At 46.3% G+C, this 45,266-nt stretch carries 32 protein-coding genes; 18 read left to right on the top strand and 14 right to left on the bottom strand.

Features of this window, described 5'->3' with window-relative positions; genetic code table 11:
* Positions 1–143: 143 nt before the first annotated feature.
* The 6 genes from HMPREF0670_RS04180 to mltG all read right to left on the bottom strand — a co-directional run bounded on the left by HMPREF0670_RS04180 (position 144) and on the right by mltG (position 9,346).
* On the bottom strand, positions 144–1,481 hold the full coding sequence (locus HMPREF0670_RS04180) for a DUF3078 domain-containing protein (RefSeq protein ID WP_044077685.1): 1,338 nt from the start codon (positions 1,479–1,481) through the stop codon (positions 144–146).
* A 139-nt stretch (positions 1,482–1,620) separates the two neighbouring features.
* Positions 1,621–2,307: a tRNA (guanosine(37)-N1)-methyltransferase TrmD gene (gene trmD, locus HMPREF0670_RS04175; protein WP_009229924.1), complete on the bottom strand. Its 687-nt coding sequence runs from the start codon at positions 2,305–2,307 to the stop codon at positions 1,621–1,623.
* A gap of 31 nt (positions 2,308–2,338) precedes the next feature.
* The gene (locus HMPREF0670_RS04170) at positions 2,339–3,019 is read right to left on the bottom strand and encodes a DedA family protein (RefSeq protein WP_009229923.1); all 681 of its coding nucleotides are present in this window, start codon (positions 3,017–3,019) and stop codon (positions 2,339–2,341) included.
* Between the two features lie 10 nt (positions 3,020–3,029).
* A complete protein-coding gene (locus HMPREF0670_RS04165; RefSeq protein ID WP_009229922.1) occupies positions 3,030–4,442 on the bottom strand; it encodes a tetratricopeptide repeat protein in 1,413 nt (470 codons plus the stop codon).
* Between the two features lie 143 nt (positions 4,443–4,585).
* Positions 4,586–6,301: a glutamine--tRNA ligase/YqeY domain fusion protein gene (locus HMPREF0670_RS04160; protein WP_009229921.1), complete on the bottom strand. Its 1,716-nt coding sequence runs from the start codon at positions 6,299–6,301 to the stop codon at positions 4,586–4,588.
* Between the two features lie 1,995 nt (positions 6,302–8,296).
* On the bottom strand, positions 8,297–9,346 hold the full coding sequence (gene mltG, locus HMPREF0670_RS04155; RefSeq protein WP_009229919.1) for an endolytic transglycosylase MltG: 1,050 nt from the start codon (positions 9,344–9,346) through the stop codon (positions 8,297–8,299).
* A gap of 189 nt (positions 9,347–9,535) precedes the next feature.
* On the opposite strand from mltG, the gene HMPREF0670_RS04150 reads away from it, so the two are divergent.
* Complete coding sequence (locus HMPREF0670_RS04150; RefSeq protein ID WP_009229917.1) at positions 9,536–10,180, top strand: HAD family hydrolase; 645 nt, start codon at positions 9,536–9,538, stop codon at positions 10,178–10,180.
* 202 nt (positions 10,181–10,382) lie between these two features.
* Here HMPREF0670_RS04150 and HMPREF0670_RS04145 read toward each other — a convergent pair whose 3' ends face one another.
* The 3 genes from HMPREF0670_RS04145 to rfbA all read right to left on the bottom strand — a co-directional run bounded on the left by HMPREF0670_RS04145 (position 10,383) and on the right by rfbA (position 14,342).
* On the bottom strand, positions 10,383–10,814 hold the full coding sequence (locus HMPREF0670_RS04145; protein ID WP_009229916.1) for a BT0820 family HAD-type phosphatase: 432 nt from the start codon (positions 10,812–10,814) through the stop codon (positions 10,383–10,385).
* Positions 10,815–10,879: 65 nt separating this feature from the next.
* On the bottom strand, positions 10,880–13,384 hold the full coding sequence (locus HMPREF0670_RS04140; protein WP_009229915.1) for a GumC family protein: 2,505 nt from the start codon (positions 13,382–13,384) through the stop codon (positions 10,880–10,882).
* Between the two features lie 79 nt (positions 13,385–13,463).
* Complete coding sequence (gene rfbA / locus HMPREF0670_RS04135; RefSeq protein WP_009229914.1) at positions 13,464–14,342, bottom strand: glucose-1-phosphate thymidylyltransferase RfbA; 879 nt, start codon at positions 14,340–14,342, stop codon at positions 13,464–13,466.
* A gap of 446 nt (positions 14,343–14,788) precedes the next feature.
* Between rfbA and HMPREF0670_RS04130 the strand changes: the two genes are divergently transcribed.
* The 7 genes from HMPREF0670_RS04130 to HMPREF0670_RS04095 all read left to right on the top strand — a co-directional run bounded on the left by HMPREF0670_RS04130 (position 14,789) and on the right by HMPREF0670_RS04095 (position 23,350).
* A complete protein-coding gene (locus HMPREF0670_RS04130) occupies positions 14,789–15,901 on the top strand; it encodes an MORN repeat-containing protein (protein ID WP_009229913.1) in 1,113 nt (370 codons plus the stop codon).
* 54 nt (positions 15,902–15,955) lie between these two features.
* Positions 15,956–16,405 (top strand): YhcH/YjgK/YiaL family protein, encoded by a 450-nt coding sequence (locus HMPREF0670_RS04125; protein WP_009229912.1) that lies wholly within the window; start codon positions 15,956–15,958, stop codon positions 16,403–16,405.
* Positions 16,406–16,733: 328 nt separating this feature from the next.
* On the top strand, positions 16,734–18,734 hold the full coding sequence (locus tag HMPREF0670_RS04120) for an alpha amylase C-terminal domain-containing protein (protein WP_009229911.1): 2,001 nt from the start codon (positions 16,734–16,736) through the stop codon (positions 18,732–18,734).
* Positions 18,735–19,880: a DUF6057 family protein gene (locus tag HMPREF0670_RS04115; protein ID WP_009229910.1), complete on the top strand. Its 1,146-nt coding sequence runs from the start codon at positions 18,735–18,737 to the stop codon at positions 19,878–19,880.
* Positions 19,881–20,884: 1,004 nt separating this feature from the next.
* The gene (locus HMPREF0670_RS04105) at positions 20,885–22,012 is read left to right on the top strand and encodes an ABC transporter substrate-binding protein (protein WP_044077682.1); all 1,128 of its coding nucleotides are present in this window, start codon (positions 20,885–20,887) and stop codon (positions 22,010–22,012) included.
* A gap of 7 nt (positions 22,013–22,019) precedes the next feature.
* The gene (locus HMPREF0670_RS04100) at positions 22,020–23,033 is read left to right on the top strand and encodes an iron ABC transporter permease (protein ID WP_009229908.1); all 1,014 of its coding nucleotides are present in this window, start codon (positions 22,020–22,022) and stop codon (positions 23,031–23,033) included.
* A 125-nt stretch (positions 23,034–23,158) separates the two neighbouring features.
* On the top strand, positions 23,159–23,350 hold the full coding sequence (locus tag HMPREF0670_RS04095) for a hypothetical protein (RefSeq protein ID WP_009229907.1): 192 nt from the start codon (positions 23,159–23,161) through the stop codon (positions 23,348–23,350).
* Between the two features lie 75 nt (positions 23,351–23,425).
* Here HMPREF0670_RS04095 and HMPREF0670_RS04090 read toward each other — a convergent pair whose 3' ends face one another.
* Entirely contained in the window at positions 23,426–25,594 is a 2,169-nt protein-coding gene (locus HMPREF0670_RS04090; protein WP_009229906.1) for a helix-turn-helix domain-containing protein, read from the bottom strand.
* Positions 25,595–25,774: 180 nt separating this feature from the next.
* Entirely contained in the window at positions 25,775–26,269 is a 495-nt protein-coding gene (locus HMPREF0670_RS04085; RefSeq protein ID WP_009229905.1) for a low molecular weight protein-tyrosine-phosphatase, read from the bottom strand.
* Positions 26,270–26,533: 264 nt separating this feature from the next.
* Here HMPREF0670_RS04085 and ileS point away from each other — a divergent pair, with 264 nt between their 5' ends.
* The 7 genes from ileS (at position 26,534) to HMPREF0670_RS04050 (ending at position 35,613) form a co-directional block, all read left to right on the top strand.
* A complete protein-coding gene (ileS, locus tag HMPREF0670_RS04080; protein WP_009229903.1) occupies positions 26,534–29,974 on the top strand; it encodes an isoleucine--tRNA ligase in 3,441 nt (1,146 codons plus the stop codon).
* Between the two features lie 16 nt (positions 29,975–29,990).
* Positions 29,991–30,371 carry a TraR/DksA family transcriptional regulator gene (locus HMPREF0670_RS04075; RefSeq protein ID WP_009229902.1) on the top strand — a complete coding sequence of 127 codons (381 nt, stop codon included), beginning with the start codon at positions 29,991–29,993 and terminating at the stop codon, positions 30,369–30,371.
* A gap of 88 nt (positions 30,372–30,459) precedes the next feature.
* A complete protein-coding gene (locus tag HMPREF0670_RS04070) occupies positions 30,460–31,116 on the top strand; it encodes a lipoprotein signal peptidase (RefSeq protein ID WP_009229901.1) in 657 nt (218 codons plus the stop codon).
* Between the two features lie 13 nt (positions 31,117–31,129).
* A complete protein-coding gene (locus tag HMPREF0670_RS04065; protein WP_232213853.1) occupies positions 31,130–32,002 on the top strand; it encodes a DUF4296 domain-containing protein in 873 nt (290 codons plus the stop codon).
* Positions 31,966–32,181 carry a hypothetical protein gene (locus HMPREF0670_RS04060; protein WP_009229899.1) on the top strand — a complete coding sequence of 72 codons (216 nt, stop codon included), beginning with the start codon at positions 31,966–31,968 and terminating at the stop codon, positions 32,179–32,181. Before HMPREF0670_RS04065 ends, HMPREF0670_RS04060 begins: the two co-directional genes overlap by 37 nt.
* A gap of 107 nt (positions 32,182–32,288) precedes the next feature.
* The gene (locus tag HMPREF0670_RS04055) at positions 32,289–33,941 is read left to right on the top strand and encodes a M23 family metallopeptidase (RefSeq protein WP_044077680.1); all 1,653 of its coding nucleotides are present in this window, start codon (positions 32,289–32,291) and stop codon (positions 33,939–33,941) included.
* Positions 33,942–33,960: 19 nt separating this feature from the next.
* Positions 33,961–35,613, top strand: coding sequence for a dipeptidase (locus HMPREF0670_RS04050; protein WP_009229897.1), 1,653 nt, complete (start codon positions 33,961–33,963; stop codon positions 35,611–35,613).
* Between the two features lie 1,649 nt (positions 35,614–37,262).
* Here the strand turns inward: HMPREF0670_RS04050 and HMPREF0670_RS04040 are convergent.
* Positions 37,263–38,537, bottom strand: coding sequence for a M64 family metallopeptidase (locus HMPREF0670_RS04040; protein ID WP_009229896.1), 1,275 nt, complete (start codon positions 38,535–38,537; stop codon positions 37,263–37,265).
* Between the two features lie 213 nt (positions 38,538–38,750).
* Entirely contained in the window at positions 38,751–39,665 is a 915-nt protein-coding gene (locus HMPREF0670_RS04035; RefSeq protein WP_009229895.1) for a glucosaminidase domain-containing protein, read from the bottom strand.
* A gap of 265 nt (positions 39,666–39,930) precedes the next feature.
* Between HMPREF0670_RS04035 and HMPREF0670_RS04030 the strand changes: the two genes are divergently transcribed.
* The 3 genes from HMPREF0670_RS04030 (at position 39,931) to HMPREF0670_RS04020 (ending at position 44,537) form a co-directional block, all read left to right on the top strand.
* Complete coding sequence (locus HMPREF0670_RS04030) at positions 39,931–40,314, top strand: 2-amino-4-hydroxy-6-hydroxymethyldihydropteridine diphosphokinase (RefSeq protein ID WP_009229894.1); 384 nt, start codon at positions 39,931–39,933, stop codon at positions 40,312–40,314.
* A 139-nt stretch (positions 40,315–40,453) separates the two neighbouring features.
* The gene (locus HMPREF0670_RS04025) at positions 40,454–42,415 is read left to right on the top strand and encodes an ABC-F family ATP-binding cassette domain-containing protein (protein ID WP_009229893.1); all 1,962 of its coding nucleotides are present in this window, start codon (positions 40,454–40,456) and stop codon (positions 42,413–42,415) included.
* 88 nt (positions 42,416–42,503) lie between these two features.
* Entirely contained in the window at positions 42,504–44,537 is a 2,034-nt protein-coding gene (locus HMPREF0670_RS04020) for a M13 family metallopeptidase (RefSeq protein WP_009229892.1), read from the top strand.
* A gap of 20 nt (positions 44,538–44,557) precedes the next feature.
* Here the strand turns inward: HMPREF0670_RS04020 and HMPREF0670_RS16205 are convergent, their stop codons facing one another.
* The gene (locus HMPREF0670_RS16205; RefSeq protein ID WP_157579538.1) at positions 44,558–44,788 is read right to left on the bottom strand and encodes a hypothetical protein; all 231 of its coding nucleotides are present in this window, start codon (positions 44,786–44,788) and stop codon (positions 44,558–44,560) included.
* Positions 44,789–45,266 lie beyond the last annotated feature (478 nt).

Here is a 45,266-nt window from a genome sequence, read left to right as displayed (position 1 = left end):
GCAGCAGCGAAACGCAGGTTGTGGGGTTGGAGAAAAAAGGAATGGCGTCGGCCAACACTATCCCAAAGATGAGCATCAGTGCGATGCGCACCAGCGGATAGAGTTGGATGACGCCATTGGGACGTGTCATACAGGCCTCTGTGTTAGAACGAATAGGAGAAACCTATTGATACGAACTCGCGCAATTGCAGGTATCCGTGTTTCTCGTCGCGTGTTCCTCCATCGTCAAAACGAGGATAAACGAAGAGCTTTGAGCTAATGAATTTGTTGAATTGGAACGTGAAAGTGTTTTCCCATTCCACTTCTGCCCTGCTGTAAGTTGTATATCCATAAAGGCGTGTTTGCCAGCTGATGGGTTCGGCTATCTTCCACATCAGGTCTACGGTAAACTCAGAACCAAAGTCGTGAAGGGTGTGGCTATCTGGTTTCAGGCTGTAGCGAGGGCCTAACGCAAGCCTGTCTACATAGCGGAAGTTATAGGCTAAGGGTGCGAGATGTATCGAACCTTTAAGTCTTCCCTTAAACCAATCAACGTTGTAGTCCATACCAAGCGATATGTTTGTGTTGAAAGGCGACATGAAATCGGATGCCGGTTCACCGCTGTTGTTTTTATATCCGCGTAAGAATTGGGTGTAAGCCACAAGTTGTAGGGTGTAATACCATCGCTTGGTGGCTTGAAGTCCTAGCTTGCTGGTAAATCTTATGAGGTCTTCTGATGTCTTGAGGCTGTGCAGGGTGTCGCTAGGCGAGGTGATGAAACCTAGCTTTAGTTCGAGTTTGTTGTCGAATTTAACCTTCTGCTTGTTGTTGTAATTGCACTGTAAGGTAACGGCACTCACCATAGAATAGTTGCTTTCGCCACCCTTATGCCAGTTGCCCGACACATAATTTTGCAGGAATTGCAGGTAATAGTCGCCCTTGAAGGTCCAGAAGTTGGGCTTGGTAACAACCACGTTGATTGGTCCGCTTTCGGGGTCGGTGGGTACTTGCGGCTGTTTTTCGGCTAATCCCGCATCCGACTTGATGACAACGGGCGTTGTCTTTCCTTCGGGGGCCACATTGTGCAGCACAGTTTCGCGGTTTAACACCAAGTCGGGCCTTTTAAGGTAGATACCTAACAGTGCTGCGTCGGTAAACCTTGGTCCTAGATAATCTGCCCTTTGGTTTCGCGCCTTAGTGGTCGTGCCTTCGCCGGAGAGGTCGAAGAAGTCTTTGGCTATTCCTTCGTAGAAGGTGAGTGGCGAGAAGAGCTTGTAGCTTTGGTATGGAACAACGTTCTCAACAAAGTCGTTTGGAAGTGCGCTTTTGTCGTTTTGCCGATACACCTTATTATATAGGAGGGCCAGCGAGTCCTCATAACTTTTTAGCAGAGCTGTGGCATAGTCGGCTCTGTCGGTGCGGCGTGTGGGGCGCGTTTGTTGTGCTTGGAGCGTAACAACGGCAAGGGTTGATAATATAAGGGTACTTAAAACGTGTTTCATTACAATTGTTTTTACTTGCAAAGATAGCAATTATTTTCTACGTTTTGCGTTTTGTTTTACTTCTTTTTTTGTTGCTTTTGTTGGTGGTTGGTCTAGAAATGACAGGCCACCGGCTGTGCTTTCTTTTGGGAGAACGCTCTTATTCGTCCTTCCGTTCTAGTAAGTCGGGGCGCAGTTGCCTTGTTCTTTCCAAGGCTTGTTCCATCTCCCATGTCTTTATTTTGGCCTCGTTGCCGCTGAGCAGGATGGGTGGAACTTCCCAACCTTTGTAGTTTGCTGGGCGTGTGTAGATGGGTGCGGAGAGCAAATCATCTTGAAAACAATCGGAGAAAGCGCTCTGTTCGTCGCTGATAACGCCAGGGATGAGTCGCACAATGGCGTCGGCCATCACGGCGGCAGCTAGTTCGCCCCCTGTGAGTACATAGTCGCCGATGGATATTTCGCGTGTTATGAGGTGGTCGCGTACGCGTTGGTCAACGCCCTTATAGTGTCCGCAAAGTATGATGATGTTGCCTTTTAGCGACAATTCGTTGGCAACATGCTGGTCGAATTGTTGTCCGTCGGGCGACGTGAATATCACTTCGTCGTATTCTCGTTGGGCTTTAAGAGCAGAAATACAGCGGTCTATGGGTTCGCATTGCATCACCATCCCTGCAAATCCACCGTATGGATAGTCGTCAACACGCCTCCATTTATCGGTAGAATAGTCGCGAAGGTTATGCAGATGTATTTCTGCTAGCTCTTTTTTTTGTGCGCGTGCCAAGATAGATTCGTGCACGAATCCCTCAATCATCTCGGGCAACACGGTGATAATGTCAATTCTCACTATTCGATTTCCTTTCGTTATGTCGTCTATATTAATTGCCTTCGTTAGGGGGCGTGCCTTCCGTTACGGTCGATGCGTTTGCCTTACGCTTTTTCCTTTTACGCATTTGCCACCATATTGCACCAACGATAGCCGCCACGCCGACGGCAATAATGACAACGAGTTGTATCTGGCTGTTGTACTCTTCAATCTTGTTGTAAAGTTCTTCCTTGGGTACGAACGAATGTAGATACCATCCGAGGGTGGCCAAAACGGTGTTCCAAAGGCCTGCGCCGATGGTGGTATAAAGGATGAACTTCCAAAACTTCATCTTGGAAAGACCTGCTGGGATGGATATTATTTGGCGTATGCCTGGCAGGAGTCGGCCTGTAAGCGTGGCAATAACGCCGTGGTCGTAGAAGTATTTCTCGCCTTTCTCAATTTTCTCTTGGTTCAACAGGCAGAGATGTCCCAGCTTGCTGTTGGCAAAGCGGTATATAACGGGGCGGCCGAGGTAATAGGCCGCAGCGTAGTTGGCCGAAGAACCGAGTACAGCCCCTATGGTTGCGACAACCACAACGAGTACGATATTCAGCTCGCCGGCTGCTGCACGATAGGCGGCAGGGGGCACAATGAGTTCTGACGGGGCGGGAATGACGGAGCCTTCGATGAACATCAGGAGTAACACCGTCCAATAATTGAGGTTGTTTAGCAGGGGTAATAACCAGCTCATTTCTTCTTTTTTACTTTTGTTTTGTGATGTAATTGTAATAACTCTCTGGGTCGAGGTCTTTGGGAAAGTACTCCCCAAGGATTGTTTTAGCCTCCATGGGGTTTAGTTCGCAGGCTTTGCGCAGGAAGTGCAGGTACTCCGACTCCTTGTTTAGACATTTACAGCAGAGCGACATGTGCGAATATCCGTCTTTCCAATCGGCAGGAACCGATTGAAAGAGCGTGTGAAACATCCTGTAAGCCAATTGCATATAGCCGTTGTCGTATACTGATATGGCGATACGGAAATACACATTAGGAGCCGACTTTGAGTGTCTGACGGCCTCTAAGAAAAAGTTTTGGGCTGCCAAAGGGTTTCCGTTTTCCAGTTGGATGTGGCCTTTGAACACAGTTAACTCGTCTTCGTCGCCGTTACCTGTGGCTATGGCCTTGTCTACGTATGCCAAAGCGTCGTCCACTCTGCCAAGTCTGGACAGGGCAAAAGCCGTTTCTTGATAAATCTCTACCAAGTTAACCGACTTAGGCACAGCCATTTCTTCGGCCTTTTGCAGATGTTGCAGAGCCTCCGCTGGCCGATCGAGGTTGATGAGGGTGATGCCAATGAATATTTCTCCCGTTTCATCATCCTTATGGAGGTTGTTAAATCGGGTGTAATAAGTAAGTGCCTCTTCGTACTCGCCTAGACTGAACATGCCGTTGGCTTTGTTAAGTAAGGCCTCTTCATCGTTAGGATTGATGGCGATAGAGTATTCGCTGCTCTCGATGGAGTCTTTAATGCGATTGCTAAGAAATTGCGATGAGGCCAGTTGGTTCCAGTAGGGTGAGGCAAAGGGGTTTTCTTCTACAAGTTTCTTAAAGATTTCTTCGCCCTGTCGGTACTCGCCTTTACCCAATGCTATGCGTCCTTGCACTTCTTGATAGTCGGCCGTTTGCGTGTTTTCGGCCAGCGCGAGCCATGCTTGTGCATGATCTATGAGGTCGTAATCCAAGTAAATGTCTGCCACATCAAGAATAAAGTCGTCCCTTTCCTCGTCGTCTTGCCATTCTAATTGCTGGCGTAAAAACTCGTCGGCCTCGTCGTTTTTGTTTTCAACGAGCATGATTTCGACACGCAAGTACACGCATTCGAGTTCCGATTGGTCGTCAACTTGCTCTAAATACCATTTTGCTTTTTGGGGATTTTGCATTAACAGCTCGTATCTGCCCATGAACACCAATGGCGGCATTGCCCCCGGGAACATGTCTACACCTTTTAGGGCGGCTTTCACAGCATCGTTCGTCCGCCCGTCAGTGTAGTAATATTCGGCAATATCGGCCAGCGTGTCCGAGTCGAAGTAGGCAGTGCGCCCCTCTTGTTCGGCTTCCTCGTAGCTATGGAGTGTTTGCTGAAACTCTTCGCTGTTGAAATAGCTGTCGTTTGTCATTGTTTTTAAACAATCAAGAGGGGCGAACGGTGTTCGTCCCTCATGTTAGTGGTATGTGGCACGGGCCATACAATGTTTTGTTTTGATAGCCCTTGCCGTATGTTAGGATGCGTCGGCGTGTACGTATCGCTGCTCGGGTGTGCTTATTTATTCTGTTTTGCCCACGTGTCTTTCAAACCTACGGTCTTGTTGAACACGGGATGTTCGGCAGAAGAGTCGGTATCGGCCATGAAATAGCCAATGCGTTGGAATTGCAGATACTCGCCTGGTTTTTTGTTTGCGGCATAGTTTTCCACATAGCAGTTGGTAAACACCTTTTTCGAATCCTTATTAAGCAGTTCCCTAAAATCCCTTTCGTCGGTCGATGGGTTCTCTACGTCGAACAATCTGTCGTAAACGCGCACCTCGGCTTGGGTGCAGTGGTCGGCCGAAAGCCAGTGAAGTGTGCCCTTAACCTTGCGGTTGGCGCCCTCCATGCCACTCTTGCTCTGTGGGTCGTATTCGGCTTGCACCTCCACAATGTTGCCATCGGCGTCTTTGGTGCATCCCGTACACTTGACGATGTAGGCACTTTTCAGGCGTACTTCTTGTCCAGGTGTCATCCTAAAGAACTTCTTGGGCGCGTCTTCCATAAAGTCTTCGCGTTCCATCCACAGATTTCTAGAAAAGGTGATGGTGTGTGTGCCGTCGGCTGCGTTTTCGGGATTGTTCACCGTTTCCATTTCTTCGGTCTGCCCTTCGGGATAGTTTGTAATCACCAACTTAACGGGATTAACCACTGCCGTTACGCGGCAAGCACGCTTGTTGAGGTCTTCGCGTACCGAGGCTTCAAGCAAGGCCATGTCGTTAAGTGCGTCGAACTTGGTGTAGCCAATAGAATTGATGAACATGCGAACGCTTTCAGGAGAATATCCTCTGCGGCGCATACCGCATAGTGTAGGCATGCGTGGGTCGTCCCAACCACTCACCAAACCCTCGTCTACAAGCGTGTGCAACTTGCGTTTGCTCATTACCGTGTAGGTGAGGTTCAGTCGGTTGAACTCTATCTGGCGTGGACGGAAATCGTTGATATTATCCATTTCGCCGTTCATCTCTTTAAGGAAGTCGATGAACTTGTCGTACAATGGGCGGTGAGGAACGAACTCCAAGGTGCAGATGGAGTGTGTTACGCCCTCAAAGTAGTCGCTTTGTCCGTGTGCAAAGTCGTACATGGGGTAGGCATTCCATAGTGTTCCCGTGCGATGGTGCGGCGTATGGATGATGCGATACATGATGGGGTCGCGGAAGTGCATGTTGGGATTGGCCATATCTAGCTTTGCACGCAGCACCATAGAGCCCTCTGGTGTGTCTGGTAGGTTCATTTTCTCGAACAAAGCGAGGCTTTCTTCAACCGGTCTGTCCCTATATGGCGATGCAGTACCAGCCTTTGTGGGCGTTCCCTTCTGCTCTGCAATCTGTTCGCTTGTTTGTTCGTCGATGTAGGCGTGGCCTTTTTTTATCATCCATACGGCGAAATCCCATAGCTTTTGGAAATATTCTGAGGCGTAATAGATGTTTTCCCATTTAAAGCCTAGCCACTTTATGTCGCTTAGTATGTTTTCAACATACTCGTCTTTTTCTTTACTGGGGTTGGTGTCATCGAAACGCAGGTTACATATTCCGTTGAATTTCTCTGCTGCTCCGAAGTCCATGCAGATAGCTTTGGCATGGCCGATGTGCAGATAACCGTTTGGTTCTGGGGGAAAACGCGTTTGTAGGCGTCCGCCATTCTTTCCCTCGGCCAGGTCTTGTTCAATGATTTGTTCTACAAAACTCAGGTTTTTTTTCTCTTCGTTTGAGTTTTCTATTCTTTCTGTCATTGTATACATTATTATATTATAGTGCAAAGGTACGATAAAGGAGCATAATATCAAAATTCACATTAGTTTAAATCTTACTTTTTTAACATGATGTGTCAAAATATGTTTTCTAACATAATAAAAAGTTTGCGTAAATAAATTTCAGGTCGTAACTTTGCACTCGTTATCCTGAATACAATCTTTTTGCCTTAAAAAAGCTAATACCTATTGAGATTAGATGCGCTGCACTGTGAAGTGTGGCGCATTTGTATTTTAGTTATGTACGTTATGTTCTACTGCTGTCATCAATATTGTCAGTGCTATAATGTATCTGCGAACGCACTTAATTTATAGCAAATATTATTATAATAGAACGATAATTTCGTTTTCTTAAAGCATTTTTGACTTACACGAACAGGTGTATATCAGTTTTTTTCCAGTTGCTCTTTGTGCTCTTAATGCGATGAACATCTGTTTGTTGGGTTATCCATGAGCGTGACGATTGCTGTCTCTAGCTTGAAGTGTCACTTTAGTATAGAAGTTGTCTTGACTTTAAAAGTTTCTATAAATTGAGAGGAGTTAATTATCTTTGTGCTGTAAAACCAGGATAAACTCGCCCCCCCTCCTGTACAAACTTGCCCCCTCCTGTACAAAGTAGTGGACAAAGATACGATAAAATCTGAAATTCTACCCCATTTGTCTGTGGAAAACATAGTTTATGACCCAAAAGTGGCCTGGCGGAAGTCCTTCAACGTCTTCTCTGCAAGTTGAAAACAGGCTGTAAATAACAGATTACTTCGGCGTTTGCCTGGTGCTGTCTCCATTTGTCGTGGGTAGCATGGCGTGCAACCGCTCGCGCTGGTGGCAGCAAGTTTAGGTGCTTTCCGCGTGTTGCTTGTGGGCATGAATGCTGCATTATCGTTTTTAATTTGTCTAGTTTTCAGTACTAAATTTAACATTATGACTACCCTTTTCGTCCACCAATCGCAAACATTGCCGCAAAAAATCGATTCTCGCGAAGGTTTGTTTTGATGCTAAATGGGGCTAGTATGTGAAAGCGGCAAAATGAATATTTATTACAAACAATCGTCATTAGCACCATTTTGGGGGCTATTTGCTGCTAAATGCAGTGTGTTTTGGTGCTAAACGTAGTGCGTTTTGGTGCTAAATGCAGTGCGTTTTGGTGCTAACAGCAGTGCGTTTTGGTGCAAAACGCAAGGTAAAATGGTGCAAAACGCAGTGCAAAATGGTGCAGAACACAGGATGAAAAGCATAAATATCCACGGCAATGGTATAAATAAAACCTTTTCGAACCATGAAACAAATAGCTCAAAGGGGCAGAATAGCCATTAAAAAGTGGGAGTTTTGCGCCTAAAAGTGGATAATTGGGCTTGAAAAATTAGGCGTCGGCAACCAAACTAGAAAGGCAAAATGGTGCAAAATGCAGGTCCTGTTCTTAGAAATGGACAAAACAAAAGACCCGAAAGGCCCACAAAAGTAGTAATTTACCTACTTTTTAACCTATATTTTCGCTAGAAGGGAGTGAAAATAATAATGCAATTGTAAAATAAAAATAATAATTTTAGGTTTTGCCTGTTGATGAGTAAGTGTGTTGATGAGCTTGTGTTTTTTTAGTAGGTTAGTAGGTTAATTTATGAGTTGATAAGTTGGTGAGTTGATGTGTTGATGAGTTGATGGCGCTTATCCAGGCTAATGGTGAACCAGCGACTTGCAATAAAATGTGTTGAAGACCTGATTAACGCATCTTGTGTTTGCTTTAGCACAGGTTAGTATCTTGTGTGCACATCGAAATACCTCCAATGTCAACCACTTTATTTGAAACCGCTAAATGGCACGCAATCATATGTTTAATACGTTGCTTACATGTTCTAATTGCAATGTATTAGGCAAGTGATTGCAAGACATTTAGCGGCCATTTAGTTTTCAAGACATTTGGTTATGCCTTTTCTTTTATAATGCTTTGAAGAACATTTCCAACCAATACGGTCGTGATTATTACTTAATCCCCCTTTGGTTTAAGGCCTTAGTGTATTTAGCCGCGTTGGCCAAATGTTCTGCATAAGTTTTAGCAAAGTTATGCGTACCGCTAAAATCTTCTTTCGCACACATGTACAGGTAACCGTGCTTTTTAAGATTGAGTACGGCCTCGATACCTTCTATGCTAGGAATGCGTATCGGACCAGGGGGCAAACCTGCGTTGCGATAAGTGTTATAGGGGCTGTCGATGTTGAGTAGCTTATTGTAAATGCGTTTCAGTCCAAACTGTTTCCACGCATATTTAATGGTAGGGTCGGCTTGTAGGGGCATGCCGTTCGGGTATTCGGCATTGCGCAACATCAGTCGGTTGTAGTACATACCTGCCACCATAGGCTTTTCCGCATTGTTAGCTGTTTCTTCGTCGACGATGCTCGCCAGTGTAATCACCTGTACGGGTGTTAGTTTTAGCTCGTTAGCCTTTACGGTTCGGTCAACATTCCAAAAGTTCTTGCTTTCTTTCTGCATGCGATCGAGCAGCTTTTCGGTTGATATGTTCCAATAAACGTCATAGGTGTTAGGGATGAACATACATTGGATAGTGGCCGTATCATAACCATAGTGTGCGCAAATTTTGGGGTCGCGCAATGCATTCAGCAGCTGAGTGCTGTCCATCATGAGGCGTTTGCACACTTCTGCCGATAGTTTGTCAAGCGTTCTTACGCTAGGGACGGTGAGGCTTACGGGTTCTTGCATGCCGTTTTTCAGGTGTCTGAACACCACAAAAGCCCCTTGTCCTGCCTTTATGGCATAGCGTCCCGGCTTGATATGCTCGCCGTAAGAGCTGTGTCGCGTTAGCGTTCTGAACCCACTTAGTGCATGTGGCGAGCAGTTGGGGGTGAGTTTGGCATACACCGAGTCGATATTATCGTCGTTGTCTATGTATACGAACTTGGTGGCACTGCCCGATGGGAGCATGGCCGAAAAGAAATAGTAATACAATATACCCAATATTACGAGCAAGCAAATGCCCGCAGGGATGAGGTAATTTCTTACACAGCTGTGTTTCATTGTTGATTATGCTTTATTTTCAATGCAAAGTTAGTAATTTTAAACAACATCTGTGGAGAGGTGAGCATATTTTTATAACTTTGCACTTGCTGTTCTTGGTTATGTGTTTGGTTATACGAACCCATATCGCGTTTGCGCTTGCATTTTCAGAACATATTTTTATGGATAATAAAACGGAAGGGAAATAAAATGATAAAAGATTACGATACCTATATATTTGATTTAGACGGTACGCTATTAAATACTTTAACCGATTTGGCCGCTAGCTGCAACTATGCCCTGCAACAGCACGGCATGCGCCAACGTACTATCGACGAGGTACGGCAATTTGTGGGGAACGGCGTAAAGAAATTGATGGAAAGAGCCATACCTGATGGTTTGGCTAATGCCCAATTTGAGGAAGTTTACCAATGCTTTCGCCAACATTATCTTGAACATGGGCTAGACCATACATCGCCTTATCCTGGGGTGTTGCAGATGTTGGCCGAACTGAAACGGCGTAAGAAGAACGTTGCCGTAGTGAGTAATAAGTTTTATAAGGCTACGCAAGAGTTGTGCAAGCATTTTTTTGACCAGTATGTGGAGGTGGCTATTGGCGAACGCGAAGGCATTAGCAAGAAACCTGCTCCCGATACGGTATTGGAGGCACTTGTGCAGTTGGGAGTAACGGCCGACAATGCCGTGTATATTGGTGATAGTGATGTGGACATAGCCACAGCCAAAAACTGCAATTTGCCTTGTATCAGTGTGCTTTGGGGCTTTCGCGATAAGGATTTCTTGCTCCGTTCGGGTGCTACTACTCTTATCACAGCACCCGAAGAGTTGTTGGTGTAGTGGCGTGGCGGTTTTTACAAACAGAGAGAGTGAAATAAGGTTACTCCTACTAAACGCATGAAGGAGCTGTGTTATCAATATGAAATAGTCAAGCCATGCCTACTATGGAGATAGAAAAAGGCATGGCTTGACTATATTAGTGCGTTAGTATATTGAGAAAAAGTTGTGAGTGCAGTGGGGGGACGTGAGTTGCGTCAGCTTGTTAGAACTGCCACCAGTGTTTCTTTTTCTTGTAGCTTTCGGGATTGTTATGTGCCCTGATTGCGTTTCTAACGATTTGTTTGTAGGTAACGTTCTCCGTTACCATACGATAAATTTCACCCCAATCGGGCAGTCCACCAACGTTACGGTCGTCTATAAAGAGGTCGGCTTTGAGTTTTCTAGAGAAATGGTTGTTCTTCTCTTTCTCCTCTTCTGGATAGTCTCGATTCACAGCATAGAACTCCACACCGCGTTGTCTGCACCATTCCACGGCCTCGTCCAGCAATTCGCCTTCCCTTACACTCCATAAGATAAGCCTGTGCCTGTCTTTGATGAGCATTTTCAACGTTTCGGTGGCGAAGGGTATTTCTTCTCCAATTTCGGGGTAACGGTGTTCTACGATAGTTCCGTCGAAATCAACTGCAATTGTCATTCCTTATAGTGTTTAGCGGGTTTCATCGGCTTTGTTGCTGATGAAACCCGCGTTATGTAGTGATTTTATTGTTTCACCGAAGTATCGTTCTCGTTGCTGTAATGGCTGTTGCTGTAATTGCCATAGTTGCCATAGTTGTTATAGCGACCATACTTTCCGTGTTTGCCATAATAGCCATACTTGGCGTATCTGCCGTATTTGCCATAGCCGTAGTAGTAGCCGTACTTCTTCTTCGAGAGGTCGATGCCGTTAACCACAACGCAGATGTTGGGCAACTTGTTTTCTACGTGAAGTGTATTGATGAGTTCGAAATTCTCTTTCGGCGTGTAGTCGGCGCGACAAACATACACCGTGAGGTTCGAAACCCTGCCCACTTGCAGCGTATCTGTAACAAGACCAACTGGTGCGGTGTCGATAATCACGTAGTCGTATGTGCGTTTGAGCAAGTCCATGATGTCGTCTAGCGAAGTTCTTGTAAGCAACTCGGCAGGGTTTGGCGGTATCGGACCGGCCATCAGCAATTCCAAGTTGTCGTTGACACCTGATGGCAATGTTTGCGCTTGTATGTCGGCAGCGGTTACAACGGTCTTTGTTAGCAAGTTGGTGATGCCATGTCGGTGGTCGTCAATCTCGAACAACTCGGCCAATCGCGGCTTACGGATGTCAAGACCAACCAAGATAACCTTCTTGCCAAGTAGTGCGAACGACACGGCGAGGTTTGCGGCAATGAACGTTTTGCCTTCTCCCGAAATGCTAGATGTGAACGAAATGACCTTTTCGTTTTCTTTAAGCATGAATTGCACGTTGGTACGCATCGAACGGAATATTTCTTCCATCTGGTTGTTCTGGTTCTCGTGAACAACGATGTCTGCTTTCGTCTTAGCTGTTTCGCTAGCCACGGCCACGTCAGCGATGATGGGAAGGCGCGTGAGGCGTGCCACATCGTCGTGTCCTTCAATCTTATACCTAAAGAAACTGAGAAGGAAAAATACCACACTTGGTATGGCCAGGCCAGCAGCAAGTGCGCCCGCATAGATGGTTGATGACCTCGGTGCCACCTTGCCGACAACGGTGGGGTCGTCAATTAGCTTTCCCTTGTCGGCAGTTGCGGCAAGAGAGATGGAGTTTTCTTCGCGTTTTTGCAGCAGCATGAGGTACAGTCCTGCTTTCACCTCAAGCTGTCGGCCAATTTGTTTCATGGTTTTCTCTTGCTCGGGTGTTTGTTGTATCATGCTGTTGTATTTGCCATACTGCGATGCCACAGCATTTCTTTGGATGTCCATGCTGCGCTTGGCTTGCGCCATTGCTCGGCGAATACTGCTCGAGAGGTCGTCTAGTTGCGATGTTAGGGGGGTAACCGTGGGGCTGTTTTCCGATGCACTTCTGAGCAGCCTGTTGCGTTCGAGTACTATTTCGTTGTATTTGTTGATAAGCGAAACGGCCGATTGGTCGCTGATGCCGATGTTGGCAGGCAACGTCTCGTATTTGTTGGAAGGCTGGTTCATGTAGTCGTTGATGCTGTTGAGCAACGCAATCTGTGTGTTAGCCTCGGCAAGTTTCTGGTCGTATTGGTCGCTGTTAGACAAGGCTTGGTTTGCGCTCATCTGCAACTCCACCATCTTGTTGGCTTTCTTGTAGCTTTCCAATTGGCTTTCGGTACTTCCCAGTTCGGTGTTAATCTTCTCCAATCTTCCGTTAATGAACTCTTCGGTTCTCACGGCCACTTCGTTCTTGTCTTCGTTCGCTTGCCTGTTATAGCAAATAGCAAGTTGTTTAAGGTAGTCGATGGCGCGTTCGGGACTTTGGTCGTTGATGGTGAGCACGGCGATGGATGTGCTTTTCGACGACTGGGCGATGCTTAGGCCCGCAGCATAACCAATGGCTACGGCCTTAGGTGGGCTAATGCGCACCAATACCTTCTCTCCATCTTTCATGGGAGTGGTGGAGTTGGGTATGAAAGTGAGGATGCCCGCTTGCGTTCCAATGGCGGCAGGTAGAGCCGTAAAGCTCTTGTCGATGGCGTAGGCCTTTCCTGGTGCATCGGGATTGGTGGAGTAATAGGTACCCTCGACATGGTATTTCTTTCCCTCACGCGTGATGGTTAGGGAGATTGGGTGGGTCAATATGTCGAGGTGTATGGGGTCGATGTCTACTGATATAGGTTGTGTTTTGTACATCAACCTGTTGGTTACTTTGCCCGCACTCATATAAGTGGTGTATAGTTTCAGGTCTTTAACCGCCTGGATGGCAATGGAACTCGACTTGAGGATTTCCATTTCGTTGTCGATACCCGTAGAGTTCGACACCATGCCGAGGTTCGTCGTGTATTGCAAACTGTTTCGCCCCCTACTGTTATTCTCTTCCTTAATGAGCAGTTTTGCGTATGTCTGATAAATGGGAATGGTGTATCGCAGATAGATGCTGGCCAGTCCCAGGCAGATAATTAATGACAATACAAACCATTTCCAATTCAGGATGAGGGTCATGTAAACGGTTTGGAAATTGAATAGCGATTTGCCCGCTGGGGCTTGTTCGTTATCCAAGGTGTTGTTTTTTATATTCTCTTCCATACAATCTGTTGTTTCTTTTCTCTATCTCTCTTCGCTTATGATGTTTCACTGTTGTTTGAGAAGTTTCAACGCTTTAGCTTTATTTCGCCATTTGGGCAATGCGCATAAGGTATTGTCCGTACTCGTTTTTAATCATGGGTTGGGCCAAAGCCTTCACTTGCTCCTTGTCAATCCACTTGTTGTCCATCGCAATTTCTTCGAGGCAAGCCACCTTTTGTCCTTGTCTTTTCTCAATTACTTCGATGAACGTACTTGCTTCGCTAAGGCTGTCGTGTGTGCCCGTGTCTAGCCATGCAAAACCCCTTTGCAGCGTTTGCACTTTTAGGGCTCCTCTTGAAAGGAACTCTTGGTTAACGGTAGTTATTTCCAATTCTCCCCTGGCGCTGGGCTTGATGTTCTTGGCTACTTCAACCACGGCGTTGGGATAAAAGTATAAGCCCACCACAGCATAGTTGCTCTTTGGGTGTTTGGGCTTTTCTTCTATGCTGAGGCAGTTGCCCTTGTCGTCGAATTCTGCCACCCCATAGCGTTCGGGATCGTTAACGTAATAGCCGAAAACCGTTGCCTTACCATTGTTCGCAGCCTCTACACTCTGTCTAAGCATACCCGTAAATCCAGCTCCATAGAAGATGTTGTCGCCAAGTACGAGGCAAACCGTGTCGTTACCAATGAACTTCTCGCCGATGATGAACGCTTGCGCCAATCCGTCGGGGCTGGGTTGTTCGGCGTATTCAAACCTTACGCCCAGGTCTTTTCCATCACCCAGCAGGCGTTCGAAACCTGGAAGGTCGTGTGGAGTGGATATAATCAATATCTCTCTGATGCCTGCTAGCATCAAAGCCGATATGGGATAGTAAATCATGGGCTTGTCAAAAATGGGTATCAACTGCTTACTAACACCTTTTGTAATGGGGTAGAGCCTTGTACCTGAACCTCCGGCAAGTACGATTCCTTTCATACGCTTTTATGTTTAACGATTTATGGGACAATAATTATGTTCTATGTTCGGTTGGTGCACATGGCACATATATAAATGATGACTGGCGTTTGGGGTGTCATCTGCGATGCATAAAATAAGGAAGTTGCCTTGGGGTATTCCCAAAAACATTCACCTCTGTTTGCATCTAGGGGTGGTGCAGTTCACTTCGGCCCTGCATCGTGTCACCTTATTATATGTTGCAAAGATAATAATAAAAACTGAAATTTATATTTTTCGGCTAGTTTTTGTTTGCTTTATTGTACTTTCTCCGGATTTACTTTGTCCTTTTCGGCTTTGCATTACCGTTTTTGTTCTCCATTTCTGCGTTGTTTATGTATTTTTACTCTTAATTTTTACTAAACCATTTTGCGGTTCGGATTAAAATACTTAATTTTGAAAATCGAACAATCAATAAAACTTGAAAAGTGAAAAATATCATACTAACGCTGTTAATATTTCTCTTACCGCTAGGCACTTCTGCACAAAAGATAACCATAGGCTCGTGTAACACGATGGACGGAGGCCTTTATAAGGGCGAAATGGCTGGCGGAAAGCCTCATGGCAAGGGCAATACGCTGTATAGCAATGGTGAAACATACGAGGGCGAATACTTTAAAGGGCGTCGTCAGGGCTATGGCGTTCGAACCTTTGCTGATGGAAAACGTTACGAAGGACAATGGTTTCAGGACCAACAACACGGCAACGGCACTTGTTATTTCGCCAACAACAATAAATATGTGGGTCTTTGGTTTCGTGGACATCAACAAGGTCATGGCGTGATGTATTATTATAATGGTGATAAGTACGAAGGCAATTGGGCTCACGACAAGCGCCAAGGCAAAGGCAGATACACCTTCTCTACGGGTGCATTTTACGATGGGAACTGGAACGACGACAAAAAATCGGGCCTGGGTTTCTTCGATTGGGGCGACGGGTCCAACTATAACGGCATGTGGGTAGACAACCAACGCTCTGGAAAAGGCACTAACCGTTATGCCGATGGCGACGTGTATGTAGGGAATTGGACCAATGACATTCAGAACGGAAAAGGTATTTACAAGTTCCAAAACGGAGATGTCTACGAAGGCGACTACGTTCAGGGCGACCGTACAGGCCAGGGTATCTTTAAATATGCCAACGGCGACCGCTACACGGGACGTTTCCTCGAAGGAGATAAGGACGGTAAGGGAACCTTCGTATGGGCAAATGGAGACTCGTATGTTGGCGACTGGAAGAAAGACCGACAGAACGGGCACGGAAAGTTGACGAAGAAGAACGGCGACGTATTTGAAGGCAACTTCATAAACGGCCGCGTTGAAGGCGAGGTGATAATACACTATGCCGACGGGTCTCGTTTCAAAGGCACTTATAAAGATGGTAAACGGAACGGAAAAGCAATAGAGGAAGATAAGAGCGGAAACAGGTTTGAAGGAACATACGTCAGAGGTATTCGCGACGGCCGATTTGTTGAGAAAGACAGAAACGGGCAGATTAAAGCCAAAGGCCATTACGAGAACGGAAAACGTTTCAACGACTGATTACCCCAAACGCGCTCCTCATCGCTTGGCATTAAGAACTAGAAACAGAGAACGATGGTATTAGACGTGTTAGACAATTTTGGAAAATACGCGGCGTTGAACCCGTATTTCTCTTTGGTGGACGCCTTTATGCGTACCCATCAACTTGAAGAACTTGCGCTCGGCACATATAATATAAAAGGTGAAGACGTGGTGTTGAAAATAGAACAGGCCATGGGAAAAAGTCGAACCGAGGCCATTTTGGAGAGCCATTGCCAAATGATAGACATCCAAATACCACTTCAACAAGAAGAAACATTCGGCTTGGCAGCCACTGTTTCATTGCCCGCTGCTGACTATTCTGCCGAAAAAGACATCTCGTTCTATCCCAACTCTCCCGTGCAGAACTACGTAACATGTCCTCGTGGAGGGTTTGTGATATTCTTCCCACAAGATGCACACGCACCTTGTATCTCCGAAGATGCAAGCTTTACAAAGGCTATTTTCAAAGTGCGATGTGTGTAACGGCGGTCAATACAGCTTGTTTTTCCGGTGTTTCCAACATTCATTGTACCAGTTTTGCTTGCTCATGAGCTAAGCAAAGTGGGTAAGACATTTCTAAGGACTAGCCAAACCTGTTTTCTCATACCACAAGGACCAAGAGTTAAACCAACATCATAAGCCGTGCCGTCAACAACACATTGCGCAAACATGCGCAAACAAGAACATGTTGACCTCTCGGCACTCGTACATATAAATTGAAATAACTATGTCAGCAAAAGACGCTAACCCCACAAAGAAAGTGAAAAAGCCTTCGAAGACGACAACAGCGCCCACCCCAAACGCCTCACGCATGGGCCTAGTTAAGAACGATGCCTACCTCGAACCCTACGAGGATGCGATACGCGGCAGGCACGAACATTACCTGTGGAAAATGAACCAGTTGTCAGGCAATGGGCGGAAAACGCTAAACGACTTTGCCAATGGACACCAATATTACGGCCTACACAAGCTGTCGAAAGGGTGGGTGTTCAGAGAATGGGCGCCAAATGCCACCGAGATATATCTCGTGGGCGATTTCAACGATTGGAAAGAGACAGAACGTTACCGTGCCAAGCGCATCGAAGGAACAGGCAACTGGGAGTTGCGCCTATCCGAAAAGGCCGTTTCTCATGGCGACCTCTACAAGATGCACGTGTATTGGAACGGCGGAAACGGAGAACGCATTCCTGCTTGGGCGCGCCGCGTGGTTCAAGACGAACAAACGCACATCTTCTCGGCGCAAGTTTGGCAACCTGAGCATGCTTACGAGTGGTCGAAGAAGAAGTTCAAACCCACCACTTCGCCCTTGCTCATCTACGAGTGCCATATTGGTATGGGGCAAGATGCCGAAAAGGTTGGGTCGTACACCGAATTTAAAGAACTTGTTTTGCCGCGCATTATCGAAGACGGGTACAACTGCATACAGATAATGGCCATACAAGAACATCCCTATTATGGCAGTTTCGGCTATCATGTCAGCTCGTTCTTTGCGGCCTCTTCGCGTTTTGGAACACCCGAAGAACTGAAATCGCTCATCGACGAGGCCCACAAGCATGGCGTTGCCGTTATTATGGACATCGTCCACTCGCATGCAGTGAAGAACGAAGTGGAGGGATTGGGCAACCTTGCAGGCGATCCTAACCAATTCTTCTACCCCGGCGAGCGACATGAACACCCGGCTTGGGATTCGCTTTGTTTCGATTATGGAAAAGACGAAGTCATTCATTTCCTACTTTCCAATTGTAAATATTGGCTCGAAGAGTTTCATTTCGATGGTTTCCGTTTCGATGGCGTAACTTCAATGCTCTATTTCAGCCATGGATTGGGCGAAGCTTTCTGCAACTATGGCGATTACTTTAACGGTCATCAAGACGACAACGCCATTTGCTATCTCACGTTGGCCAACAAGCTTATACACGAAGTCAACCCCAAAGCCATTACCATTGCCGAAGAGGTTAGTGGCATGCCTGGTCTTGCGGCTCGTATTGACGATGGCGGATATGGGTTTGATTATCGTATGGCGATGAACATTCCCGACTTTTGGATAAAGACCATTAAGGAGCTTTCAGACGAGAATTGGAAACCCAGTTCCATCTTCTGGGAAGTGAAGAACCGCCGCTCCGACGAACTGACCATCTCGTATTGCGAAAGTCACGACCAAGCTTTGGTAGGCGATAAAACCATCATTTTCCGCCTTATTGATGCCGACATGTATTGGCATTTCAAGAAAGGAGACGAGAACGATGTTGCCCACCGTGGCATTGCCCTGCATAAGATGATAAGGCTTGTTACTGCTGCCGCTATTAATGGCGGCTATCTCAATTTCATGGGCAACGAGTTTGGGCATCCCGAATGGATTGACTTCCCACGCGAAGGCAATGGATGGAGCTACAAATATGCACGTCGTCAATGGAATTTGGTAGACAATAAAGAGCTTGACTACCATTATTTGGGCGACTTTGACAGAGAAATGCTGAAAGTCATCAAGAGCGAAAAAGACTTTATCAAAACGCCCGTGCAAGAGATTTGGCACAACGATGGCGACCAAATCCTCGCTTTCATGCGTGGCGACTTGATATTCGTCTTTAATTTCAACCCCACCACCTCGTTCACCGATTACGGTTTCCTTGTTCCTACGGGGGCATATAATGTGGTTTTGAATACTGATGCCAGCGCGTTTGGCGGCAACAACCTGGCCGACGACACTGTTACGCACATCACCAACTACGACCCTCTGTATGTTGCAGAGCGTAAGGAGTGGCTAAAACTGTACATACCTGCTCGTTCGGCGGTTGTTTTAAGAAAGAATTAGATGAACATTTCATTTCAAAAGAATGGGGCAGTGCTGTCGCAGGCACTGTGCTCCATTCTCTTTTGTCTTTATAGCTTTGTTTTCACTTGTTTCTATCAAGCGAACGAATTGGCTTTGATGATACGCCGCCTTACTGATGGCATACAGCTCTACCTTAACCGTTGGGTTGTAGGCTTGTTGCTCACGGGGTTATTGTTGTTGTTGCAACGGGGCTTGTTACGCCTTATGGGTGGTAGTGGGCACAGGTTGTATGTTCTGTCTTTTGTACCATCTTTTTTGGTACTCATGTTCCTCTCTTCCTTTACAGGCATTGCACCTTTCGCTGCATTCTTGCCAAAACTAGGCACATCGTTGGTGCTTGTAGTGTTGGCGGTTGGCTTGTTTGTTTGGCGCCAAAGGCGAAATGTAGACACGGAAACAGAATACAATCCGATGTTTTTCCTTCCCCAGTCGGTATGGTTTATGGCCTTACTGATGTTTGCCGCTGCATACGGCGGTGCTGTTCCTGCTAAGCTGCATCAACAGCTTGTAATGGAAATGCTGATTAAAAGTGGAAATAGCGAAAAGGCTTTGGAAGTAGGTAAGCGTGATACGGATGCCGATTCGGCACTAACTTCGTTGCGTGTACTGGCCTTGGCCAACGAAGGACTTCTTGGTGAGCAACTCTTTGATTTCCCCTTACGGGGCAAATCGGCGGCGATGATGCCAAATGGAAAGTCGGTAAAGTGGTTCACTCTAAATGCGAAAACCCTCGATACGCTCTTCGTTGTGCCCACTTCACACGACGAATACATCACACTAAACGGACTTGAAAAGTGGGCGGAAGAACATAAGCTTACCAAGCCGGCATACGACTATCTGCTCTGTGGCTACCTGTTAGACCGCCGCATAGATGTTTTTGCCGCCAATGTGTTTCGCTATTACCCCAACAACAACGAATTACCCAAGCATTATCGCGAGGCACTTACCTTATATATGCACCAACGCACCAACCCTGTTGTGGTTTACAGCAACAACTTGATGGAAACCGATTATCAGGATTTTCAAGATTTGGAGAACAAATACAAGAATCGTACCGAACGCATCAATGCCCTTCGGAGTGTTTACGGCAACACCTATTGGTACTATTACAATTATGGCGAGTAATATGGTAAAAGGGTAGGTTAGCAAGGATGGGGTTATTAGTAGACATGTGAACGTGTTGGTAAGGTTCAAGTTCACACAAACCACAAACTAAAAAATCATAAACTCAATACTTCATGAATTTACAAGTCCACCAACACACCAACCAACTCATCAACCAACCCACCAACTTGCAAACTCATTAACTCACAACCTCCCCAACTCACAGTCTTAAATTGTTATCTTTTATTTTTACAATATCGTTCTGGTTTTCACTCTGTTCTAGCGAAAATATAGGTTAAAAAGTAGGTAAACTACTACTGTTTCTTGCTTTTCACGTCTTCTAACGTGTCCGTTTTTGAGAACATAACCAGCATTTTGCACCATTTAGCCTTTCTAGTTTGGTCGTCGGCTCGTAATTTTTCATGCCCAATTGCACACTTTTAGACCCTAAAAACCTACTTTTTAACGGCAATTTTACCCTTTTTAGCCTTCTTTTTAATGTCTCTAAGAGGTTTTGTTTATACCATAGCAGCGTATTTTTATGCTTTTTGCCTTCCATTTAGCTGCATTTTACACTGCGTTTTGCACCATTTTACCTTGCGTTTTGCACCAAAACGCATTGTATTTAGCAGCAAAACGCACTGCGTTTAGCATCAAAACATCTTGCAATTAGCACCATATTGCACTACATTTAGCCGCAATTGACCCCAAAATGGGTGCAAACGATGGTCTTTTTAAATAAAAATACATTTTGTTGCATTCGCAGGTTAGTTCCTTTTTACATTAAAACCAACCTTCGCGAGAATCGATTTTTTGCGGCAAGGTGGGCGATTGGTGAGCGGAACTGGCACTCATAATGTTAAAATTCTAACTGAAAAATGGACAAAGTTCGGGTTGGCGAGTTTATAAGCGGTCTAGTTGGACGGGTTAGCAGGCCTCTCGGCCAAGCCAAGCGTTGCTAATCACAATAAATTACCACCTTGTTTTGCCGAATAACAAACTAAAATCGTAACTTTGTGGGGTCTATGAAGAAGGTACTTTTATTATTGTTTGCCGCGCTACTTATTGTTGCTTGTGGTGGCAAACAAGCCAAGGAACAGAGGAGCGAGGGCGACACGCTCCACTTTAAGTATGCCCAAAACATTGTTATAATCAAGCAAGAGCATGCTGTTGTTGTTGAAATTAAAAATCCGTGGAAAAAAGATGCTTTGCTACACCGCTATGTTCTGCCCAACGATACAAACTTTTCGCCGAGCAAGGTGGCCGATGGTGTGCCTACAACTGTTATTCCCAAGGTGAAACATAGGGCCATTGTGTGTCCGTCTACACATGTAGCCCTGCTCGAAATGCTTGGTGCCGAACAGCAACTTGCTGGTGTATGCGACCTAAAATACATGATTTCGCCTCGCGTACAGCTGTTGGCTAAGACGAAGAAAATAGCCGATTGTGGCGAAAGTATGAACCCCGACATCGAGAAAATGATGGAAACACGAGCCGACCTTGTGTTGGTATCGCCCTTTGAAAACAGCGGGGGGTATGGCAAATTAGACAAAACGGGCATCGCCATCATAGAGTGTGCCGACTATATGGAAACCTCGCCACTTGGCAGAGCCGAGTGGATGCGTTTTTATGGCTTGCTGTTTGGTTGCGAACAAAAGGCAGATTCGTTGTTTGCCTTGGTTGAAAAGAACTATATGGAGCTTTCCAGAACCGCAAAAAAAGAACGCGAACGACCTACGATATTAACCGAAAAACTCACGGGTAGCGTGTGGTATGTGCCTGGGGGGCATAGCACTATGGCAAAGATGATTGCCGATGCAGGAGCTATTTATCCCTTTGCAGACAATGAACTGAGTGGAAGTGTGGCCTTGCCATTGGAAAAAGTGCTCGAAAAGGCGCGCACGGCAGATATTTGGTTGATAACCTATAACGCGCCCCAACCACTGACCTACGCGCAATTACAAGCCGAAAACAAGGGCTATGCCATGATAAAAGCCTTTACCGCACGGAACATCTACGGATGCAATGCCGCTATTAAGCCCCTATTTGATGAGGCACCTTTCCGTCCCGATGGCCTTTTACGAGAACTTATTAGCATTGCCCACCCTTCGGCCTTTCCGTCCGAATGGCGTTATTATACACCTTTAAACTGAATTTTCCATGCGCCTTACATCGTTAAAAATCTTTGTTTTGGTGCTTTTCATCCTGATATTGTTCGGGTTGAACCTTTTGATTGGCTCTGTTGACGTGCCTTTCAAGTACGTAATGGGTATTATCGTAGGGAACAAAACCGAGAACGAACTTTGGAATTACATCGTTATCGAGAACCGACTGCCGCAAGCGCTTACCGCATTATGTTGCGGTGGGGCGTTGTCGGCTAGTGGGTTAATGCTCCAAACGGCCTTTCGCAATCCCCTAGCTGGGCCAGGCATCTTTGGCATTAACAGCGGTGCTGCCTTGGCTGTGGCCGTGGTGATGCTGTTTCTTGGGGGTAGTGTGTCGATAGAAACCGTGAATTTAAGCGGTTTTACGGCCATCTTATTTGCGTCGTTTGCTGGTGCAATGGCTGTAACCTTCATTATTTTGGCCTTCTCAACCCGTGTTCGCAACAATGTATCGTTGCTTATTATCGGCATCATGATTGGCTATTTGGCATCTTCGGTCATTTCGTTACTCAACTTCTTTGCTACCGACCAAGGCGTAAAATCTTATCTTATATGGGGGTTGGGCAGCTTTGGTGGTGTGTCGTTAGGTAACATACCCTTTTTCTGTACAATGGTTTTGGGGGGCTTGGTATGTTCTCTTGTTTTGGTAAAGCCACTTAATGCCCTTACTTTGGGAGAGCAATATGCCCAAAGTCTTGGTGTAAACGTGGCTCGAACGCGCTTTTTGCTACTGGCCATTACGGGTTTGTTAACGGCCGTTACAACAGCTTTCTGTGGTCCGATAGCCTTCATTGGCTTGGCTGTTCCGCACCTAGCCCGACTGTTAACTGGCACCGAAGACCATCGCACGCTGTTGCCTGCAACCATTCTTTTAGGTTGTGGTGTGGCTCTGCTTTGCTCGTTGCTGTGTTATCTGCCGCCCAATGGTAGCATTATTCCCATTAATGCCATTACACCATTGATTGGTGCACCCGTTATCGTGTATATCATGATGAAAAGGAGGGGGTGAAAAGGTGGGTTAAAGGTGAAAGGGTGAAAAGGTGGGTTAAAGGTGAAAAGGTGAAAAGGTGAAAAAATGGCTGCGCCTACTGATGGATAAGTAGTGACAAGTTGGGGTAGTATCTAGAAACCCTAGTGAACCTAGAAATCCTAGTGAACCTAGGAAAACTAGAAACCCTAGAAGAACTAGAAATCCTAGAAGAACTAGAAACCCTAGAAGAACTAGAAACCCTAGAAGAACTAGAAACCCTAGAAGAACTAGAAATCCTAGAAGAACTAGAAATCCTAGGAGAACTAGAAATCCTAGAAAAGCTAGAAATCCTATGAAACCTAGCAAGAACTAGATAATATAATAAGGCTTGCCCGCCAACTTACAAAACCAAACGCTTACCCGTTCGTCAACTAATCATTTGTTCTCCCTACAATATCAGCCATCACAAATTGGATGTCTTCGTAGGTAATGTTCGGACTCACTTCTTCCTTTATTTCGGTTAAGCTCTTCTTTTCTTCGTGATGTTTTATTAAGAAACGGGTAATCTCTTGCCGTTTCTTATCGTCCACAAACTCGGATGCAGACAAGCGTCCCTCCCTTACATAATGCACCAAATGCAAATGAATGGTCCTTGTTGTCAGTTCGCGTCGTTTGGCAATCTCGTCTATGCTCATGCCCAAACGGTAGAGGTTAAATGTAGCCAACTTTGTGTCTACTTTCGGCTTTACCTCTTTTATCTTTTTTGTATTAGGCTTATCGCCATCCATTGCACCCAGCAACAGTTTGGCCTTGACCGAAAGATAATCGCCCACGCTGAACGAAACATCCTCTCTACTTTCGTATTTCAGCAGGTTCCACTTAAAGTCTAGGGTTTCATGCACATCAGTGTATCGCTCTTTTAGCGTTTTCTTTAAAGCCTTGTTGTCGGTTTCTATCTTGTTTTTTCGGTGCATCTCCACAAGCAAAGCCAAACGTTTATGAAAGTATTCGGCACCCGAACGGATGCGTTGCAACACTTCGTCGCTTAATTCTTGCTCTTGCTGGGCCGCTAACATCTGTGTGTATTGCAATCTGAACCTAGCCGCCACAGATGCAACCTCGTCCAGAATGGGTCTTGCAGAACGATATTCTTGCAGCAAGCGTGGGTATTTGCGAGCGAAATGTTCGTCGATAAAGCGCGTAATACGTTCGAATGCGATGCCAATGGGGCGGAAATCGAACAGCTCGTCAATCAAGTTCACCTCGTATGTGCGCTGCATTTGCGAAAGCATCTCGCTGTTGGGTTGGCGCGCAGAGGCGTCGATGTTGAACTGATGCACCTTTTCGTCGCAGATGACCGTGCTTGTAGAGAGCGGCGAACTCAGCACAAGACCCTCCAATGTTTTGCAACGGCTCAGAGCAACGTATGTTTGTCCGTGGGCAAACGAGTGTTGCGCGTCGATGATGGCATGCTCGAAGGTTAGTCCTTGGCTTTTATGTATGGTTACTGCCCATGCCAATCGTAGGGGAAACTGCTTGAAAGTGCCCTCTATCTCTTCTTCAATCTCGTGCGTAGTCTTATTTAATACGTACTTGGCGTTCGTCCATTCTTCGGGCAATAGGTCTATCAGTTCCCCTGTTTCGTTGCCTTTCACGGTTACGCCACGGGCTGTTGTCGACACCACTTTACCCAACATGCCGTTGTAATAACGTCCTTTGCCCGTGCTGTCGTTCTTAACAAACATCACTTGGGCATCCTCTTTCAGCTCCAACACAAACTCGGTGGGGAACGATTGTTCAGGAAATTCGCCCGTGATGCTAGCCTTATAATGCCTGCTTGTGCCTGGTAGTTCGGCCAATTTGCTTTCGTTGATGCTCTGCGCTTGGTAGTTGTGCGTTACAAGGCGAATGTAATCAGTGCCAGCAGGTGGAACAAAGTTGGGTATGTATCTGCTATTTAGTTTGTTAAACGTGTCTTGGTCGGCCTTGTTGTCGCGTATCTTATTCAGCAGAGAAAGAAAATCCAGGTCGTTTTGTCGGTAGACATGTTTCAATTCAATGGTTATGTAGCCCATTTGTTTGAGGGCAAGACTCGAAAAGAAGTAAGGTGAGTCGTAATATCTGCTCAGCATGTTCCACTCTTCGTCTCTAACCACGGGCGGAAGCTGTTGCAAGTCGCCAATTAACAAGAGTTGCACGCCACCAAAAGGCTTGCTCCTGTCGCGATACCTGCGCAAAACCATGTCTACGGAGTCGAGCAAATCAGCTCTCACCATACTTATTTCGTCAATCACCAGCGAATCGAGAGTTCGCAATATGCGTTGTTTCTCCTTGCTAACCCTGAAGATACCCTCAGCCTTAAGGGTGGAATTGGGTACGTATGGCGCAAAGGGAAGTTGGAAGAACGAGTGAATGGTTACGCCATTGGCATTGATGGCGGCGATGCCCGTAGGCGCAACCACCACCATTCGCTTAGGAAGTTTGTCTTTAAGTGTACGCAGAAAGGTTGTTTTCCCTGTTCCAGCCTTGCCCGTTAAGAATATGCTTGCGCCCGTGTTCTTCACAAACTGCCAGGCCAGGTTCATCTCGTCATTCTTCATTGTCTATAAATCTTTGTCGTGTTTAGATGCGTTGGAAAGCATCAGCAGCAGAGGTTAAGATTTTTGTTCTCAATTGCTTGTTTGCCAAATACTTATTGCGTGTGCCCTAATGTGTTAGTGATAGCATGTTTGCACACGTTCTCAATAGGGTTGTCACAGGTATAATGTCGCTTAATTTGGTTATAATTCGCCGCCTTTGGCTAACCTATCTGCTAGCGTGTTGGTGGCATCTTCGATGAGGTCGAGCGCATAATCGAAGTCTTTTTCATCGCCATAATATGGGTCGGGTATCAGTTTCGCCTTGGGATGACTGGCTGCATAGTCCACCAACATTTTCACTTTGGCTAGTTCGCGCTCGTTGTTTGTCTTTTGCGACAACATATTTTTGTTGTCGTTGTCCATCACGAAGATGTAATCGAACTTTCTGAAATCGTCGGTATCGAATTGTCTTGCCCTACTGTTAAAGTTGTAGCCGCGGGCCGCACCGCATTTACGCATCCTGCTATCGGGCAGTTCGCCCACATGCCAACCGCCAATCCCAGCCGAATCTACTTCGAACAAGTCGCTCATTCCCTTGTTTAGCAACACCTGTTTCATCACGCCTTCGGCAGCAGGCGACCTGCAAATGTTACCCAAACACACGAACAACAATTTGGTTCTCTTTCTATCTTCCATGTCCTTATATATAATAATGTGTAGTGCAAACTTACTAAAAAATGCCATATTAGGCAAGAGTAGCACCGAAAAACAATTGTAAGGTGTTGCCAACTCCTTCGTTAACTTGTGCTTTTGTCTGCGCATTCGCGCTTACATTGGGCATTCAATAGTTGCATACCATTGGGCATATAGCCTTTTTCGTACCTATACTTGGCTATAATAACTTTTTTTCTTACCTTTGCGCTTTGTATAAACAAAGACGTATAAAATAAGGTATAGAATATGGCCAACAAATTTGCCGAGTACAAAGGACTTAATCTTACGCAGACCAACAAAGACGTGTTGGCTGAGTGGGAGAAGAACGACATTTTCCATAAAACGATAGACGAAAAAGAAGGATGCCCACAATTCGTCTTTTACGAAGGGCCTCCGTCGGCCAACGGACATCCTGGCATTCACCATGTACTCGCTAGAAGCATCAAAGACACTTTCAACCGATATAAAACGATGAAGGGTTTCCAAGTGAAACGCAAGGCAGGATGGGACACGCACGGCTTGCCTGTGGAACTTGGAGTTGAGAAAGAATTGGGTATTACCAAGGCAGACATCGACAACAAAGAGTCTGCTAAGTACATCTCCGTTGCCGACTACAACAAGAAATGCCGTGAGAATGTGATGATGTACACGGCCGAATGGCGCGAGCTGACCGAGAAAATGGGGTACTTTGTCGACCTCGACAACCCATACATCACCTACGACAACAAGTATATCGAAACCCTTTGGTGGCTCTTGAAGCAGCTGTACACCAAGGATATGCTATATAAGGGCTATACCATACAGCCCTATTCGCCAGCAGCAGGCACAGGACTTAGTTCGCACGAGCTGAACCTTCCGGGCTGTTATCGCGACGTTAAAGACACTACAGTTACCGCCCAGTTTGAGATAAAGAACCCCAAACCCGAATGGGAACAATGGGGAAAGGCTTACTTCATGGCGTGGACAACCACTCCTTGGACCCTAGCCGCCAACTCTGCACTGTGTGTTGGCCCGAAGATTGACTATGCTGCCGTGCAAAGCTTTAATCCTTACACGGGCGAACCCATCACTGTTGTGTTGGCCGAGGCGCGCCTTAACGCTTATTTCAACGAGGCCGGTAAAGACGTGGAGCTTTCTACTTATAAGAAAGGCGATAAGGTTATACCTTGGAAAGTGATAGCCAACTACAAGGGAACTGAACTTGTTGACATTGCTTATCATCAGCTGCTGCCATTTATTTCGCCGATGGAAGATGGCGCGTTCCGCGTTATATTGGGCGATTATGTTACCACCGAAGATGGTACGGGCATTGTGCACATCGCCCCGAACTTCGGTGCCGACGATGCGCTTGTGGCTCGTAAGGCAGGCGTTCCGCCCATTGTGTTGGTGGATAAGAAAGGAGCAGAAAGACCCGTTGTTGACCTAGAAGGCAAGTATTTTAAGGTGGAAGACCTCGATGCCGACTTCGTTAACAAGTACGTTAACCTGCCCGAATGGAACAAATACGCAGGAAGGTATGTGAAAAACGCATACGATGACACACTGACAGATGCCGACGAAACGCTTGATGTGTCTATCTGCATGGACTTAAAGGCAGAAAATAAGGCCTTTAAGATAGAGAAACATGTGCACAGCTACCCCCATTGCTGGCGCACAGACAAGCCTGTTCTGTATTATCCGCTTGATAGTTGGTTTATCCGTTCAACCGCAAAGAAAGAACGGATGTTCGAGTTGAACAAGACAATTAATTGGAAACCCGAATCAACAGGTACGGGGCGCTTTGGCAACTGGCTAGAAAACCTCAACGATTGGAACCTCTCGCGTTCGCGTTTTTGGGGTACGCCACTACCCATTTGGCGCGATGAAGACGGTCGCGAAATATGTATTGGCTCGCTCGAAGAACTATATTCGGAGATTGAAAAGAGTGTGGCCGCAGGTCACATGTCTTCTAATCCACTTAAAGAACAAGGGTTTGTGCCTGGCAATTATGCGCAAGACAACTACGAACGCATAGACTTGCACCGTCCTTATGTTGACGATATTGTGCTAGTTAGTGAGGCAGGAAAGCCCATGAAACGCGAAATGGACCTCATCGACGTGTGGTTCGATTCAGGAGCAATGCCTTATGCACAGGTGCATTACCCCTTCGAGAATGCCGAACTCATCGACAAACGCATCGCATTCCCTGCCGACTTCATCAACGAAGGCGTTGACCAAACGCGTGGTTGGTTCTTTACGCTGCACGCCATTGCAACAATGGTGTTCGATAGTGTGGCTTTCAAGAACGTTATCTCTACGGGATTGGTGCTAGATGCCAAGGGAAACAAGATGAGCAAGCACGTTGGTAACGTGGTGAACCCCTTCGAAATGATGGAGAAATATGGTGCCGACCCAGTTCGCATGTACATGCTTACCAACTCGGAGCCTTGGGACAACCTGAAATTCGATGCTGAAAGTGTCGACGAAATACGCCGTAAGCTCTTCGGAACGCTCTATAACACCTATTCGTTCTTTGCTCTCTACGCCAATGTAGATGGTTTTGATTACAGTCAAGCCGACGTTCCCCTGAACGAACGGCCTGAGATTGACCGTTGGATTCTGTCGGAATTGCACTCATTGGTTGAGGGTGTGGAGCGCGAAATGGACGACTACGACCCCACAAGGGCTGGCAGATTGATTGATACTTTTGTGAACGACGACCTCAGTAACTGGTATGTTCGCCTCAATCGCAAACGTTTCTGGGGTAAGGAGATGAGCCAAGACAAGCTCAGCGCTTACCAAACGCTGTATACTTGCCTTGAAACAGTGGCTAAACTGTTGGCTCCGTTCGCCCCATTCTATGCCGACCAGTTGTATCTCGACCTCACAAGGGCTACCAATCGTGGGCATTTGCAATCGGTTCACTTGGCCGATTTCCCCGTTGCAGACGACAATTGCATCGACCGCGAATTAGAAGAGCGCATGGAAATGGCCCAAAAGATAACCTCGATGGTGTTGGCTTTGCGCCGTAAGGTGAACATCAAGGTGCGTCAGCCCCTGCTGCAAATCATGATTCCTGCTGTAGACCAACGTCAAAGAACGCACATCGAGGCAGTGAAAGACCTCATTATGAGCGAAGTAAACGTTAAGGAACTGAACTTCGTTGAAGATGGAAAGGGCATGCTTGTTAAGAAAGTGAAGTGCAACTTCCGTACAATGGGTAAGAAGTTTGGTAAGCTGATGAAAGGTATCGCTGCCCAAATGGAAACCTTGGAGCAAGAGGCCATAGCCGACTTGGAACGCAATGGAAACATCAACTTGATGGTTGAAGGCAACGAAGTGACGGTTGAGGCGGCCGATGTAGAGATTATCAGCGAAGACATTCCAGGCTGGTTGGTGTCTAACGAAGGCAATCTGACCGTAGCTCTCGAGGTGGAACTCACCGACGAACTGGTAAAAGAAGGTATGGCGCGCGAGATTATCAACCGCGTTCAGAACCTACGCAAGGAAAGCGGACTGGAAATTACCGACCGAATAAAGGTTACCTTGGCACCCAATGCCCAAACGGATGCAGCTGTGGAGGCCTTTGGCGATTACATCAAGAGCCAAGTTCTGGCCGACGACCTCCTTGTACAGCCCAACGATGGGAAGGAAATCGCCTTCGAGGACTTTAACTTGAACATTCAAATAGATAAAATAATTCACTAAAAACCCTATCTAACTTATGGCTAACAAAACACGTTACAATGACGAGGAACTAGAAGAGTTCCGCGTTATTATCAACGAGAAACTAAGGCTTGCACGCCGAGATTACGAGGCCATGATGCGTACCTTGATGAACGCTGACGGCAATGATGTAGACGATACTTCACCAACCTACAAGGTTTTGGAGGAAGGAAGTGCAACGCAAAGTAAGGAAGAGCTGATTCAATTGGCCAATCGGCAACAGAAGTTCATTACTGGGCTAGAAGCAGCCCTTGTGCGAATTGCCAACAAAACCTATGGCATCGACCGCATAACAGGCGAGCTTATACCCAAGCAAAGACTTATGGCCGTTCCTCATGCCACGCTAAGCGTGGAGTCGAAGAACGCGCGCAAACGTTAAAATACGCGCCTTAACACAACAGATGTCTTGCCCCTGCAACAAGTTTGTGGGGCGCAAGGCATTGTGCTGAACAACAGAAAAACCATTCATGGCAAAAGGAAAAGAGTTATTGACAGATGGCCGCTTGGCCATATTATTGGTGATTGTAATCCTCATCATCGACCAGGTTATCAAGATTGAGGTGAAGACAAGCATGTCGTTAGGTGAGGCCATTCACGTTACGGATTGGTTTTACATCGACTTCGTGGAGAACAATGGCATGGCCTACGGCATGACTTTCATCAACAAGTTGGTTCTTAGCATTCTGCGATTGGTGGCTATTGTCGTTATCGCCCGCTACATTTGGAAGGTGGTAAAAAAAGGCATGCGTACGCGATATGTCGTTTTCCTTTCCATGATACTAGCCGGCGCGATGGGAAACATGGTCGATTCCATGTTCTATGGGCTGATATTCAATGCCTCCACACCCTTTACGGTGGCCTCGTTTGTTCCCTTTGGCAGTGGCTATGCCGACTTCTTAACGGGTAAGGTGGTAGACATGTTCTACTTCCCACTCATCGTAACCACCTATCCCGATTGGTTCCCGTTCAAAGGCGGAGAGCAATTTGTGTTCTTCAGTCCCGTGTTCAACTTCGCCGATGCTAGCATCAGCGTTGGTGTTGTGTGTCTTTTCTTGTTTTGTAGAAAGGAATGGGAAACCATTTCGTTTAGCTTTTCGAGAAAGAAGAACGTTAACGAAGAATAACATGGTGAATGTGGTGAAAAGGATTATTGGCGTATTCATGTTCGCTTTGCTCTTGCTTACGGCCCAAGGTTGTAAGCCAGGCGTGCCTAGCCAGTACATCCAGCCCGGCGAGATGGAAGACATTCTCTACGATTACCATCTTGCAGGGGCAATGGCGCGTAACAGCATGGGCGACGGAAAGGACGAATACGCCTATCGTTTGGCCGCATTAAAGAAACATGGCGTAGACCAAGCGAAGTTCGATTCGTCGATGGTTTACTACATGCAAAACACCAACATGCTCCACGATATATACCAACGACTTTCTAAAAGACTTGAATCAGAAGAAATGGCCTTAGGCGGAGCCGCCGCCAATTACGACCGCCTTTCGTCTAAGGGCGATACGGCCAACGTATGGAATGGCGACCGTTCTGTGGTGTTGACAAGTCAGATACCTTATAATATGTACTCGTTCGCCATAAAAGCCGATACGAGTTTCCATAAGGGCGACCGCTATTTGTTGGAGTTCGATGTTCAATTTATCTTCCAAGAAGGTGTTCGCGATGCCGTGGCGGTTATGGCTATGACCCTTGCCAACGACAGTGTCGTGGCACAGACCATCCATATCTCATCGCCCTCGCACTTCACCTTGCAGCTGAACGACGACGAACGGCAGGGTATCAAGCGAATAAACGGATACTTTTTGCTGAACAACGAGAAAGCTTTTGGGGGCATGCAAACCACACTTCGACTGCTGCCCATCTACAATATTAGGCTAATAAAAATGCGTGCAAACGCTCCCGAACAGCCAAGTAATCAGCCCGAGCCCAACAAGATAGACTCGGCTGTGACCATAGACGACCCGAAGCAATGGATGAACGAAAGCTCTACGCTGCCAACACGATAGTTCACGGCGACGTGATACTGAGGAATGGGGTGGTGAACATAGCCAAAGGCGCAGTGCAAAGCTATTCACCTCTCGACGGCGAACAGGCCAATACCATTTGGCTTGGTGGCGAAATTGTTCTGAAAGAGCATGATAACGGGGAACTTCGGGCATTTCACAAGGGCGTGTTACTAGAATAAGTGCAAGCCAATAGCCGGTGTTTCAGCCGTATTTGGCTTTCACATACACGGCCCCTTAACTTAAACATTGCCTTTCTACCTTTTAATTGACAAGTAATAAACATGGCATGACGAACATCTTACTATCTATAATGCTGGCGGCCAATGTGCTTTTTGGCTCTCCTGTAAACTATCCCATCTCTTTGGCTGGTAACTTTGGCGAGCCTCGCCCCAACCATTTTCATGGTGGAGTGGACGTAAAGACCGATGGAGTGGAGGGAAAGGCCATCTTTTCCATTGGCGATGGCTACGTGTCGCACGTCTCTGTGGGCTACGATGGCTTTGGAAATGCCGTATATGTACACCATCCCGAAGGCTATACCAGCGTATATTGCCACCTGAAAACCTTTACCCCTGCTATCAAAGCTATGGTTAGAAAGTGGCAGTATGTCAACAAACAGTCTACGGGCGACATCTGGTTTAAACCCACCGACCTACCTGTTGCAAAGGGACAACTCATTGCCATTAGCGGAAATTCGGGCGCATCGGAGGCACCGCACCTGCATCTTGAATTGCATGAAACACGTTCGGGCGACATGCTCGACCCTCTCGACTTCATCGGACAACATGTTAAAGACGCCCTGGCACCTATGGCGCACGGCTTTATGGCCTATCCCGTAAGTGGCGAAGGGGTATTTAACAACAACCCAGGCAAGTCCTCGCATTCATTCTCCTCACACAATTTGCCCAATAAGTTCACCGCTTGGGGCAAGGTGGGCTTTGGTATATGGGCCAACGACTACATGGAAATAACCTATAATAGATATGGTGTTAAGAAGACCGAGCTGTTGGTTGACGGCAAAAGCGTTTTCAAAAGTAACGTCAATCGCATTCCTTACGAAAAGACTGTTCAGGTAAACGCATGGGGCGACCATGAACATTTCTTGCGATATAATGTGTGGTACATGCACTCGTTTCTCTATCCGGGCATGGGATTGCAAATGTTATCTGCCGACAAAAACAAGGGAATAGTGAACTTTAACCAAGAAAGGGATTACCATTTGGAGTATGTGCTGACCGACTTTAAAGGCAACACAAGCCGATATACGTTCACCGTGACAGGACAAAAACGCGCTTTCGCTCCCCAACGGCAAGCAAGTACGCTACGAAGTGTGTATTGGAACAGGCCATACGCCTTGCAGACAGACGGGGTGCAGTTGTTGATAAGACCCAATTCGGTGGCCAACGCCATTACCTTGACACCGGATATCAGTCGTAAAGACGACGCTCTGTCCAACGCTTGCACGTTCACCAACAACGCCGAACGGCTTTTCCGTCCTGCACGGATAAGCTTGAAACTGACGAAACGGGTAAAAGACACTTCTAAACTATACATCAGCGGGCGCGGTTTTGGTACGCGTTATCTGGGTGGAACATACGAAAAAGGCTGGGTTACGGCCAACATGCGCGACCTGCACCTCCAATATTCCATCGACTACGACGACGAACCGCCCATTGTTTCACCTGTGGGACAAGGCAATTGGAACGCCACGAAAACCATCAAGCTAGGGCTTACCGATGCGAAAAGCGGCGTAGACACATACCAAGGCTACATAGATGGGCGGTTCGTATTGTTCGAAGACGTGCCGTTAAGTCCGTGGGTGGCGTGCAAACTGGCCGAAACACCCATCAAACGCACGGGTAAACAACGCCGTTTGACGTTCTTCGCCACCGACAATCAAGGCAACAAAAGACGTTTTGAAACAGATATTCTTTATTAATCAAACTAATTATACAGTTATGAAGAAGCTATTGCTAATTGCCGCCTTCTCCCTAGTTGGGCTGGGCAGCTATGCTTGCACCAACTTCATTGTGGGTAAAAAGGCAAGCAAAGACGGGTCGGTCTTCTGCACATATAATGCTGACGACTACGGTATGTTCATCGGATTGTGTCATTTCCCCGCAGGAAAGCACGCCAAAGGAGAAATGCGTAAGGTGTTCGATTGGGACAGCCACAAGTATCTGGGCGAAATTCCAGAGGCACCTATTACCTATAACGTTATCGGAAACATCAACGAACACCAAGTCTGCATTGGTGAAACCACATACGGAGGACGGGAAGAAATGACCGACTCAACGGGCTTGATAGACTATGGCTCGCTTATATACATCGCCTTGCAGCGTAGCAAAACGGCACGCGAGGCTATCAACGTGATGACCACTTTGGTAAACACCTATGGCTATTACTCTGGTGGCGAAACTTTCACCATCTGCGATCCCAACGAGGCTTGGATTATGGAGATGATGGGAAAGGGCGCAGGAAGTAAAGGTGCAGTGTGGGTTGCGGTGCGCATTCCCGACAACGCCATTTGCGCTCATGCCAACCAAAGTCGCATAACAAAGTTTATGCAATACCCCAAAGGCGACGTAATGTACTCGAAAGACGTTATCAGCTTTGCACGTTCAAAGGGTTGGTACACGGGTAAGGATAAGGATTTCTCTTGGCGCGATGTCTATGGCGAACCCACTTTCGGAGGAAGAAGGTTCTGTGATGCACGTGTTTACAGTTTCTTTAACCGCTTTGCCGACAACTTCGACCGCTATTTGCCTTGGGTTCTTGGCAAGGACCCCAATGCCGAAGACATGCCTTTGTGGATAATTCCCAACAAGAAAGTAAGTTTCGAAGACGTTGCTGCTGCCATGCGCGACCATTACGAGGGCACGCCTTTGGCATTGGACAGCTCCAATGTTGGTGGTGGTATATGGCAAATGCCTTATCGTCCCACACCGCTTTATTATACGGTAGACGGTAAAAAATACTTCAACGAACGTCCTGTATCTACCCAACAAACCGCTTTCAGCTTTATTGCTCAACTGCGTTCTTGGTTGCCCAGGCAGATTGGTGGCATCCTTTGGTTTGGCAACGACGATGGAAACATGGTTCCCTATACGCCCATCTACTGCGGAAATACCGTTCAACCCGAATGCTATAATACGCCTGGTGCCGATGCTTTGAACTTCTCGGACAAGAATGCGTATTGGGTTTGCAACTGGGTTAGCAATATGGTTTACCCACGTTACAGCCTTCTTTTCCCACCGCTTAAAGCCATGCGCGACAGTCTTGAAAACAGTTATTTGGCTCAACAGCCACAAGTAGAAAAGCGTGCAGCCGAACTTTACAACACAGACGTGGCGAAAGCCGTTAAGTATCTGAACGATTATAGCAACGAGCAGGCACAATCTATGTTGAAGAACTGGAAAGAATTGGCCACCTTCCTTATCGTAAAGTATAACGACATGGCTGTTAAACCCACCGAAGGACGCAGTTTCAAACGCAACAAGGAAGGTCTTGGTGCAAAGGTTCAACGCCCTGGCTATCCTGAGGCTTTTGCTCGCAAACTGGTAAAGGAAACGGGCGACTGGTATCTTGTACCCGAAGAAAAGAAAAAGTAAGAGGCTAAATATTGGGTATTAAAGGCACAAGGTGCGTTGTGAAAGCTGTGTCGCTACAAGCCAAGTCTTAACCACTGATTTGCCTTTAACCATACACGAAAGCCCCACTGCATGGCCACATTCTTTGGTCGGCAGTGGGGCTTTTTCTTTTGTTTTCACTCACGTTGATATAAGTAGACCGATAGTCCTAATTTGAAGGCGAACAGAATGGTTTTTGAAATGCTGGTTGTACACCGCCGTTTTGTTGTCAATGAAGTCGTCTTGACTTTTAATGTTTCTATACATTAAGAGGCGTTTGTTCTCTCTGTGATGCCAACACATGATAAACATCCTTCTCATACACGAAGTGCAGGACAAATCAGACCACCGCGGCTTTTAAACTCACGAAAGACCAATAATTCCCGAACACATCAACTTACAAATTGGAAAACCCACAAACTCATCAGCTCAAAAATCTTAAATCATTATCTTTTATTTTACAATGTCGCTCTAATTTTCGCTCCGTTCTAGCGAAAATATAGGCCATAAAGTAGGTAAATCGCCCCTATTTCTAGCCTTTCACTCCTTACAACATGTTCAATTTTAAGAAAAATACCTGCATTTTGTACCATTTAGCCTTTCTAGTTTGGTTGACAACCCATGATTTTAACAGCTCCCAAGACCACTTTTAGACTCCAAAACCCCACTTTTTAACGACCATTTTGCCTTTTTGGGCCCAGTTTTTCATGGTTCTTAAAGGTTTTGTTTATACAATTACAGTGGATATTTATGCTTTTTACCTTGCGTTTAGCTGTATTTTGCACTGCGTTTTGCACCATTTTACCTTGCGTTTTGCACCAAAGCGCATTGTGTTTAGCACCAAAACGCATTGTATTTAGCACCAAAACGCACTGCATTTAGCACCAAAATGCACTGCGTTTTGCACCATATTGCACTATATTTTGCTATAAATAGCCCAAAAGGTGGTGCAAATGGCGACATCTTTAAATAAATATTCATTTCGCTGCATTCACATGCTACCCCCTTTTTGCATCAAAACAAACCTTCGCGAGAATCGATTTTTTGCGGCCAAGTGAGCGATTGGTGGATAAAAAGGCACTCATAATGTTAAATTTTCTACTGAAAACCTGACAAAATAATTATATTGCATGCACGCGCAAGTGGGCAGCGACACCGAAAGGACGTTCGTTTACAACAACCAGCGCGAGCGGTTGTGGGGGATGTTACTCACGACCAACCAAGACTACATCATGGAAAAGCAGAAGTAATCTGTTATCGGCAAGCCGTTTTCAACTTGTGGAGAACGTATGGAACATACTTCCGCCAAGTCGCCTTCTGAAACATAGCCACGTTTTGCCACAGACAAATGGGGCCGTATCTCAGGTTTTTATCGTATCCCCGTCCTGCACTTTGTGCATGAGCAGAATGTTTATCTCGGTTTTACCACACAAAGAAAATAAACTCCACCCAACTTTTATGGAACCATTAAAAGTCAAGACAACTTCAATGTCTTGGTGAAAACGGTTTGTATCGCGGCTACAAACATGCTTGTACGCACACTATAAGCGGCTTGTAGTGTCTGTACAAGCCGCTTTATAGTGTAATTACAAGGGGCTTACAACTTCGTGTTCCAAAGTTGTTTTCTTGGCCTATTTGGTATAGAAATCAATGAACCTTGTTAGGGCTTGCGTACACACAGGGCAGAACTCAGGAAACTCGTTTGTGCGCATCCTGCAATCTTGATAGCCACGATAAACGCCTTTTAGGCTATATCCAGCACCTTCGTAAGCGCCAACTGTTTTCTTATTCTTCTCGGTTGCAGGTGTAGGTATTGGCGTATTCTTCTTAACGAGGTTTTCCCATTTCCCTTTGAAGTTCACTAATGTAGTGAGGTTTTCTTCCCAAGGTTCGATGTCGCGTGGGTACATTGAAATGCTTTCGGCCTCGTAGGCATATTCATCGCCCAGTCCTGCAAAGCTATGTCCAAACTCATGTACAACCACTGGCTTGAACTTCTCGTGGTGGGTCATAGACAGGTTATAAGAGTTAAGGATACCGCCACCGCCATACTTTTCGGTGTTCACCAACACAATAATATGTTCGTATGGTGTGCCTGCCAACCAGTCGTGCAGTTCGAATAGGTTCAGCGTAGTAAGGTAACGGTCGCTATAAAACGTGTCGAAGTGCGAGTGCAACGCCGTATTTTTCCATATTCCCTTAGAGGGTTCGCTTGTTCCGCTCTCCTTTGAGGGCGATTTCACCGCCACAATGTTAAATCGGTTGCGTGTAGACTTAAATGGTTCGTGGGCAAACAGGGCCTCGGTTGCCGCTTTGGCATCTTTTAAGAACACGTCCATTTCTGCATCTGTGTAGCCTTCTGCAATGTAGGCGATGTGGATGCAATGGTTCGGGTCGGCTGCCTTTTGGATCGTTTCGTAAGGAGTAACGGATGTTTCGCCTATTTTTCTAATCAAGATGTCCTTTGGAGCCACCGTGTGCGTTAGGCTAGCCACCACCTGTCGGCGGTTGTTTCGCAGGTCGATGGTAATCTCCACCGTGTCTTTGGGCATTGGAACGAGGAACACATTTTCGAAAGACTTGGACGACGACTTGGCCTCGTCGTAGGTAAGCCATTCTTGAAACAGCGTTGAGAAAGAGTTGCGGTAAATCACTTGCTTGTCTTTCTTCCGCCTAACAGTAATCTGTCCGTTGCCTTCAACAGGTATTTCTGCAAGCCTTTGCCGTTTGCCGTACCATCCGGGCATGACGTTTAGCTTGGCCACAGAAATCTCTTGTTTGTTTACATTCCCGGCAAATGTGTAGTCAATGCGCAGGGTTCGGTTGTCAAACTCGTCGTCGAATCGTTGCGACCACGCAGTCAAAGTACTCGCCAAGGCGAGAATTGATAGTAGTAGTGTCTTCATTTTATAGTATGATGTTAAACGATAATAATTGTCTAGAATTGTTAGGTGTAGGCAGATTGCCGCATGGTGTGGCTGCTTGTAGGCGTTTGCGGTTCGGGCCAAATGCGCAACGTGTGCACTACGTCACCGCTAGTTGTGGCAAACAATGCGCTTACGCCCGCACTATGGGGCGTAAGCTGTTGGCGTTTGGTTGCCCATTGCGCAGGGTGGCTTTTAATAAACCCTCAACACGGCACCAACCTTTATCTGGTAATCTTCGGGCAAGTCGTTCATCTTGTACAGGCTCTTCACGCGAATGCCGTACTTTTGTGCGATGTCGTACATGCTCTCGCCAGGTTTAACCACGTGTGGCCTGTCCTTGAATTGTTTCTCTGCATGCTTACGCTTCTTTTTGAGATAGATGATGTCGCCTTCGGCCAGCACGTCATTCTTAGAACGTTCGTTGGCTTTGGCAAGCGACCTAGCCGAAAGTTCCAGTTCTTCGGCCAACGACTTAAAGGTGTCTCCTCGTCTTGCGCGTAGATAGTAGTTGTCGTTGTATTTGTATATCGGGTGCAGGCGCATGTTGCTGCTACCCGGCAGATAGTTGCCGGCATGTTTGGCAAAGAACTTGTCGTAGTCTTTTGCCGAGTCGTACAAGTATAGCTTATAAAGCTCAATAACATTAATCAGTTTCGTGGCATAACTAGGGTCTGTGGCATATCCGCATGCCTTTAATCCCTTGGCCCATCCGCGATAGTCGTTAGGCGCGAGTGCAAAAAGCGACTTGTAACGGTCGCGCTTTAAAAACTGGCTATGGTCTTCGTAGCTTTCTTTCGCACTTTTGTACGACCTAAAACATTCGTTTTTGGCATCGTCGTCGTGGTAAGTCTTACGCCCTGTCCAGTCGTGACACTTAATGCCAAAGTGGTTGTTGCCCTTTTTTACCAGTGCGCCCTGTCCTGCGCCACTCTCCAATAGCCCTTGCGCCAACGTGATACTGGCGGGAATGCGATGTTTGAGCATCTCTTCAATGGCCAGATCCTTATATTGACTGATGTAAGTTTGGTACACCGAATTCCACCGCAACTGTGCCGAAACGGGGAGAACAAGTGCTATTGTGGTAAGCAGAACAACTATTTTCTTCATATAAAACTGATTTTAAGCACAAAAGTAATGATTATTATTGTAACTTCGCACAGTCGGACAAGCATATTATAAGTATTTCAACCATTCTTCACCTTGTTGCATCGTTTTTATAAACAATTAGCTATTGCAAAAACGATTAGCCCTCTCCATTAGAAAACATGGAGCTGTAGGTGGAAGTGTCGCATTAGTTTCAAATTATTATTTCTTATTCTCATCAGGGGATGCCTTATTTTTTGTAACTTTGTGTACCTAATGTTATAATCCGATGAACCAACAAACGCATTACATCTTATTAGCCTTGGGGAGCAATGTCGCGGCCGAGCTGCATATCGAACAAGCAAAAGCGCGATTGTCGGCTGTTTTCCCACAACTGCGATTTTCGCGTTCGCTTATCACTCCCGCAATAGGCATTGTTTCGCCACCATTTATAAACTGTTTGGCCGAGGGGTATTGCAGTGTGCCGTTGGAAGAAGTAATAGTCGCGCTAAAAGACATTGAGGCGCAGATGGGAAGTGTGTCCGAAGAGCGCAAGAAAGGCATTGTGAAGATAGACATAGACTTGTTGCAGTTTGATAACACGAAACGTAAAGCCGACGATTGGAGTAGGGATTATATTCAATTACTACTTAATGAGTTAAGCTGTAAATAAGCAATCATTGCTTAAACAGCATAACAACCAATCTTATTTGGCAAACAATAAAAATGTAGTTGTGGCCAAGCTAATCCTAAAACAAACGTCCATACTTTCAAACAAAATGATTAACTTTGTGCGAGTAAATAACAAATAAATGATTTCAGTTGAAGGTTTAACGGTTGAGTTTAGTGTAAAGCCGTTGTTTAAGGACGTTAGTTTTGTGGTGAACAATCGCGATCGCATTGCTTTGGTTGGCAAAAACGGCGCAGGTAAGTCTACCATGCTCAAAATATTATGCGGAAAACAAAAGCCCACGGCGGGCAATGTGTCTGTTCCTTCGGGAACAACTGTGGGCTATTTGCCACAAGTAATGGTGCTTGAAGACGACACAACGGTAAAAGAAGAGGCCAGAAAAGCCTTTGCCGACAATACGGAATTGAAGGCACGCGTTGAGCAGTTGAACAACGAACTGAGCGAAAGAACCGACTACGAAAGTGAGGATTACATGGCTCTGGTTGAGCGATTTACCCACGAACACGAACGTTACCTGATGCTGGGTGGCAACAATTACGAGGCCGAATTGGAGCGAACGCTCATCGGGTTGGGGTTTAACAGAAACGACTTAGACCGCCCAACGAGTGAATTTAGTGGTGGTTGGCGCATGCGTATCGAGCTGGCAAAGATTCTTTTACGTAAACCCGACGTGCTGTTGCTCGACGAACCCACCAACCATTTGGACATCGACAGCATTCAATGGCTCGAACAGTTCTTGGCGCAGAGTTCTGGGTCGGTGGTACTTGTCAGCCACGACCGTGCGTTTATCAACAACGTAACCAACCGCACGCTAGAAATATCGTGTGGAAAGGTGATTGATTATCGTGTGAAGTACGACGAATATGTTACGCTAAGGGCTGAAAGAAGGGAACAGCAACTGCGCGCCTACGAGAACCAACAAAAGGAAATAGCGGACATGAAAGACTTTATCGAGAAGTTTCGCTATAAACCTACGAAGGCCGTGCAGGTGCAGAGCCGCATCAAGCAGTTGGCTAAGATTGTACCGATAGAAGTAGACGAGGTGGACACTTCGGCTTTGCGATTAAAGTTTCCGCCCTGTTTGCGCAGTGGCGACTATCCGGTTATATGCGACGATGTGCGTAAGGATTACGGCGAACACACTGTTTTCGACCATGTTACGTTTACAATTAAACGTGGTGAAAAGGTTGCTTTTGTGGGTAGAAACGGCGAAGGAAAGTCTACTTTGGTGAAGTGCATCCTCAACGAGATACCTTATACGGGCGAATTAAAGATTGGTCATAATGTGCAGATAGGCTATTTTGCACAGAATCAAGCCCAATTGTTAGACGAAAGCCTAACCGTTTTCGAAACGATTGATAATGTGGCGAAAGGCGATATACGCTTAAAAATACGCGACATACTGGGCGCATTTATGTTTGGAGGCGAGGCATCGGACAAGAAAGTGAAGGTGTTGAGCGGCGGCGAACGCAGCAGGTTGGCTATGATTAAGCTGCTGTTAGAGCCTGTTAACTTGCTTATACTCGACGAACCCACCAATCATCTCGACATGCAATCAAAGGATGTGCTGAAAGAGGCCATCAAAGCGTTCGACGGAACGGCCATCGTTGTTTCTCACGACCGTGAGTTCCTCGACGGCTTGGTATCGAAAGTGTACGAGTTTGGCGAGGGTAGGGTGAAAGAACACCTTGGCGGCATATACGATTTTATACGCTCTGCGGCCGCAAACCAGCTCGATAACGCCATGCCTGCTAATATCGACAGCCTTCTGCATACGTCAGCAACCGCTCCAATCAAGACCGACGAAAGCCCAAAAACCGACAATGAAAGCTATGCGCAGCGTAAAGAGCGGATGAAAAAGGTGAACAAAGCCGAGAAAGCCGTGAAGGAATGCGAGGGGCGGATTGCATCAATGGAGAAGCGCATAGCCGAACTTAACGAATTGCTAAGCGACGTGAACAACGCCTCGGACATGACGCTTGTGAGTGAATATACCTCCGTGCAACGAGCCTTAGACAGCGAGAACGAAAAGTGGATGGAACTGAGCGAAACGCTTGAAGAACTGTTGCGGCAGGTGTCGTAGAGCTTAACCGTTTTGGAGAAAATATAAGGTGAGCATATAACTAGTACTAAATATTTAATCATTATTATCCAATAACAAAAAAGAGAACATGAACATGAAACAATTCTTTCCCGCGCTCTTGATGATGGCCTCGCCCACATTGGGCATGGCTCAGGGGCAGTCGGGGCTAGTGATGTCAGACCTTGACAAGTCGGTTCGTGCGGCCGACGATTTCTATCAGTTTGCTACGGGCGGTTGGCAAAAGAACAATCCGTTGCCGGCAGCCTATTCGCGCTTTGGCAGTTTCGACCGATTGCAAGAAGATAACAACAAGCGCATTAACAACATCTTGGGCGAACTGCTGAAAAAAAAGTTCAAACCGGGTAGCACGGAGCAGAAATTGTCCGACTATTACAAGCTGGCTATGGACTCTACTCGCCGCGAAAAGGAAGGGCTTGCACCTGTTGCAGCCTTGATTGCAGAGGTGGAAGGGGCTAAAACCAAAGCCAACCTTGAACAATTTCAACTTAAATATGCCGTTTATGGTTACGGCGTTGGTTTCGGTTCGTACTTCGCTGCCGACGAAAAGAATGTGAAGATGAACATCTTGACTATCGGTCAGGGCGGTTTAACGCTTGGTCAGAAAGACTATTATGTGAACAACGACCCCGCCACGGTAGCCATTCGTGAGGCTTTTCGCAAGCACATCGCACGCATGTTCCGCCTTTATGGCTTTAACGAGGCACAAGCCGATGCCCGTCGCGATGCTATTTTCCGCATGGAAACGGCATTGGCGTTGGTGTCGAAGAGCGTAACCGAACTGCGCGACCCACAAGCCAACTACAATAAGATGACCTTGAAGGAATTTAAGGAAAACTATCCCAACATAAATCTTGAAGCAATGGCTAATGCCGAGGGCGTGAAATCGGCCTATATTCAGGAAATGATTGTGGGGCAACCTGGGTTTATGGAGGGCTACGACAAGCTTTATGCAGCCGCAACGGCCGATGACTTGCGCGCACTTATTGAGTGGGACATCATTCAAAGCTCAGCCTCGTACCTCACGAACGAAATTCGTTTGGCCAACTTCGACTTCTTTGGCAAGACCATGAGCGGCCGAAAGGAAGAATATCCGTTGTGGAAACGTGCCACAAACCAAGTGGAAGAGCAGATGGGTGAGGCATTAGGTAAGATGTATGTTGCTCGTTACTTCCCCGAAACGTCGAAGAAGATGATGGAACAGCTGGTGCGCAACCTGCAAATCTCGCTTGGACAGCGCATTGATGCACAAACATGGATGAGCGACACCACAAAGGCAGCTGCACATAACAAGCTAAACAAGTTCTATGTTAAGATTGGTTACCCCAACAAGTGGATTGATTATAGCAAGCTAACCATCGACCCAACGAAGTCGTATTACGAGAATGTGCTTGCTTGTCGAAAGTTCTCGCACGATAGACACATTCTAACAAGAGCGGGTAAGCCCGTTGACCGCGATGAATGGTTAATGACCCCGCAAACGGTTAACGCCTACTACAACCCCACAACCAACGAGATTTGTTTCCCCGCCGGTATTTTGCAACGTCCCTTCTTCGACCCTAAGGCCGACGAGGCTTACAACTACGGTGCTATCGGCGTGGTTATTGGTCATGAGATGACACACGGCTTTGACGATCAGGGTAGGCAATACGATGCCAACGGATATATGAACGATTGGTGGACTGCATCTGATGCGAAAGGATTTGAAGAGCGTGCTAAACTTTATGCCGACTTCTTCTCGAACATCAAAGTTCTTCCCGACCTCAACGCCAATGGACAGTTTACGCTCGGCGAAAACCTTGCAGACCACGGCGGATTGCAAGTTAGTTTCTTTGCTTTCAAGAACGTAGAGGCCAAAAAACACCTTAAGACCATCGACGGCTTTACGCCCGACCAGCGTTTCTTCTTGGCTTATGCTGCTGTTTGGGGACAAAACATCACCGAACAAGAAATTCGTAACCGCACAAAAGCCGACCCGCATGCTCTGGGTAAATGGCGTGTAAATGGCGCTTTGCCCCACATTGATGCCTGGTACGAGGCTTTTGGTGTGAAAGAAGGCGACAAGTTGTTTATCCCTAAGAACCAACGTTTGTCGCTTTGGTAATGTGATAAGACCGTAAACACTTAATTTACCGTTGCTCGGTGGGGTGCAGTTAAGGCCAAGTTGGCCTTGCACCTATCGGGCAACGGTTTCTTTTTGCTGCCATCTGGCATTGTTTGTCCTCCTATCTTTACTTTGCGCAATGTTTCTAGTGCAAATTTTAATATTAAAACCGTCCTGACTTTTAATCTTTCAATAAATTGATAGGTGTTTGTTGTCTTTGTGATGCCAATACAAGATAGATATTTCTTCATATACGAAGTGTAGGATAAATCAACTCACTGGCTTATACATTCATGAAAAACCAACAACTTCCGAATACATCAACTCAACGACTTAGAAACACAACAACTTATCAACTTGCAAACTCAAGAACTCATAAACTTATCAACTTATCAACTTATCAACTTATCAACTCATCAGCTCACAAGCTCACAATCTCATCAATTCAGTTTGTTGTTTTTATTTTACAATCTCCCTTTAATTTTCACTTCGTTCTAGCGAAAAAATAGGTTATAAAGTAGGTAAATCGCCACTATTTTTAGCTTTTCACGTCTCTTGTTTTGTCTATTTTTAGGTGCAGAACCTGCATTTTGCACCATTTTACCTTTCTAGTTTGGTTGCAAGCTTGTATTTTTTCATGCCCAATTACATGCTTTTAGCCGCTAAAATCCCACTTTTTAACGTTCATTTTCCCCTTTTCAGCCATGTTTTTAATGGGTTATGAAGGTT

The sequence above is a fragment of the Prevotella sp. oral taxon 317 str. F0108 genome (genome assembly GCF_000162415.1).
GTDB classification, from domain to species: Bacteria; Bacteroidota; Bacteroidia; order Bacteroidales; family Bacteroidaceae; genus Prevotella; species Prevotella conceptionensis.
This window is presented reverse-complemented; position numbering and strand designations above follow the sequence as displayed.

Bases quoted from the DNA above. Each gene is read 5' to 3' on its own strand.
- HMPREF0670_RS04115 (WP_009229910.1), top strand. From the start codon at position 18,735: ATGAACATTTCATTTCAAAAGAATGGGGCAGTGCTGTCGCAGGCACTG.
- HMPREF0670_RS04120 (WP_009229911.1), top strand. From the start codon at position 16,734: ATGGGCCTAGTTAAGAACGATGCCTACCTCGAACCCTACGAGGATGCG.
- HMPREF0670_RS04100 (WP_009229908.1), top strand. From the start codon at position 22,020: ATGCGCCTTACATCGTTAAAAATCTTTGTTTTGGTGCTTTTCATCCTG.
- mltG (WP_009229919.1), bottom strand. From the start codon at position 9,346: ATGAAACACAGCTGTGTAAGAAATTACCTCATCCCTGCGGGCATTTGC.
- rfbA (WP_009229914.1), bottom strand. From the start codon at position 14,342: ATGAAAGGAATCGTACTTGCCGGAGGTTCAGGTACAAGGCTCTACCCC.
- HMPREF0670_RS04055 (WP_044077680.1), top strand. From the start codon at position 32,289: ATGACGAACATCTTACTATCTATAATGCTGGCGGCCAATGTGCTTTTT.
- HMPREF0670_RS04145 (WP_009229916.1), bottom strand. From the start codon at position 10,814: ATGACAATTGCAGTTGATTTCGACGGAACTATCGTAGAACACCGTTAC.
- HMPREF0670_RS04150 (WP_009229917.1), top strand. From the start codon at position 9,536: ATGATAAAAGATTACGATACCTATATATTTGATTTAGACGGTACGCTA.
- HMPREF0670_RS04020 (WP_009229892.1), top strand. From the start codon at position 42,504: ATGAACATGAAACAATTCTTTCCCGCGCTCTTGATGATGGCCTCGCCC.
- HMPREF0670_RS04030 (WP_009229894.1), top strand. From the start codon at position 39,931: ATGAACCAACAAACGCATTACATCTTATTAGCCTTGGGGAGCAATGTC.
- HMPREF0670_RS04050 (WP_009229897.1), top strand. From the start codon at position 33,961: ATGAAGAAGCTATTGCTAATTGCCGCCTTCTCCCTAGTTGGGCTGGGC.
- HMPREF0670_RS04140 (WP_009229915.1), bottom strand. From the start codon at position 13,384: ATGGAAGAGAATATAAAAAACAACACCTTGGATAACGAACAAGCCCCA.
- HMPREF0670_RS04035 (WP_009229895.1), bottom strand. From the start codon at position 39,665: ATGAAGAAAATAGTTGTTCTGCTTACCACAATAGCACTTGTTCTCCCC.
- HMPREF0670_RS04125 (WP_009229912.1), top strand. From the start codon at position 15,956: ATGGTATTAGACGTGTTAGACAATTTTGGAAAATACGCGGCGTTGAAC.
- HMPREF0670_RS04090 (WP_009229906.1), bottom strand. From the start codon at position 25,594: ATGAAGAATGACGAGATGAACCTGGCCTGGCAGTTTGTGAAGAACACG.
- HMPREF0670_RS04060 (WP_009229899.1), top strand. From the start codon at position 31,966: ATGGATGAACGAAAGCTCTACGCTGCCAACACGATAGTTCACGGCGAC.
- HMPREF0670_RS04170 (WP_009229923.1), bottom strand. From the start codon at position 3,019: ATGAGCTGGTTATTACCCCTGCTAAACAACCTCAATTATTGGACGGTG.
- HMPREF0670_RS04075 (WP_009229902.1), top strand. From the start codon at position 29,991: ATGGCTAACAAAACACGTTACAATGACGAGGAACTAGAAGAGTTCCGC.
- HMPREF0670_RS04165 (WP_009229922.1), bottom strand. From the start codon at position 4,442: ATGACAAACGACAGCTATTTCAACAGCGAAGAGTTTCAGCAAACACTC.
- HMPREF0670_RS04160 (WP_009229921.1), bottom strand. From the start codon at position 6,301: ATGACAGAAAGAATAGAAAACTCAAACGAAGAGAAAAAAAACCTGAGT.
- HMPREF0670_RS04105 (WP_044077682.1), top strand. From the start codon at position 20,885: ATGAAGAAGGTACTTTTATTATTGTTTGCCGCGCTACTTATTGTTGCT.
- HMPREF0670_RS04085 (WP_009229905.1), bottom strand. From the start codon at position 26,269: ATGGAAGATAGAAAGAGAACCAAATTGTTGTTCGTGTGTTTGGGTAAC.
- HMPREF0670_RS04040 (WP_009229896.1), bottom strand. From the start codon at position 38,537: ATGAAGACACTACTACTATCAATTCTCGCCTTGGCGAGTACTTTGACT.
- HMPREF0670_RS04180 (WP_044077685.1), bottom strand. From the start codon at position 1,481: ATGAAACACGTTTTAAGTACCCTTATATTATCAACCCTTGCCGTTGTT.
- HMPREF0670_RS04070 (WP_009229901.1), top strand. From the start codon at position 30,460: ATGGCAAAAGGAAAAGAGTTATTGACAGATGGCCGCTTGGCCATATTA.
- HMPREF0670_RS16205 (WP_157579538.1), bottom strand. From the start codon at position 44,788: ATGAAGAAATATCTATCTTGTATTGGCATCACAAAGACAACAAACACC.
- ileS (WP_009229903.1), top strand. From the start codon at position 26,534: ATGGCCAACAAATTTGCCGAGTACAAAGGACTTAATCTTACGCAGACC.
- HMPREF0670_RS04025 (WP_009229893.1), top strand. From the start codon at position 40,454: ATGATTTCAGTTGAAGGTTTAACGGTTGAGTTTAGTGTAAAGCCGTTG.